General features: G+C 68.3%; 58 protein-coding genes (2 of these 58 only partly in view). 20 read left to right on the top strand and 38 right to left on the bottom strand.

Going from position 1 to position 55,489, the window contains the following annotated elements; genetic code table 11:
* A protein-coding gene (leuA, locus tag ACAM26_RS08860; RefSeq protein WP_369613455.1) for a 2-isopropylmalate synthase crosses the window boundary here: on the bottom strand, nt 1-1,345 show its 5' portion. It extends 323 nt beyond the left edge of the window; only the first 1,345 of its 1,668 coding nucleotides appear in the window; its start codon is at nt 1,343-1,345; its stop codon lies off the left edge, out of view.
* A 420-nt stretch (nt 1,346-1,765) separates the two neighbouring features.
* Between leuA and ACAM26_RS08855 the strand changes: the two genes are divergently transcribed.
* Entirely contained in the window at nt 1,766-2,230 is a 465-nt protein-coding gene (locus ACAM26_RS08855; protein ID WP_123140366.1) for an Lrp/AsnC family transcriptional regulator, read from the top strand.
* 322 nt (nt 2,231-2,552) lie between these two features.
* Complete coding sequence (locus ACAM26_RS08850) at nt 2,553-2,804, top strand: hypothetical protein (protein ID WP_223806093.1); 252 nt, start codon at nt 2,553-2,555, stop codon at nt 2,802-2,804.
* Between the two features lie 16 nt (nt 2,805-2,820).
* Here ACAM26_RS08850 and ACAM26_RS08845 read toward each other — a convergent pair whose 3' ends face one another.
* Both ACAM26_RS08845 and pssA read right to left on the bottom strand, forming a co-directional pair.
* On the bottom strand, nt 2,821-3,723 hold the full coding sequence (locus ACAM26_RS08845) for a patatin-like phospholipase family protein (protein WP_123140367.1): 903 nt from the start codon (nt 3,721-3,723) through the stop codon (nt 2,821-2,823).
* A 19-nt stretch (nt 3,724-3,742) separates the two neighbouring features.
* Nucleotides 3,743-4,486 carry a CDP-diacylglycerol--serine O-phosphatidyltransferase gene (gene pssA / locus ACAM26_RS08840; RefSeq protein ID WP_123140368.1) on the bottom strand — a complete coding sequence of 248 codons (744 nt, stop codon included), beginning with the start codon at nt 4,484-4,486 and terminating at the stop codon, nt 3,743-3,745.
* Nucleotides 4,487-4,654: 168 nt separating this feature from the next.
* Here pssA and hoxE point away from each other — a divergent pair, with 168 nt between their 5' ends.
* The 7 genes from hoxE to ACAM26_RS08805 all read left to right on the top strand — a co-directional run bounded on the left by hoxE (nt 4,655) and on the right by ACAM26_RS08805 (nt 10,488).
* Nucleotides 4,655-5,197: a bidirectional hydrogenase complex protein HoxE gene (gene hoxE, locus ACAM26_RS08835; protein ID WP_123140369.1), complete on the top strand. Its 543-nt coding sequence runs from the start codon at nt 4,655-4,657 to the stop codon at nt 5,195-5,197.
* A 156-nt stretch (nt 5,198-5,353) separates the two neighbouring features.
* Nucleotides 5,354-6,964, top strand: coding sequence for an NADH-ubiquinone oxidoreductase-F iron-sulfur binding region domain-containing protein (locus ACAM26_RS08830; RefSeq protein WP_123142577.1), 1,611 nt, complete (start codon nt 5,354-5,356; stop codon nt 6,962-6,964).
* A 16-nt stretch (nt 6,965-6,980) separates the two neighbouring features.
* Nucleotides 6,981-7,712: a bidirectional hydrogenase complex protein HoxU gene (gene hoxU / locus ACAM26_RS08825; protein WP_123140371.1), complete on the top strand. Its 732-nt coding sequence runs from the start codon at nt 6,981-6,983 to the stop codon at nt 7,710-7,712.
* A complete protein-coding gene (locus ACAM26_RS08820) occupies nt 7,709-8,251 on the top strand; it encodes an NADP oxidoreductase (protein WP_123142578.1) in 543 nt (180 codons plus the stop codon). The genes hoxU and ACAM26_RS08820 overlap by 4 nt, the downstream gene beginning before the upstream one ends.
* 23 nt (nt 8,252-8,274) lie before the next feature.
* Nucleotides 8,275-8,565, top strand: a complete 291-nt coding sequence (locus ACAM26_RS08815) for a hypothetical protein (protein ID WP_123140373.1) — start codon at nt 8,275-8,277, stop codon at nt 8,563-8,565.
* A 28-nt stretch (nt 8,566-8,593) separates the two neighbouring features.
* A complete protein-coding gene (locus tag ACAM26_RS08810) occupies nt 8,594-10,030 on the top strand; it encodes a Ni/Fe hydrogenase subunit alpha (protein WP_123140374.1) in 1,437 nt (478 codons plus the stop codon).
* The gene (locus ACAM26_RS08805) at nt 10,018-10,488 is read left to right on the top strand and encodes a hydrogenase maturation protease (protein WP_234523633.1); all 471 of its coding nucleotides are present in this window, start codon (nt 10,018-10,020) and stop codon (nt 10,486-10,488) included. The genes ACAM26_RS08810 and ACAM26_RS08805 overlap by 13 nt, the downstream gene beginning before the upstream one ends.
* A 94-nt stretch (nt 10,489-10,582) precedes the next feature.
* Here ACAM26_RS08805 and pufA (ACAM26_RS08800) read toward each other — a convergent pair whose 3' ends face one another.
* The 10 genes from pufA (ACAM26_RS08800) to ACAM26_RS08755 form a co-directional block, all read right to left on the bottom strand.
* Nucleotides 10,583-10,738 carry a light-harvesting antenna LH1, alpha subunit gene (gene pufA, locus ACAM26_RS08800; protein WP_123140376.1) on the bottom strand — a complete coding sequence of 52 codons (156 nt, stop codon included), beginning with the start codon at nt 10,736-10,738 and terminating at the stop codon, nt 10,583-10,585.
* A 48-nt stretch (nt 10,739-10,786) separates the two neighbouring features.
* Complete coding sequence (gene pufB / locus ACAM26_RS08795; protein ID WP_062277812.1) at nt 10,787-10,927, bottom strand: light-harvesting antenna LH1, beta subunit; 141 nt, start codon at nt 10,925-10,927, stop codon at nt 10,787-10,789.
* An 88-nt stretch (nt 10,928-11,015) separates the two neighbouring features.
* Nucleotides 11,016-11,360, bottom strand: coding sequence for a light-harvesting antenna LH1, alpha subunit (gene pufA / locus ACAM26_RS08790; protein WP_132229825.1), 345 nt, complete (start codon nt 11,358-11,360; stop codon nt 11,016-11,018).
* A 376-nt stretch (nt 11,361-11,736) separates the two neighbouring features.
* Nucleotides 11,737-13,200, bottom strand: a complete 1,464-nt coding sequence (locus ACAM26_RS08785) for a glycogen synthase (RefSeq protein WP_369613454.1) — start codon at nt 13,198-13,200, stop codon at nt 11,737-11,739.
* A 3-nt stretch (nt 13,201-13,203) separates the two neighbouring features.
* Nucleotides 13,204-13,959, bottom strand: a complete 756-nt coding sequence (locus ACAM26_RS08780) for a hypothetical protein (RefSeq protein ID WP_369613453.1) — start codon at nt 13,957-13,959, stop codon at nt 13,204-13,206.
* A 99-nt stretch (nt 13,960-14,058) separates the two neighbouring features.
* Nucleotides 14,059-15,282 (bottom strand): glycoside hydrolase family 57, encoded by a 1,224-nt coding sequence (locus tag ACAM26_RS08775; protein ID WP_369613452.1) that lies wholly within the window; start codon nt 15,280-15,282, stop codon nt 14,059-14,061.
* 259 nt (nt 15,283-15,541) lie between these two features.
* Nucleotides 15,542-17,638, bottom strand: coding sequence for a glycogen debranching protein GlgX (gene glgX / locus ACAM26_RS08770; protein ID WP_369613451.1), 2,097 nt, complete (start codon nt 17,636-17,638; stop codon nt 15,542-15,544).
* A gap of 114 nt (nt 17,639-17,752) precedes the next feature.
* Nucleotides 17,753-18,907, bottom strand: a complete 1,155-nt coding sequence (locus tag ACAM26_RS08765) for an MFS transporter (RefSeq protein WP_123140430.1) — start codon at nt 18,905-18,907, stop codon at nt 17,753-17,755.
* Between the two features lie 39 nt (nt 18,908-18,946).
* Nucleotides 18,947-20,053 carry a chorismate synthase gene (gene aroC, locus ACAM26_RS08760; RefSeq protein ID WP_123142586.1) on the bottom strand — a complete coding sequence of 369 codons (1,107 nt, stop codon included), beginning with the start codon at nt 20,051-20,053 and terminating at the stop codon, nt 18,947-18,949.
* Nucleotides 20,054-20,130: 77 nt separating this feature from the next.
* Complete coding sequence (locus tag ACAM26_RS08755; protein WP_123140383.1) at nt 20,131-21,480, bottom strand: TolC family outer membrane protein; 1,350 nt, start codon at nt 21,478-21,480, stop codon at nt 20,131-20,133.
* Nucleotides 21,481-21,703: 223 nt separating this feature from the next.
* Here ACAM26_RS08755 and ACAM26_RS08750 point away from each other — a divergent pair, with 223 nt between their 5' ends.
* Entirely contained in the window at nt 21,704-22,663 is a 960-nt protein-coding gene (locus ACAM26_RS08750; RefSeq protein WP_123140384.1) for a hydrolase, read from the top strand.
* A 92-nt stretch (nt 22,664-22,755) separates the two neighbouring features.
* Complete coding sequence (locus ACAM26_RS08745; RefSeq protein WP_123140385.1) at nt 22,756-23,166, top strand: hypothetical protein; 411 nt, start codon at nt 22,756-22,758, stop codon at nt 23,164-23,166.
* 55 nt (nt 23,167-23,221) lie between these two features.
* On the opposite strand, the gene ACAM26_RS08740 is transcribed toward ACAM26_RS08745, so the two are convergent.
* Nucleotides 23,222-24,238, bottom strand: coding sequence for a DUF2333 family protein (locus ACAM26_RS08740; RefSeq protein WP_223806094.1), 1,017 nt, complete (start codon nt 24,236-24,238; stop codon nt 23,222-23,224).
* 672 nt (nt 24,239-24,910) lie between these two features.
* On the opposite strand from ACAM26_RS08740, the gene ACAM26_RS08735 reads away from it, so the two are divergent.
* From ACAM26_RS08735 to ACAM26_RS08725, 3 genes are all read left to right on the top strand, one after another.
* The gene (locus ACAM26_RS08735) at nt 24,911-25,219 is read left to right on the top strand and encodes a DUF485 domain-containing protein (RefSeq protein ID WP_123140387.1); all 309 of its coding nucleotides are present in this window, start codon (nt 24,911-24,913) and stop codon (nt 25,217-25,219) included.
* Nucleotides 25,216-26,949: a cation acetate symporter gene (locus ACAM26_RS08730; protein ID WP_123140388.1), complete on the top strand. Its 1,734-nt coding sequence runs from the start codon at nt 25,216-25,218 to the stop codon at nt 26,947-26,949. Before ACAM26_RS08735 ends, ACAM26_RS08730 begins: the two co-directional genes overlap by 4 nt.
* Nucleotides 26,950-27,188: 239 nt before the next feature.
* The gene (locus ACAM26_RS08725; RefSeq protein ID WP_123140389.1) at nt 27,189-27,560 is read left to right on the top strand and encodes a PilZ domain-containing protein; all 372 of its coding nucleotides are present in this window, start codon (nt 27,189-27,191) and stop codon (nt 27,558-27,560) included.
* A 55-nt stretch (nt 27,561-27,615) separates the two neighbouring features.
* On the opposite strand, the gene ACAM26_RS08720 is transcribed toward ACAM26_RS08725, so the two are convergent.
* The 9 genes from ACAM26_RS08720 to glyA form a co-directional block, all read right to left on the bottom strand.
* The gene (locus tag ACAM26_RS08720; protein ID WP_369613450.1) at nt 27,616-28,113 is read right to left on the bottom strand and encodes a phosphatidylglycerophosphatase A; all 498 of its coding nucleotides are present in this window, start codon (nt 28,111-28,113) and stop codon (nt 27,616-27,618) included.
* The gene (thiL, locus tag ACAM26_RS08715) at nt 28,091-29,053 is read right to left on the bottom strand and encodes a thiamine-phosphate kinase (protein ID WP_123140391.1); all 963 of its coding nucleotides are present in this window, start codon (nt 29,051-29,053) and stop codon (nt 28,091-28,093) included. Before thiL ends, ACAM26_RS08720 begins: the two co-directional genes overlap by 23 nt.
* Nucleotides 29,043-29,552: a transcription antitermination factor NusB gene (gene nusB, locus ACAM26_RS08710; RefSeq protein WP_123140392.1), complete on the bottom strand. Its 510-nt coding sequence runs from the start codon at nt 29,550-29,552 to the stop codon at nt 29,043-29,045. Before nusB ends, thiL begins: the two co-directional genes overlap by 11 nt.
* A 1-nt stretch (nt 29,553) precedes the next feature.
* Complete coding sequence (gene ribE, locus ACAM26_RS08705; RefSeq protein WP_123142589.1) at nt 29,554-30,024, bottom strand: 6,7-dimethyl-8-ribityllumazine synthase; 471 nt, start codon at nt 30,022-30,024, stop codon at nt 29,554-29,556.
* A 14-nt stretch (nt 30,025-30,038) separates the two neighbouring features.
* On the bottom strand, nt 30,039-31,172 hold the full coding sequence (gene ribBA / locus ACAM26_RS08700; protein ID WP_369613449.1) for a bifunctional 3,4-dihydroxy-2-butanone-4-phosphate synthase/GTP cyclohydrolase II: 1,134 nt from the start codon (nt 31,170-31,172) through the stop codon (nt 30,039-30,041).
* Nucleotides 31,173-31,503: 331 nt separating this feature from the next.
* The gene (locus tag ACAM26_RS08695; protein ID WP_123140394.1) at nt 31,504-32,166 is read right to left on the bottom strand and encodes a riboflavin synthase; all 663 of its coding nucleotides are present in this window, start codon (nt 32,164-32,166) and stop codon (nt 31,504-31,506) included.
* 73 nt (nt 32,167-32,239) lie between these two features.
* Nucleotides 32,240-33,379: a bifunctional diaminohydroxyphosphoribosylaminopyrimidine deaminase/5-amino-6-(5-phosphoribosylamino)uracil reductase RibD gene (gene ribD / locus ACAM26_RS08690; RefSeq protein WP_369613448.1), complete on the bottom strand. Its 1,140-nt coding sequence runs from the start codon at nt 33,377-33,379 to the stop codon at nt 32,240-32,242.
* Nucleotides 33,363-33,863 carry a transcriptional regulator NrdR gene (nrdR, locus tag ACAM26_RS08685; RefSeq protein ID WP_123140396.1) on the bottom strand — a complete coding sequence of 167 codons (501 nt, stop codon included), beginning with the start codon at nt 33,861-33,863 and terminating at the stop codon, nt 33,363-33,365. The genes ribD and nrdR overlap by 17 nt, the downstream gene beginning before the upstream one ends.
* Before the next feature lie 83 nt (nt 33,864-33,946).
* Complete coding sequence (glyA, locus tag ACAM26_RS08680) at nt 33,947-35,203, bottom strand: serine hydroxymethyltransferase (RefSeq protein WP_123140397.1); 1,257 nt, start codon at nt 35,201-35,203, stop codon at nt 33,947-33,949.
* 206 nt (nt 35,204-35,409) lie between these two features.
* On the opposite strand from glyA, the gene ubiG reads away from it, so the two are divergent.
* The 6 genes from ubiG (at nt 35,410) to ACAM26_RS08650 (ending at nt 40,823) form a co-directional block, all read left to right on the top strand.
* Entirely contained in the window at nt 35,410-36,135 is a 726-nt protein-coding gene (ubiG, locus tag ACAM26_RS08675; RefSeq protein WP_123140398.1) for a bifunctional 2-polyprenyl-6-hydroxyphenol methylase/3-demethylubiquinol 3-O-methyltransferase UbiG, read from the top strand.
* The gene (locus tag ACAM26_RS08670; RefSeq protein ID WP_369613447.1) at nt 36,128-36,805 is read left to right on the top strand and encodes an HAD family hydrolase; all 678 of its coding nucleotides are present in this window, start codon (nt 36,128-36,130) and stop codon (nt 36,803-36,805) included. The genes ubiG and ACAM26_RS08670 overlap by 8 nt, the downstream gene beginning before the upstream one ends.
* Complete coding sequence (locus ACAM26_RS08665) at nt 36,802-37,611, top strand: squalene/phytoene synthase family protein (protein WP_369613446.1); 810 nt, start codon at nt 36,802-36,804, stop codon at nt 37,609-37,611. Before ACAM26_RS08670 ends, ACAM26_RS08665 begins: the two co-directional genes overlap by 4 nt.
* A 119-nt stretch (nt 37,612-37,730) precedes the next feature.
* The gene (locus ACAM26_RS08660; RefSeq protein ID WP_369613445.1) at nt 37,731-38,471 is read left to right on the top strand and encodes an SDR family NAD(P)-dependent oxidoreductase; all 741 of its coding nucleotides are present in this window, start codon (nt 37,731-37,733) and stop codon (nt 38,469-38,471) included.
* A gap of 12 nt (nt 38,472-38,483) precedes the next feature.
* Nucleotides 38,484-39,803 (top strand): MFS transporter, encoded by a 1,320-nt coding sequence (locus ACAM26_RS08655; RefSeq protein ID WP_369613444.1) that lies wholly within the window; start codon nt 38,484-38,486, stop codon nt 39,801-39,803.
* Between the two features lie 525 nt (nt 39,804-40,328).
* Complete coding sequence (locus tag ACAM26_RS08650) at nt 40,329-40,823, top strand: DUF4124 domain-containing protein (protein ID WP_369613443.1); 495 nt, start codon at nt 40,329-40,331, stop codon at nt 40,821-40,823.
* Between the two features lie 468 nt (nt 40,824-41,291).
* On the opposite strand, the gene rnhB is transcribed toward ACAM26_RS08650, so the two are convergent.
* From rnhB to rpsB, 15 genes are all read right to left on the bottom strand, one after another.
* The gene (gene rnhB, locus ACAM26_RS08645) at nt 41,292-41,876 is read right to left on the bottom strand and encodes a ribonuclease HII (RefSeq protein ID WP_123140404.1); all 585 of its coding nucleotides are present in this window, start codon (nt 41,874-41,876) and stop codon (nt 41,292-41,294) included.
* Entirely contained in the window at nt 41,873-43,030 is a 1,158-nt protein-coding gene (gene lpxB, locus ACAM26_RS08640; protein ID WP_369613442.1) for a lipid-A-disaccharide synthase, read from the bottom strand. Before lpxB ends, rnhB begins: the two co-directional genes overlap by 4 nt.
* A gap of 34 nt (nt 43,031-43,064) precedes the next feature.
* A complete protein-coding gene (lpxA, locus tag ACAM26_RS08635; protein WP_123140406.1) occupies nt 43,065-43,835 on the bottom strand; it encodes an acyl-ACP--UDP-N-acetylglucosamine O-acyltransferase in 771 nt (256 codons plus the stop codon).
* Nucleotides 43,832-44,293 carry a 3-hydroxyacyl-ACP dehydratase FabZ gene (fabZ, locus tag ACAM26_RS08630; RefSeq protein WP_369613441.1) on the bottom strand — a complete coding sequence of 154 codons (462 nt, stop codon included), beginning with the start codon at nt 44,291-44,293 and terminating at the stop codon, nt 43,832-43,834. Before fabZ ends, lpxA begins: the two co-directional genes overlap by 4 nt.
* Before the next feature lie 35 nt (nt 44,294-44,328).
* Nucleotides 44,329-45,375: a UDP-3-O-(3-hydroxymyristoyl)glucosamine N-acyltransferase gene (gene lpxD / locus ACAM26_RS08625; protein WP_132230544.1), complete on the bottom strand. Its 1,047-nt coding sequence runs from the start codon at nt 45,373-45,375 to the stop codon at nt 44,329-44,331.
* A 40-nt stretch (nt 45,376-45,415) separates the two neighbouring features.
* Nucleotides 45,416-45,913: an OmpH family outer membrane protein gene (locus ACAM26_RS08620; RefSeq protein WP_165913550.1), complete on the bottom strand. Its 498-nt coding sequence runs from the start codon at nt 45,911-45,913 to the stop codon at nt 45,416-45,418.
* 41 nt (nt 45,914-45,954) lie between these two features.
* Nucleotides 45,955-48,285, bottom strand: a complete 2,331-nt coding sequence (gene bamA, locus ACAM26_RS08615) for an outer membrane protein assembly factor BamA (RefSeq protein WP_123140409.1) — start codon at nt 48,283-48,285, stop codon at nt 45,955-45,957.
* A gap of 78 nt (nt 48,286-48,363) precedes the next feature.
* The gene (rseP, locus tag ACAM26_RS08610; RefSeq protein WP_369613440.1) at nt 48,364-49,728 is read right to left on the bottom strand and encodes an RIP metalloprotease RseP; all 1,365 of its coding nucleotides are present in this window, start codon (nt 49,726-49,728) and stop codon (nt 48,364-48,366) included.
* Nucleotides 49,729-49,734: 6 nt separating this feature from the next.
* Nucleotides 49,735-50,922 carry a 1-deoxy-D-xylulose-5-phosphate reductoisomerase gene (gene ispC / locus ACAM26_RS08605; protein WP_369613439.1) on the bottom strand — a complete coding sequence of 396 codons (1,188 nt, stop codon included), beginning with the start codon at nt 50,920-50,922 and terminating at the stop codon, nt 49,735-49,737.
* A complete protein-coding gene (locus ACAM26_RS08600; RefSeq protein ID WP_123143255.1) occupies nt 50,923-51,753 on the bottom strand; it encodes a phosphatidate cytidylyltransferase in 831 nt (276 codons plus the stop codon).
* 4 nt (nt 51,754-51,757) lie between these two features.
* Nucleotides 51,758-52,498: a polyprenyl diphosphate synthase gene (gene uppS, locus ACAM26_RS08595; RefSeq protein WP_223806158.1), complete on the bottom strand. Its 741-nt coding sequence runs from the start codon at nt 52,496-52,498 to the stop codon at nt 51,758-51,760.
* A gap of 80 nt (nt 52,499-52,578) precedes the next feature.
* Nucleotides 52,579-53,136: a ribosome recycling factor gene (frr, locus tag ACAM26_RS08590; RefSeq protein WP_123140414.1), complete on the bottom strand. Its 558-nt coding sequence runs from the start codon at nt 53,134-53,136 to the stop codon at nt 52,579-52,581.
* A 1-nt stretch (nt 53,137) separates the two neighbouring features.
* Entirely contained in the window at nt 53,138-53,866 is a 729-nt protein-coding gene (gene pyrH, locus ACAM26_RS08585; RefSeq protein WP_123140415.1) for a UMP kinase, read from the bottom strand.
* Nucleotides 53,867-53,938: 72 nt separating this feature from the next.
* On the bottom strand, nt 53,939-54,826 hold the full coding sequence (tsf, locus tag ACAM26_RS08580) for a translation elongation factor Ts (protein WP_062275515.1): 888 nt from the start codon (nt 54,824-54,826) through the stop codon (nt 53,939-53,941).
* A gap of 156 nt (nt 54,827-54,982) precedes the next feature.
* Nucleotides 54,983-55,489 carry the 3' portion of a 30S ribosomal protein S2 gene (gene rpsB, locus ACAM26_RS08575; protein WP_123140432.1) on the bottom strand. Its footprint extends 225 nt past the window's final position, so 507 of the gene's 732 nt are visible here — the last part of the coding sequence; its start codon lies beyond the right edge, outside the window; it ends in the stop codon at nt 54,983-54,985.

The following is a 55,489-nucleotide window of genomic DNA, read 5'->3' as shown; positions in this document are numbered from 1 at the left end:
CGAGCTGATAGCCGATCAACCGCGCCGGTCCCTGTTCGCGCAGATAGTGCTCGCGAAACAGCGCGTAGAGGGTGGCGGCGGCGAGCGCCCCGCCGTGGCGCTCGCTCTCGCGCTGCACCACCTGGGCGAACTCGACCTGCAACCAGCGCGGCAGGCGCAAGCCGTAGTCCTGTTCGAGCACGAAGGCCACCCCGCCCTTGCCCGACTGGCTGTTGACGCGGATCACTGCGCGGTAGTCACGGCCCAGGTCCTGCGGGTCGATCGGCAGATAGGCGACGTCCCAGGGCGCGTCGGGGCGCTGCCGGGCGAGACACTTGCGGATCGCGTCCTGGTGGCTGCCGGAGAAGGCGGTATAGACCAGCTCGCCGAACCAGGGGTGACGCGGATGGACCGGCAACCCGGTGCACTCGGTGCAGACGGCGACGATCTCGGCCGGGTCGGAGAGATCGAGTTCGGGATCGATGCCCTGGCTGTAGAGGTTCATCGCCAGGGTCAGCAGATCGGCGTTGCCGGTGCGCTCGCCGTTGCCGAACAAGGTGCCCTCGACGCGATCGGCGCCGGCGAGCAGCGCCAACTCGGCGGCGGCCACGCCACCACCGCGGTCGTTGTGCGGGTGCACCGAGAGCACCACCGCCTCGCGTCGCGACAGCCGGGTGGAGATGTACTCGACCTGATCGGCGAAGACGTTGGGGCTGGCGACCTCGACGGTGGCCGGCAGGTTGATGATGCAGGGGCGATCGACCGTCGGCGCCCACTCGGCGAGCACCGCCTCGCACACCTCCAGGGCGTAGTCGGGCTCGGTGGCGGTGAAGCTCTCCGGCGAGTACTCGAAGGTCCAGCGCGTCTCGGGATGACGTGCCGCGGCCTCGCGCAACAGCCGCGCGCCGTTGCGGGCGATCTCGATCACCCCGGCGCGGTCGCGACCGAAGACGCGCTCGCGCTGTACCGGCGAGGTCGAGTTGTAGACATGGACGATCGCCCGCGGTGCGCCGGCGAGCGCCGCGAAGGTGCGCTCGACCAGCGCCTCGCGCGCCTGCACCAACACCTGGACGGTGACGTCCTCGGGGATCTCGTCGTGTTCGATCAACCAGCGCACGAAGTCGTAATCGGGCTGGCTGGCGGCCGGGAAACCGACCTCGATCTCCTTGAAGCCGAGCTTGACCAGCAATCGCCACAACCGCTGCTTGTGCGCGACATCCATCGGCTCGAGCAGTGCCTGGTTGCCGTCGCGCAGATCGACGCTGGCCCAGCGCGGGGCCTGTTCGACGGTGCGGTTCGGCCACTGGCGGTCGGGCATGGCCATCGCCGGGGACGGCCGGTAGCGGCGATGATCAAAGCGGGTCATGCGCTCTACTCCTTGGCGTGGATGCCCCGCCGCTGACACGCGGCGGGGCGGGACGCGGGCCGTGCGACGACGACCCGCGAATGAATCGGGGCCGGTCTTTCCCGGCAGTCAACCCTGAGGGCCTGTGAAGTGACGACCTCGCGCTGTCGTCGCGCAGAGACATGGCGAGCGTCGTCTCCTGTGCCTGGTCCCGGTAAGGACCCTCGGCCGCTCTCGTCCTGGTTGGGACATCGAGCCTGTTTCGGCGCGCGCCTGGTGGGCGTCTGCCGGTGGTTGGCGGCTGGTTGGCCGACGGTTGTAAGTCTACGCCGGAGGCTCAGGCAGAGGATTGCGAATTCGCGCCGCAAAAGCGCGTTTCGCGCAATAAAATGCCAACCCTGAAAACATCCAGACAACTGAAGACGCAACCGCGGAGCCTTGATGAAACTCGATCGCTATGACCGCCGGATCCTCGCCGAACTACAGGACAACGGACGCATCAGCAACCAGGACCTCGCCGAGCGGGTCGGGCTCTCACCCTCGCCCTGTCTGCGTCGGGTACGCGCGCTCGAGGCCGCGGGCATCATCACCGGCCATCGCACCCTGGTCTCGCCCCAGGCGCTCGGGCTCAACCTGCTGGTGATCATCAGCATCTCGATGGATCGCCACACCCCGGAGCGCTTCGAGCGCTTCGAGCGGGCGGTGGCGGCGATGCCCGAGGTCCTGGAGTGTCTGCTGATCACCGGGCGCGACGCCGATTACCAGCTCAAGGTGATCGTCCCCGACATGGAGGCTTATCAGGCACTGTTGATCGAGCGTATCACCCGTATCGAGGGGGTCTCCGGGGTGCACTCGAGCTTCGTGCTGCGGCGGGTGTTCGAACGTACCCAACTGCCGGTGGATTGAGCGCGCGCAAAATCCCTACATTTTCCACTGTTCGAATGGACGCCAAGGCCGATAACAAGGCATGGTCCGTGCTGCATCAACGACAAGGCAGCGCGCGCGCCGTCGCGATCACAGCGGCGGCCCCGCGCCGGATCCGGGCTCAGCCGCGCCGAGCGGGCTGACCACCCAGTCAGCATCCACGCAACGAGCAGATATCATGTGTAACGAAACATCGAGCAGAGGCACCCATTCCTGGCCGCTCGAGCCGCTTTCGCGACGCAGCGCCGGCCTGACAGCCCTGTCATTGCATGACGAGAATGTCCGTTTCGCCACAACCCGCGGGGTGAGCGAACACAACCGCACCGCCAACTTCGTCCCCGGCTATCTCGACAGCACCAGCGGCGAGTGGGTGCTGTCGCGGTTCCGTGACGGCTCCCCGGCGCCGGTGCATGTGCTCGACGGCCTGCCGCCGACCTGGGTGGCGCGCCGCGATGCCGCCGGCAACGTGGTACAGACCCGTCCCGGGATCGTCTCGGGGTTCGTTCGCGACGGGCTCTTCTACACCCGCGAGGAGGCCATGCTGGCGCTGTGCTGAGAGCAGCGCCCCGAACTCAGCGACGCGCCTCGCGGACGGCCTGCTCGGTGAGGGCGTGGCCGAGCTCGATCAACTCGCTGGCGCGGTGGAACTCGTGCGCGGCACAGGTATCGCGCGGCACATCGATCACCACGTCGGGGCGATAGGCGGCCAGCTGCACCGCGGCGATACTGTTCTGCATGGTCTCGAAGGAGCGGTTCATCAGCTCGAACATCCCCAGCTTGTCCTCGTCCTCGCGGGCGAGATCGAGTCCGATGGCGTCGAGAAACTGGCGAATCCGTTGCTCGTAACCGATCTCGGCAGGGGGCGTGGCCGAGGCCGCGGCATCATTCCGGCGCTCGACCCGGGGGCGTGGCGCCTCGGGGATGGGCTGGGCATTGAGGTTGACCGCGATGGTCAGGTCGGTGAGGTCGCGAAAGGTCGGGGCGATCGGCACCGGATTGAGCAATCCGCCATCGACCAGGGTCTTGCCCAGATAGCAGTGCGGGCGGAACACACCGGGGATCGAGATCGAGGCGCGGATGGCGTCGAACAGCGCGCCGCGCGAGATCCACACCTCGCGCTGGCGGTCGAGGTCGGTGGCCACCGCGGTGAAGACGATCGGCAGATCCTCGATGGCGAAGTCACCGACCATCGCCCGCAGGGTGTCCATGATGCGGTTGCCCTTGATCAGCCCGTCGCCGCTGAAGGCGAAGTCGAGGAAGCGCAGCACGTCGGGACGGCGCAGCGCACACACCCAATGCTTGTAGGCGTCGAGCTCGCCGGCGGCGTGGATGCCTCCGACCAGCGCACCCATCGAGGCGCCGCTGATCGAGGCGATCCGATAACCATGGGCATTCAGCCACTCGATCACGCCGATGTGGACCAGCCCGCGCGCGCCACCGCTGCCGAGCACCAGGGAGACGAGTTGTCCCGACACCGCGGTTACCCCCGGGCGCTCACTGGCGCCGCCGCGCGCGCCGCTGACGCAGACGGATCTGGGTCCATGCCGGACCCGAGAGCGCATAGCTGACCGACATCACAAACAGCACCAGCGGCGGGTTGATGTAGACCACCGCGAAGCTGAGCATGATGACCACGGCGAGCAGGAAGGGCACGCGCCCCTGCAGATTGACCTGCTTGAAGCTCTGATAGCGGAAATTGCTCACCATCAACAGGCCGGCCCCGGCGGTGAGCAGCGCGGCGAGCCATGACAGACTCGCCCCATCGACCCCCAGGTCGGTGCCCAGCCACACACCAGTGGCGATGATCGAGGCCGCCGCCGGACTCGCCAGCCCCTGGAAGTAGCGCTTGTCGGCGATCCCGACCTGGGTATTGAAACGCGCCAGCCGCAGCGCGGCGGCGGCGGTATAGACGAAGGCGGCGAGCCAGCCGACCTTGCCCAGCCCGGAGAGCGCCCAGTGATAGGCGACCAGCGCCGGGGCGACGCCGAAGGCGACCATGTCCGAGAGGCTGTCGTACTCGGCGCCGAAATCGGTCTGGGTATGGGTCAGTCGCGCGATGCGCCCGTCGAAACCATCGAGCACCATGGCCGCGAGCACCGCCAGCGCAGCGGCTTCGAAACGCCCATGGGTGGCCGAGAGCACGGCATAGAAGCCCGCGAACAGCGCGGCAGTGGTGAACAGGTTGGGCAGCAGATAGATGCCGCGGGCCCGTTTGCGGGATGCGAGCGTTTCGTCCATAGTCTCCTTTGTCTGGATGCGCAGCAGGACTTGCACTGGCGCGAGTATAGCCGGGAGCCGACCCCGTCCGAAAGCGAGGAGCGGCACGCGCATCCGGGTGCGATCATCCGGGGACAGACACCGAACGCGCTCGAATCCACGCACCGTCGCCAGACGGACGGAGGGGACATGAGCCTGCATCGACCCAAACCGCCGCTGCCCAGTGACGACACCCGCTGGAAGCTGGTCAACGCCACCATGCGCCGCAACGGCTATGCCGATCACGCCCTGATCGAGACCCTGCACAGCGTCCAGGACGCCTTCGGCTTTCTCGACGAGACCGCGCTCAGGTTCGTCGCCGCCTCGCTCGACGTCCCGTTGAGCAAGGTCTTCGGTGTCGCCACCTTCTATCATCTGTTCCGACTCAAGCCCAAGGGACGTCACACCTGTGTGGTGTGCACCGGCACCGCCTGCTATATCAAGGGGGCGGGCGTGCTGGTCGATGCGCTGCGCGCGCACCACCAGGTCGAGCCCGGCGAGACCACCGCCGACGGCGCGCTCTCGGTGCTCACCGCGCGCTGTGTCGGCGCCTGCGGACTGGCCCCGGCGGCGGTGGTCGACGGCGAGGTCGTCGGCAAGCTCGCCCCGGAAGCACTGCTCGAACGGCTCGATCAGCTCGAACACGCGAAGACCGCACCAGCGCCGCCACCACGCGCCCGCGCGCCGGCCTGAGGCGGCGGCCTCAGCACAGGGGGCGGCGGGCACCGTCAGGCGCCACCGACCAGTCAGCCACCGAGATAGCCAACCTCAAGAGGAGAGCGGGACCGGGGCTTGCCAACGAGCCGTGCTATCCCACCCGGCCACAGCCGGGCTCCCCGCGACAGAGCGATGCATCTGGACGACCTCGCCGAACAGGCCGCCACCATCCGCGCCCGCGACGCGGAGACCGAACACGAGATCCGGGTGTGCATGGCCGCGAGCTGTCAGTCCTCGGGCTCCGGCCAGGTGCTCGATGCGCTGCGTGCCGGGGTCGAGCCGCAGACCCAGAGCTGTCGGGTCAAGGGGGTCGGGTGCATGGGGCTGTGCTCGGCCGGTCCGCTGGTCGCGGTGGCCGCACCCGGCGACACGCTGAACGCCTCGCGCCTCTATCGCGACGTCGCCCCCACCGACGCCCCGGCGATCCTCGACAACCTCGGCAACCCTGAGCCCATCGAGCGGCTGCACTGCCCCACCGACCAGCCCTTCTTCACCGCCCAGCATCGCATCGTGCTCGAACACTCGGGCCGGATCGACCCCGACAGCCTCGACGACGCCATCGCCGTCGGCGGCTACAGCGCCCTGGTGCGCGCGCTCACCGAGCTGACCCCGGCCGAGGTGCTCCGCGAGGTCACCAGCAGCGGCCTGCGCGGTCGCGGCGGCGGCGGCTACCCGACCGGACTGAAGTGGTCGACGGTGGCGAAGATGCCGGGCGGGCAGAAATATGTCGTGTGCAACGCCGACGAGGGCGACCCCGGCGCCTTCATGGATCGCGCGGTGCTCGAGTCAGACCCCCATCGGGTGATCGAGGGCATGGCCATCGCCGGCTATGCCGTCGGCGCGAGCAAGGGCTATGTCTATGTCCGCGCCGAGTACCCGCTGGCCGTCGAGCGGCTCACCAACGCCATCCGCAAGGCCAAGCGCGCCGGCTTCCTCGGCAGCCAGATCGCCGACACCCAGTTCGGCTTCGAGATCGAGCTCCGTCTCGGCGCCGGCGCCTTCGTCTGCGGCGAGGAGACCGCGCTGATGGCCTCGATCCAGGGGCTGCGCGGCCAGCCACGGCCACGCCCGCCCTACCCCGCCGAGGCCGGGCTGTGGGGCTGTCCGACGCTGATCAACAACGTCGAGACCTTCGCCAACATCGCCCCCATCGTGCGCGAGGGCGGCGACTGGTTCGCCGCCCTCGGCACCGAGGGCTCCAAGGGCACCAAGGTCTTCGCGCTCGCCGGCACCATCGTCAACACCGGGCTGATCGAGGTGCCCATGGGCACCCGCCTGGCGCACATCATCGAGGTCATCGGCGGCGGCATCCCCGGCGGCGGTCGGGTCAAGGCGGTACAGACCGGCGGCCCCTCGGGCGGCTGCATCCCCCGCGCCCATCTCGACACCCCGGTCGACTACGACAGCCTCAAGGGCCTGGGCACCATCATGGGGTCGGGGGGGATGATCGTGATGGACGAGCGCTCGAGCATGGTCGATGTCGCGCGCTACTTCATGGAGTTCTGCATGACCGAGTCGTGCGGCAAGTGCGTGCCCTGTCGCACCGGCACCCAGCAGATGCACGCCCTGCTCGAACGCATCGCCGCCGCCGAGGCCGGGCGCGCCGAGCTGGCGCTGCTCGAGGAGCTGTGCGAGGTGGTGCAGGCCACCAGCCTGTGCGGGCTCGGTCAGACCGCGCCCAATCCGGTGCTGAGCACGCTACGCTATTTCCGCGACGAGTACGAGTCGCGACTCGTCGACTGAAGGCACGGGAGGGAGCATGCCAGGTCCAGCCAGCCAGCCCAAGGTCCGTGTCGTCACCTTCAGGGTCGACGACCAGGACCTCTCCGCCCGCGAGGACGAGACCCTGATCGAGGTCTGTCGCGAGCACCGCATCCCGATCCCCAGCCTCTGCTACCTCGAGGGGCTCTCGGCCTGGGGCGGGTGCCGCTTGTGCATGGTCGAGATCGTCGGCCAACCACGCCTGGCCGCCGCCTGCTCGACGCGGGTGGTCGAGGGCATGGAGGTGCACACCGACACCGAGCGGCTGCGCCGCTACCGCCGCACCCTGGTCGAGCTGCTGTTCGCCGAGCGCGCCCATGTCTGCTCGGTGTGCGTCTCCAACGGTCACTGCGAGCTGCAGACTCTGGCGCAACGCTGCGGGGTCGACCACATGCGCATGCCCAGACGCGCCGTCTCCTACCCGGTCGACAGCTCGCACGAGATGTTCCGGGTCGATCACGACCGCTGCATCCTCTGCACCCGCTGCGTGCGGGTGTGCGACGAGATCGAGGGCGCCCACACCTGGGACGTGATGGGTCGGGGCAGCGACTGTCGGGTGATCACCGACATGGCTCAGCCCTGGGCCGAGAGCGAGACCTGTACCAGCTGCGGCAAGTGCGTCCAGGTCTGTCCCACCGGAGCGCTGGTCAAGCAGGGCACCTCGGTCGGCGAGATGGTCAAGGACCAGCACTTCCTGCCGATCCTCGCGCGCCGGAGGCATCCACGATGAGCGCCACCCCCAAACTCAAGGTCGCCACCGCCTGGCTCGACGGCTGCTCGGGCTGTCACATGTCGCTGCTCGACATGGACCAGCGGCTGATCGAGCTCAGCGAGCGCATCGATATCGTCTACAGCCCGCTGGTCGATGCCAAGGTGCTGCCCGAACGGGTCGACGTCGGCATCCTCGAGGGCTCGATCAGCAACGCCGACGACCTCGCGCTCGCCCGCCGCTTCCGTGCGCACTGCCGGGTGCTGGTGAGCCTCGGCGACTGCGCGGTCAACGGCAACGTGCCGGCGATGCGCAACCACTTCCCGCTCGAGCAGGTGCTCGCCCGCGCCTATCGCGAGAACGTCACCCTGCAGCCACAGCTGCCCGAGCGCGGGGTGCCGGCGCTGCGCCAGCGCGTGGTGCCGATCCACGGCGAGGTCGCCGTCGACGTCTTCGTCCCCGGCTGCCCCCCGAGCGCCGAGGCGATCTGGCAGGTGCTCGTCGCCCTGCTCGAGGGGCGCGACCCCGACCCCAGCGCCTTCACCCGCTTCGGCGCCTGACCAACCCCAGGAGACCACCGGCCATGTCCGACCCCGAGACCGAACAAGGCGTGATCGTCGCCCTGCTCGAGCGACTGCGCACCCAGCGCCTGCCGCGCGCGCTCGACATCAAGGCCAAGGTCGAGCGTGGCGAGGCGCTCGACACCTTCGACCTGAGCTTTCTCGAGGAGGTCTTCGCCGACGCCCGGTCGCTGCAGCCACGCTGGCGCGATCACCCCGAGCTCGGCGGCATCATCGCCTCGATGATCCATCTCTACCACGAGATCACCACCCGGGCGCTCGCCAACGAGCAGGGGCGCGAGACGGGCACCTGAGCCGGCACGCCACGAGCAAGAGGACACCATGAGCCGCACCATCACCATCGAGCCGGTCACCCGCATCGAGGGACACGCCCGGATCAGCCTCCAGCTCGACGACCAGGGCGAGGTCGCCGACGCCCGCTTCCATCTCACCCAGTTCCGCGGCTTCGAGAAGTTCTGCGAGGGTCGGCCCTATCGCGAGATGCCGGCGCTCACCGCGCGCACCTGCGGGATCTGCCCGGTCAGTCACCTGCTCGCCTCCAACAAGGCCTGCGATCATCTGCTCTCGGTGAGCATCCCGCCGGCGGCCGAGCGGCTGCGCCGGGTGATGAACCTTGCCCAGCTGGCGCAATCGCACGCGCTCTCCTTCTTCCATCTCTCCTCGCCCGACCTGCTGCTCGGCTGGGACTCCGACCCGGCCAGCCGCAACATCTTCGGGGTGATGCGCCAGCACCCCGAACTCGCGCGCGACGGCATCCGGCTGCGCCAGATCGGTCAGCAGATCATCGAGACCCTGGGCGGCAAGAAGATCCACCCGACCTGGGTGGTGCCCGGCGGGGTGAGCGAGCCGCTCGGCGCCGAGCAACGCGACGCCATCCTCGGCCTGCTCCCCGAGGGGCTGGAGATTGCCAAGCGCACCTACGACCTCTACAAGGGGCTGCTGCCGCGTTTTCGCGACGAGGCGACGCGCTTTGGCAACTTCCCCACCCTGTTTCTCAGCCTGGTCAGCCCCGAGGGACGGCTCGAGCACTACGACGGGCTGTTGCGGGTGAAGGACGCCGAGGGTCGAATCCTCGAGGATCAGGTGCCGCCGCACGAATACCCCCGGCTGATCGGCGAGGCGGTCGAGGACTTCAGCTACATGAAGTTCCCCTACTACAAGCCGCACGGCTATCCGCAGGGGATCTATCGCGTCGGCCCGCTGGCGCGGCTCAACAACGCCGACGCCTGCGGCACCCCCTATGCCGACGTCGCCCTCGCCGAGTTCCGCATGCTGCAGGAGTCCGGACCGGTGAGCAGCAGCTTCCACTATCACTACGCGCGGCTGGTCGAGATCATCTATGCCCTGGAGATGATGGAGCGACTGCTCAGACACCCCGAGATCCTCGACACCCGGGTGCGTGCCCGCGCGCGCAGCAATCGCGACGAAGGGATCGGTGTCGCCGAGGCCCCGCGCGGCACCCTGATGCACCACTACCGTATCGACGAGACGGGGCTGATCACCTGGGTCGATCTGGTGATCGCCACCGGTCACAACAACCTGGCGATGAACCAGAGCATCCGTCAGGTCGCCGCAGCCTATGTCGACGGCAACAGCTTGAACGAGGGCATGCTCAACCGGGTCGAGGCGGTGATCCGCTGCTACGATCCCTGTCTGTCCTGCGCCTCGCACGCCGTCGGTCAGATGCCACTGGTCATCGAGCTGCGCGATCAGCGCGAGCGGCTGCTCGACCGCCTGGAGCGCACATGCCAGTCCTGATCCTCGGCTACGGCAGCCCGATCCGCGGCGACGACGCCTTCGGCCCGCTGCTCGCCGAACAACTCGGGGCGGAGACGAGCGACCCGCGCCTGCGGATCCATGCCCGTCATATCCTCACCGCCGACCTGATCCCGGAGCTGCTCGACTGCGACCGGGTGATCTTCCTCGACGCCGCGCTCGATACCGCGCCCGGCGAGATCCGTTGTCAGCGTCTCGACCCGAGTCGCGCCGGCGGATCGAGCATGGCCCACTTCCTCGATCCGCGCGAACTGCTCGCCTGGTGCGAGGCCCTCTATGACCACCGCCCGAGGGCCTGGCTGCTCTCGGTCGGCGCCGCCTCGCTCGACTACGCCAGCTACCGGCTCTCGCCCGAGGTCGCGCGGATGATCCCGGCGGTGCGGGTCCACATCGAGCGCCTGCTCGAACAGACGCCGACCGAGACCGGGAGCGAGGCATGAGCCAATGAAAAACGGGGATGCGCGAACGCATCCCCGTTGATCTGGTTCACCGACGGCCGTCAGAGACCGCTCGGCGACACCGGATCGGTGGCCGTTACCAGCCCAGACCGATCGAGAACACCACCGCGTGCACCGCAAGCGCGATGACCAGCACGGAGAACAGGATCGGCATCAGCCAGGTGGCAGGATTGACGACGAGCCAGATCTTCCAATCGTCATCGGGGTTTTTCGGCTTTGCGATATCGCTCATGACAACTCTCTCTTTGAGTGATGGTCAGGGACGCCGGTGGGCGTGAGATCAGAACCAGGGATTGGCCGCGATGACGAACAGATGGGCGAGCGCAGCAAGCCCGACGAACGCGGTGTAGGTCACCTTGAACTGCTCGTGGAATTCCTTCGCCTGCTGATCGGTCAGTCCGGAAAGACTCATTGGGGTCATCCTCCAAGATGGGTCATGGGTTACCGCGACCGGGGCCGCGGCGGGTGTGCCGCGACGACGAACGGCTCGCCGTCACGACGGAGACGGATCAAGCGGTCTCGGGCATGGCCGGAGCGGCTTCTTCAGCCGGTGCGGCCTCCTCGGCAGGTGCAGCGTCCTCGACCGGCGCGGCCTCTTCGGCGGCAGGCGCAGCCTCTTCGACTGCGGCCGGCTCCTCGACGATGACCACCTCCTCGACGACCACGACCTCTTCGGGCGCGGCAGCCGCCTCGGGCGCCGCCCAACCCTGATCCGGGAGCGAGAAGGCATAGACATGGACCGCGAGCGCGACGACCAGCACCGCGGCAAGGATCGGAATCAGCCAGGTTGAGGGATTGACGACCAACCAGATCCGGTAATCCTGTTCCATCGGCTTGTAGTCGAATACCTGCATGATTCTCCTCCTCGGCGGATTGCGAATTGAGAGTTCGGTGATCGAGAACCGAATGGCCTGGCAATCAGCCAGACCTTGAAATTTCTCAGAACCCCTTGGGGATCCCAGGTGTCATATTAGCTTGACGCCTTGTGATGTCAATAAAATTGGACAGATGTTTTTAATGGACAGACAAGCCGCTGAATCGGCTTTCATTTCAATTCGCAAGACATTTCATGGTTCGATAATTGCTAGTTTCCCGAGACGACCATGACACCCGGAAATCGACGCACCCCACTCCCCGGTGAGGCTGAAGCCACAGACGTCAGGAAGGTCCCGGAACCATCTCTCACGTCCCGAACCTGGCGCGGCACGCACGCCGCGCCAGACATCGGGATCACGCGCCGAGCAGCCCGCGATAGAGGTCGAGATAACGCGCCGCCGGGCGCCGCCAACCGTGATCGGCACGCATCCCGTTGTCCCGGAGACGATCGAAGTGATCCGGGTGATGGCGCCACAGCCAAGCGGCGCGACCCAGGACGGCATGCACCGCCTCGGTCGTCTGCGCCTCGAACAGATAACCGTTGCGCTCACCCACCGGGCGATCGCTGTGGTTGGCGTCGACCACGGTATCGGCCAGACCGCCGACCCGACGCACCAGGGGGACGGTGCCGTAGCGCATCGCGATCAGCTGGGTCAGCCCGCAGGGCTCATAGCGGCTCGGCACCAGGATCATGTCGGCACCGGCATAGATGAGATGGGCCAGCCCCTCGTCGAAGGCGAGTTCGAGATGGGCATCGGGACAGTCGGCCAGCGCCTCGCGCTTGGCGGCGAAGCGCGCGGCCACCGCCGCATCCGGCGCGGCGCCGAGCAGCACCACCTGACAGCCGAGCGCGAGCGCGCTGTCGATCCCGCCGAGGATCAGCTCGACACCCTTCTGCGCGTCGAGCCGACTGACCACGGCGAGGATCGGCGCGGCGCGCGCGCGCAACCCCAGACGCCGGCGTAACGCCTCGCCGTTGCGGGCCTTGAGCGACAGGCTGTCGGGGCCATAGTGGACGGGGATCAGCGGATCGGTCCGCGGATCCCAGAGCGCGTCGTCGATGCCGTTGAGGATGCCGCCGAACTTGTCGACATGGGCCTGTAGCACCCCCTGCAGCCCCATGCCCTGCCCGGTGTGCAGGACCTCCCAGGCATAGCGCGGCGAGACGGTATTGACGAAGTCGGCACAGTGGATGGCGCCACGCAACAGATTGGCCCGCCCCGGCGCGGCGGGATCGTCGAGCGGCCCCGGACCGAGCAGCGTCCCGACATCGACCCCGAGACGGGCCAACACCGCCGGCTCGATCAGCCCCTGATGGGCGAGGTTGTGCAGGGTGAGACAGACCCGGACCGGGGGCTCGCCGGCATCCGTCACGGCCCATTGCAGCGCCGGTAGCAGCGCGCTCTGCCAGTCGTGACAATGGATGATGTCGGGCCGCCATCCGGGGCGGCGCAGCAGCGCATCGGCCGCGCGCGCGAACAGCGCGAAGCGCAGCCCGTCGTCGGGCTCACCGTAGACGTGCGGGCGGCGGAACCAGTCACCCGCCGGATCGATCAGGACACAGTCGAGTCCCTCGGCGCGCAGACGCCAGCAGGTGCACTCGAGCGCGGCGCCGTCGAGCGGGATCGATACTGCGACGTCGAGCGGCTCGAGCCGCGAGACGAAAGGCTCCGGCAGCAGCCCGCGATAATAGGGCAGCAGCACCTGGACCTCGACACCGGTCGCGGCCAGGGCGCGCGCCAGCCCCTGGATGAAGTCACCGAGTCCACCGACCTTGGCAAAGGGCGCACACTCGGCGCCGACCATGACCACGCGCATCGCTCAGTCCTCCTCGGTGCGCGACGCCAGCGCTGGCGGATGCTGCGCCAGGATCGCACGCAGCAACTCAGGATCCTCGACCCGACACTCGAACTGGAAGCGCCCACCGGGCCCCACCCGATACGGCTGACCGAAGAGATCGATCTCGCGCCCCGGCGGCGCCCAGCCCGAGACGCACAACCGCGCCTCGACCACGACATCCTCGGCGCGCGGCGAGGGCTGTGCGTACTCCAATCTCGGCGGGGCCTGACCGACCAGTCGCGCCTCCTCCGGCCGCGACACATCGGCAGGCGCGGCGATCGACACCGAGGCGGCGACATCGCCTCGCGCCACGACACCGCGGCGCACCCGCTCGACATCGACCTCGAGCCCGAGTCCATGCGCGAAGGGCTCGGAGCGGGCGATCATCACCCAGCCCTCGGCGCCGTCGGAGAGCCCGAGCTCGGCGCAATAATCACCGCTCGGCGGTCTCTCCACGAGTCCCATCAGCCCATGCGCGCCACCGCTCACCCGTGCCCGCACCACCCGCTCCGCCACCAGCCGATCGCCGGCGCCCGGATCCGCACGCAGCAACCGCACCACCGGACTCGCCCCTCCAGGACCAAAGAGCGCGGCGGCGCGAGCCACATCGGTCGAGGCGAGACACCAGCTCGCCCCGATACCACCGGCGGCGCGCTCGAACAGGGTCACCTCACTGCCACGCCGGGGCGCAGGGAAATCCAGCGACACCGGATACGACATCAGCGATGGATCGACCATCACCGCATCGGCGGCATCGCCGGGACGCGCACTGACCTCGTCCGCGCTGAAGTCTTGGTGGATATCGATCGCTCTGCGCTCCTCTTCAAATCAGCCCCATCAGGCCTCGGCGTCGGCCGACGTCAAATCGACCGCGCAGCATATCGGAGGCGGCGCCGAGCCGCTCTCTCCCGCGAACTCGGCCAAGGCGGATGCAGCAGCCTCCAGGCGTTGATGCAGATACGGCAGCCAGGACTCGCCCCAGTACAGATAGCAGCTGGTCTCGGCCTCGAGGATCAACTGCCGGGCGCGCGTCAGGTGGCCATCATCGTCATCCTCGCGATATTCGCGCAACAGACTCCAATACCGCTCGCTCAGTCGCACCAGCTCGGTCACCGCCGCACGCTGCGCCCGACTACCGGTCCAGCGCGAGAGCGCGGCGCCGACATCGGCGTTCCAGCAATCGGTCTGGACCCGCGCGTGGACGCGTGGATGAAAGGCATCGAGATAGCGTCCGAGCGAGACCGGACGGATCATGCTCTCGCCGGCGCGCCAGCGCGTCATCTGCGGCGCGAAGAAATGACCGAAGAAGCCAGCCTGCTCCTGGGTCTGACGCAGCCAGGCACCATTCTCACCGTCGCACCAGGTGGTGAGCAAACGCGGCTCGCGGGGACGCGGCGAGCGGGCAGCGCGGACACAGACCTCGCGCTCGAAACCATCGGGCTCCAGTCCCGATTGCTGCGCGCCGGAGAGGGCGCGATCGCGCGGCACCACACGGATGCAGGCGCCATCATGACAGGCCAGATAGGGGCGCAGCACGTCGCTCATGCCATCTGCCGGGCGCACATGGCCACCGTCGACCACCACATAGTCGTAACCGGCCTTCACCAGCGCCGGGATCATCTCCATGGTGAAGGCCAGCTCCGGCGGCCAGAACCCACGCGGCGCGCGGCCGAAGGCGCGCTCAATCAGGGCCCGCCCCCGCGTCAATTGCTCGGACCAGTCGGCGCGCGCGATCAACGGGAAGATCGGGTGCGAATACCCTGTCCCCACCAGCTCGATGTTGGCCGCCCGGCGATATCGATCGAGCATCGCCGGGATGTCGACGATGGCGCGATAGCGCGCGACCACCTCAGGATCGAGCAGCTGCTCGAGCAGCACCCCGGAGAAACCGACATGCAACACCGCGACATCGCGAAAGTGCTCGGCATAGCGCAGGACCCGTTCGTAACAACGGATGATCTGCTCGGCCTCCCAGGGGCTGACCTCGATCAGCAGGCGCAGATTGCCCGGGGGCTGGTGCATGTGGAGCCCGAGCGCGTGGGCGATATTGGTGACGGTCATCCGGATCTGAACAGCGGGTCGACGAGTCCCGTGACATCCACGGGCTAGAGCAATCCCACATTAAACAATGGGGCGGGACGGGTAAAGCGCGGGATAGCGGCCAGCGGCCAGCGGCCAGCGGCCAGCGGCCAAGAGGATTGAACCGCAATGGCGCAAAGAGCGCGAGACAGGCAAGAGCCACCAGCCGTCAGCCGCCGCCAGCCAGCCCTCGCCCCTGGAGGCTGAAAGCTGGCCGCTGGAGGCTGACGATCGACGCGCCCTACTCGGCCCGCCCCTCGAGCACCACCAGGCTACGGCCGCGCACCAGCAGCACCGAGGCCGGGTGCGGCGGCTGGAGGTCGGGCTCGATCAGGTCGGTCGGTGAGGCCCTGGCGGTATCGAGCGCACGGAACCAGGCAACGCCCGGGAGCTGCGGCAGGGTGAAGCGGCGGGCACAGGGCTCCATGTTGATGGCGACATGGAGCACCGCCTCGGTCTTGTGCAACGGCGCCAGGGTAAAGGCGAGCACCCGCGCCTCGGGGTCATCCCAGGGGGGCTGATCGGGTTCGAGCCCGTGCCAGCGGATGTCGGGCAGCCCCCCGCCAGCGCGCGCCCGACCGCTGAGAAAGCGCCGCCGGCGCAGGCTCGGATGGCGCTGGCGCAGCGCGATCAGGCCGCGCACGAAACCCAGCATGCTGGCGTTGCGTTCGACCAGCGACCAATCGAACCAGTTCTCGGCGTTGTCCTGACACCAGGCGTTGTTGTTGCCGCCCTGGCTGCGCAGCACCTCGTCGCCGGCGAGCAGCATCGGCACCCCCTGACTGAGCAGCAGCAGCGCAAGCAGATTCTTGGCCTGACGCCGACGCAGCGCCAGCACCTCGGGGTCATCGGTCTCACCCTCGATGCCGCAGTTCCAGCTCAGATCGTCGTCGGTGCCGTCGCGGTTGTCCTCGGCGTTGGCGAGGTTGCGCTTGCGGTTATAGGAAACCAGATCCCAGAGGGTGAAACCGTCGTGACAGGTGACGAAGTTGACGCTGTTGAGCGGATGGCGGAGGTTGGCCTGGTAGAGATCACTGCTGCCGGCGAGCCGGGTGGCGACCTCGGCCACCAGCCCGGGATCGCCGCGCACGAAACGACGGATCACGTCACGATAGCGACCGTTCCACTCCATCCAGCGATAGCCGGGGAAGCTGCCGACCTGATAGAGCCCGGCGGCGTCCCAGGCCTCGGCGATGATCCGGCTGGTGGCCAGGGTGTCGGAGAGCTCGATCCCCCACAACACCGGCGGGTTGGCCAACGGCTGACCGTCGGCGTCGCGCGCCATGGCGCTGGCCAGGTCGAAGCGAAAGCCGTCGACGTGCATCTCGCGCACCCAGTACTCGAGCGCGTCGATGATATAGCGCGCCACCAGCGGGTGATTGGCGTTGACGGTATTGCCACAACCGGTGAAATCGAGATAGATGCGCCGATCGAGCACGTCGAGACAGTAGAAGGTCTCGTTGCCGAAGCCCTTGAAGGTCAGGGTCGGCCCCCCCGCCCCGCCCTCGCTGGTGTGGTTGAAGACCACATCGAGGATGACGCCGATGCCGGCGCGGTGCAGCGCCTTGACCAGATCACGGAACTCGCGCCGGTGGCAGCCGGCCTCGGGGTCGACGCAATAGCCCGGGTGTGGCGAGAAGAAGCCGTAGCTGCTGTAGCCCCAGTAATTGCGCAGCCCCGCTCGCCACACCGCCGGCGGCACGTCCTGCTCGTCGAAGGCCATCACCGGCATCAACTCGACATGGCTGATGCCGAGCGCGCGCAGATAGGGGATCTTCTCGATCAGTCCGAGGAAGGTCCCCGGGTGCGCGACCCCGGCACTGGGATGTCGGGTGAAGCCGCCGACGTGCAGCTCGTAGATGATCGTCTCCTCCCAGGCTCGGCGCAGCGGGGTGTCGCCCTCCCAGTCGTACTCCTCGGCCAGCACCACGCCGCGCGGCGAGTCGTGGGGGCGCACGCCCTCGTCCTGACGGCGCCAGCGGTCCCAGTCACAGACGTTGACCGCGCGCGCCCAGGGGTCGACCAGCTCGACCTCCGTGTCGAAGCGCCAGCCGTTGCCCTGCGGATCGAAGGGACCGTCCATGCGCCAGGTGTAGTGGGTCCCCGGCGGCAGATCGACCACCAGCACGTGCCAGGAGAAGAAGGTGTGGTTGACCTCGGGGTCGAGACGGATGACCTGGAAGGGCTCGGCGCTGTCGGCACCGGCATAGAGCAGCAGCTCGGCACCGGTGGCATGACGACTGAACACCGAGAAGTTGACCCCGGCGTCCTCCACGGTCGCCCCCGGCGGGTGACGGTGCCCGGGCAGGGTGTGATACGGAGCATTGAGAACGACCATGACGGAATACGCAGCCCCGGTTGCGAATGCTGCCGGAAGGGACAGCTGAAGAGGTGACGCAGCCGCGGCGTCACAGGCACCGCGAGCATAGCACGGGCGCTCGCCCCGACCGCCTCAGGCGTGCCGCACCGCCGCCGGCGCAGGACGATCGACCCAGCCCCAGGCCAGCACCCAGGCCACCGCCGAGGCCAGCGCCGCGCCGCCGAAGGTCACCAGCGCACCGGCGTCCTCCCACAACAACCCACCGATCAGGCTGCCGGCGGCGCCGCCGGCGCCGAAGCTCAGCGCGCTGTAGAGCGCCTGCCCGCGCCCCTGGGTGCGCCCCGGAAAGGCATGGTGGACCCAATGGATCGCCGCGGCATGGAAGGTGGCAAAGGTCGCGGCATGGAGCAACTGGGCGAGCACCTGCAGCCACAGCAGCTCGACCCAGGCGCCGATCACCAGCCAGCGCACCACCGCCAGGGCCAGACTCCAGAGCAGCACCCGACGCGCCCCGAAGCGCTCGAGCAGGCGGTGCATCACCAGAAAGATCGCCACCTCGGCCACCACCCCCAACGCCCACAGCCCGCCGACGGCGTCGGTACCGTAGCCGTTGGCCTCGAGATGGATCGAGTAGAAGGCGTAATAGATGCCATGGGCGAGCTGCATCAGCAGACAGGCGGCGAAGAAGGCAAGCACCGCGGGCCGGCGCAACAAGGCCCCGATCCGGGGCTCGGTGCCCTTGGCATGCACTGGCGCACTGTCGGGGATCACCAGACTGGTCAACCAGATCCCAAGGAGCAGCGCCAGCACCCACCAGGGCAGGATCGCGAACGACTGCACGTGCAGCGCCATCCCCAGCGCCACCACCACCAGCACGAAGCCGACCGAACCCCACACCCGCACCAGCGCATAGCGCGTCGGCCGACGGCGGAGATGATTGAAGGTCACCGCCTCGAGCTGCGGCAACGAGGCGTTCCAGAAAAAGCTGAACAGCGCCATCGCCAGCGCCGTGGCCCAGAACCCCTCGCCGAAGAAGATCAGCCCGAAGAGCACGACCGAGAGCAGCGCGGCGAGCCGCACCAAGGGCATCCGCCGGCCGCTGCGGTCGGCAAGCTGACCCCAGACCAGCGGGGCGACGACCTTGGTGGCGTAGAGGATCGCCATCAACTGGCCGATGGCCAGGGCATCGAAGCCGCGATCCTGCAGATAGAGCCCCCAATAGGGCACCAACGCCCCGAGCGAGGCGAAATAGAAGAAGTAGTAGCCGGAGAGACGCCAGTAGGGCATGACGGGGGCGCGCGGCGCCACGGGGGCGCGCACGCGGACTCAGGCGCCGGGGGCGCGCGCGGCGATCGGTGGGATCGGCGCCTGGGTGGTGGCGTTCTGGGCGCGGTGGCGCAGCAGATGATCCATCAACACGATTGCCAACACCGCCTCGGCGATCGGCGTGGCGCGGATCCCCACACAGGGGTCGTGACGCCCCTTGGTGACCACCTCGACGGGGTTGCCGTCGCGATCGATCGAGCGCCCGGGGATGCGGATGCTCGAGGTCGGCTTGAGCGCGATACGGACCACCAGGTCCTGGCCCGAGGAGATGCCGCCGAGTACCCCGCCGGCATGGTTGGAGAGGAAGCCCTCCGGGGTCATCTCGTCGCGATGCTCACTGCCGCGCTGCTCGACACAGGCGAAGCCGTCACCGATCTCGACCCCCTTGACCGCGTTGATCCCCATCATCGCGTGGGCGATGTCGGCGTCGAGCCGGTCGTAGATCGGCTCGCCGAGCCCGGTGGGCATCCCCTCGGCGACCACGGTGAGCGCCGCCCCGATCGAATCGCCGGACTTGCGCAGCTCGTCCATGAAGCGCTCGAGCTCGGGCACGCTCTCGCGACACGGCCAGAAGAAGGGGTTGGACTCGACCGCCGCCCAGTCGAAGCCGCGCGGACGGATCGGGCCGAGCTGGGAGAGATGACCGCGGATCCGCACCCCGACCTGCTCGGCCAGATACTTCTTGGCGATCGCCCCGGCGGCGACCCGCACCGCCGTCTCGCGCGCCGAGGAACGACCGCCGCCGCGATAGTCGCGATGACCGTACTTCTGGTCGTAGCAGTAGTCGGCGTGGCCGGGACGATAGCGGGTGGCGATCTCGGAGTAGTCCTTGGAGCGCTGGTCCTCGTTACGGATCAGCAGCCCGATCGGTGCCCCCGTGGTACGCCCCTCGAACACCCCGGAGAGGATCTCGACGGTGTCGGACTCGCGCCGCTGGGTGGTGTGGCGCGACTGCCCCGGCTTGCGCCGATCGAGGTCGCGCTGCAGATCGGCCGCGCACAGCGCCAGCCCGGGCGGGCAGCCGTCGACCATGCCGCCGATGGCCGGCCCGTGGCTCTCGCCGAAACCGGAGACGACGAACAGTTTACCGAGACTGCTTCCAGACATGATCGGGATCCAGGCAACGAGAAGGATTCAGGACAACGGATCGAGCCACGCCGAGCACACCGGCGCGGCCCGACGGATCAATAGGTCGGCGGCGCCACCATGTCGTCGGGATCGAGCCAGGCATTGCCCTTGGCCAGCACCTCGCGACTCAGGGTACTGGTGGCCTGGTGGAGCTTGACCCCATTGACGATGTAGTTGTAGCGCGCGCTCAGGTACTCGAACTCGGCCTGGAACAGGTTGCGCTGGGCGTTGAGCACGTCGACCTGGGTGCGGGTGCCGACCTCGAGCCCGGCCTGGGTCGATTCCAGCGCCGAGCGCGCCGAGACGATCGAGGCCTGACGGGCCTTGACGTCCTCGATGCTCGAGAGGATGCCGCGATAGGCGTCCTTGACCTGCTGGCTGACCTGACGACGGGTCTGGTCGAGTCGGTCCTGAGCGGCGCGGAAGTTGTAGCCGGCCTCACGGGTGCGCGAACTCACCGCCCCACCCTGGAACACCGGGATGTTGACGCTCAGACCGACGAAACCGGTGTCGGAGTCGGTGTCGAAGGTCGCATCGGAGCGCGAGATGTCGTAGCCGGCCTGGAGGTTGACCGAGGGGTAGTGGCCGGAGCGCTCGATCTCGATGCCCTTGCGCGCGGCATTGGCCGCCTCGCTCGCGGCGATGATGCCGTAGTTGCTGCGCAGTGCGGTCTTGGCCCAGACGTCGATCTCGTTGGGTTCGGGCGGCGAGAGCGGCAGGCGGTCGCCGAGGCGCGCCAGCGGTACCTGGATCGGGCCGACGATGGTGCGCAGCGCCTCCCAGGCGTTGTCGAGATCGTTGCGCGCGGTGATCAGGTCGGCGCGCGAGCGGTCGTAGGCGGCCTGACTCTCGTTGACGTCGGTGATCGCCACCAGACCGACCTCGAAGCGCTGGCGCGACTGCTCGAGCTGGCGCTCGTTGGCGCGCAGCAGCGCCTCCTGCACGGTCACCGCGTCGGCGGCGCGCAGCACGTTGAAATAGGCCTCGGTGGTCTGGACCATGAGTTCGAGCTGGGAGTCGCGGAACTCGGCCTCGGCCTGGGCGATGACATGATCGGATTGCTTCAGGGTCATCCAGCTGGCGCGGTCGTAGACGGTCTGGTTGACCACCGCCTGCAGCCCCTGGGTGCCGTACTTGTCATAGCGGTCGAAGCTGCCGAAGGTGCTGGTACCGCTGCTGTCGACGCTCTGATAGTCGATGTCGCCCTGCACGCTCAGGTTCGGCAGCAGCAGTGCCTGGGCCTGGGGGCGGGCTTCGCGGGAGGCGAACAGACGCTGTTCGGCCTCGCGCAGGGTGGGCGCGCTCTGCGCGGCCATGTCATAGATCTGCAGCAGATCCTCGGCCTGGCTCAGCGGCGCGATCCCGCACAGAAGAGCCGTGATCAGGGTCGGAAGGGTTTTCCGCATCGGATTTGGTTTCCTGGGTGCAGACCCGCGCACGACGGCTGGAGATCGTGCTTGGATCCGGAGGCGATGGTTCCAATCGAGACGGGATTCCGTCATCATGCTTGGATTGCAGTATAGGGGAGAAGCGGGCCCGCCCTCAATGCGTCGGCGCCCTGCCCCGACCGGACGTCCCCGCACCGCGCAGACCGCCCGCCGTTCCCCGCTCACAAGGATTCCCCCAACGATGGCACGTCTCGTCGCTAGCGACTTCCGTCCCGCCTGGTGGTTGCCCGGCGCCCATCTGCAGACCGTCTGGCCGGCGCTGATGCGCCGACGCCCGCCGCTCGACCTGACCCCGAGACGCATCGAGCTCAGCGATGGCGACTTCATCGATCTCGCCATCGGTCGCCCCGTCGGTCCGCGGGTGGTGTTGATCCACGGGCTCGAGGGCAACCTCGAGTCGCACTACGCCGGCTCACTGATCCACGCCCTCGAGGGCGCCGGCTTCCAGCCGGTGTTCATGCACCTGCGCGGCTGCTCGGAGGCACCCAATCGGCTCGATCGCTCCTATCACTCGGGGGCCTCGGAGGACCTCGCCGAGGTGCTCGAGCAGCTCGCCGCCGACCCCGAGGGCGAGCCGCTTGCGGCGGTCGGCTTCTCGCTCGGCGCCAACCTGTTGCTCAAGTATCTCGGCGAGCGCGACACCGCGCGGGTCGGCGCAGCGATCGCCGTCTCCGTCCCCTTCGTGCTGCGCGACGGCATGCTGCGTTTCAATCGTGGGCTCTCGAGGGTCTATCGTCGCTATCTGCTCGACCGGCTCAAGGCCAACCTGCGACGCAAGTTCGCCGACCGCCCCCTGCCGCTGGCGGTCGACCTCGAGCGGATCGGCGACTTCAACGACTTCGACGACCAGATCACCGCACCGCTCAACGGCTTTGCCGGTGTCTTCGACTACTACAGCCGCTCGAGCTGTCGCGGCTATCTGCGCGGGATCACCACCCCGACGCTGATCATCCACGCCGCCGACGACCCCTTCATGTATCCGTCCACGGTCCCGATGGCACACGAACTCGGCCCCGGCGTCACCCTGGAGCTCAGCCGCCACGGCGGCCATGTCGGCTTCGTCTCCGGCAGCCATCCCTGGCGCCCGATCTATTGGCTCGAGCAGCGTATCCTCGCGCAGTTGCGCGACCTGCGCGGCTGAATCGCCACCCTCAGCCCCGGGTATCGCCGAGCGGCGTTCAGCCCGGGGCTTCTATGCTAGTCTTCGCCCATTTTCGAAGGAGAGTCACGCCGATGCCGCTTGCATTCGCCCCCGTCCTCGCCGCCGCCCTGCTCGCACTGAGCCTGGGCGGTTGCGCCACCCCCGAGACCAGCAGTGACTTCAAGGCCCAGGACCCGCAGTCACAGACCTGCCTGGCACGCTGCGAGATCGCCAGCACGCATTGCGAGCAGCGCCAGCAGATCCGCGAGACCGAGTGCCAGACCCATATTCGCATGATCGGGGAAGACTACGAGACCTGTGTCGCCAATCGCGGCGCCGGCTGCCTGAAGCCCGACGTCTGTCTTGGCGCGGACCTGCGCATCTGCCGTATCCAGCGCGAAGAGTGCGTGGCCGCCTGCGCGGCGAGCCACCGCGCCACCACCGCACCGAGCGACGTCGAGGCGGCAGCGTCCGCTGAGAAGGAAGAGCAGGCCGAGGGCTGAACGCCCCCGGCCAGGTAGGATGACGAACGGGCGGCGGTCGTGCCGCCCGCCCCGTTCAGCCCATCTCGAGCAGCGTGCGCAGCTCGATGATCGCCGCGTTGGCCCGTGAGATGTAGGAGGCCATCACCAGCGAGTGATTGGCCATCGGGCCGAAGCCGGTACCGTTAAGGATCAGCGGGCTCCAGATCGGGCTCTGCGTCTCCTCGAGCTTGCGGATGATCTGGCGCAGCGAGACCAGCGCGTTCTTGTTCTCGAGCACCGACTTGAAATCACCCTCGATTGCCTGGAGGGTGTGGAGCAACGCCCAGGTGTAACCACGCGCCTCGAAGAAGACGTCGTCGATCTGGTTCCACGGCGTCTTCTGCACCCGCTCCTCGGGGACCGCCGTCGACTGACGCGCGCTTGGGTCGCCAGCCAGGTCGGTGTTGAGCTGACGCTGCCCCACGGCATAGGACAGACGCTGCGCCAGACTCCCCAGACGCTTCTCCACCAGCCCCAGATACATCGTCAGGTTGTCGGCGCGGGCAAAGAACTGACCATCCTGAGCGCGCTCGTCGGAGAGTCGCTCAAGATAACGATAGAGCGCATCGGCACCCTTGCGGTACTCGGACTCGCTCGAGGGCAGGATCCAGGAGTTGGCGTTGTAGTTGAACTGCGGCTGGGCGATCTGCAGGTCGACGTCCTCGATCGACTGCGACTGGGCACGGCTGAGGTGATTGCGCAGCGAGTCGACGAGGTCGCGCACCTCGGTCAGGGCACCGAACTCCCAACTGGGGATATTGTCGAGATAGACCCCGGGCGGCATCACATCATTGGAGAGATAGCCACCGGGCTTGTCGAGCAGGGTCTCGACGATGCGGATGGCGGTGGCCGTGGTCAGGGTGCCCGGGACCAGTCGGGCCTCGTCGCCCCCGACCATCTCCAGTGCGCTCTCGCGCACATCGAACTCGCCGGGCGAGCGCGACCAGACGATGCCGAGCACCAATACCACCAACAGATAGGTGACCAGAAATACTCCGCTGGTCCACCAGAGGCCCCGTTCGCGCCAGATGCGCGGGTTGTAGAGTTCCATTAAATTCTTGGCTCGTCGACGGATCGCGGCCCTGAGGCCGGATAGATTCAGGTCCATCACTTGACTCCTTACTGACTGAAAGTCTGACAAGGACGCAGCCCCCATGGCGGTACGGGGGACAGCGTCCCGAAATTCGTCGTACCGCGGCCCGGGCCACGCGATGCGCTACCCGACGAGCGAGAGGCCCGCGCCCACCTCGAGTGATTGCGGACAGACAACCGGGCGTGTCGGGCGCAACCCGCCCTGACATCAAACCCGACCCTACCATTCTCGCCCCGAGACCGGCCCCGGGTCCATGCGGTGTTGCCTAGAGACTGCACCATGCGCCGAACGTTCCCCAAGACACATGCGCCATCGCCATCGGTAACCACCATGCTCGCGCACGGAAGACACGTCTCGTCCACCTTTGATGCTGTGTGCGCCGGTGCAGTTTCACAATCCACCCGATTGAGATAACGCATCAACTTTTTGTTGACATCGGCGAGGAATGACCAAGAGAATCGGTCTTTCCTTTTGTTTTGTGCGGAAAGCGACAAGCACACCGCGTCCCCGCTGAGCTGGACCCGAAACACAGACATCGAGCGCCGAGCGGCACTGGTCTGGGGCCGCAGGCAGCGGCGCGCGGCGCCGAGTCGAGGCACAGACCCCACTCATCGTGTTTCGGATAAACCCATGCAACGAGAATCGATCGACGCTATCGAGGCGAATCCGCGCTATCAACAGCTGGTCAGATCACGCAAGCGCTTCGCCTGGGTGCTGACCCTGCTGATGCTGGGCATCTATTACGGCTTCATCCTCACCATCGCCTTCGCCCCTGAACTCCTGGCGATCCCGGTCGCCGAGGGCGCGATCATGACCATCGGCATGCCGCTCGGTGTGGTCATCATCCTCAGCGCCTTCCTGCTCACCGGCATCTACGTGGTGCGCGCCAACGGTCACTTCGACCGCCTGACCAAAGAGATCCAGGAGGAGGCACGATGAGACGCTTCGCACCCTGGGGCGTACTCGCCGCCCTGCTCATCCCCTTCGGTCTCGCCGCCGCCCCGGCAATGAGCGGCGCGGTGGAGAAACAGGCGGTCAACGTCACCGCCATCAGCATGTTCGTCGCCTTCGTCGTCGGCACCCTCGGCATCACCTACTGGGCGGCGCGCCGCACCCGCAGCGCCAAGGACTTCTATACCGCCGGCGGCGGCATCACCGGCTTCCAGAACGGTCTGGCGATCGCCGGCGACTACATGTCGGCGGCCTCCTTCCTCGGCATCTCCGGGCTGGTCTTCGCCTCCGGCTACGACGGCCTGATCTACTCGATCGGCTTCCTCGTCGGCTGGCCGGTGATCATGTTCCTGCTCGCCGAGCAGATCCGTAACCTCGGCAAGTTCACCTTCGCCGACGTCGCCTCCTACCGCTTCGGCCAGACCCAGATCCGCACCATGGCCGCGCTCTCCTCGCTGGTCGTGGTCGCCTTCTATCTGATCGCGCAGATGGTCGGCGCCGGCAAGCTGATCCAGTTGCTGTTCGGTCTCGAGTACTGGATGGCGGTGGTCGCCGTCGGCGTGCTGATGATGGTCTACGTCATCTTCGGCGGCATGACCGCCACCACCTGGGTGCAGATCATCAAGGCGGTGCTGCTGCTCTCCGGCGCCACCTTCATGGCCTTCGCCGCGCTCTCGGCCTTCGGCTTCTCCCCCGAGGAGATGTTCCGCCAGGCCACCGAGATCCACCCCAACGGTCTCGACATCATGGGACCGGGCTCGCTGGTGCAGGATCCGATCAACGCCATCTCGCTGGGGCTGGCGCTGATGTTCGGCACCGCCGGCCTGCCGCACATCCTGATGCGCTTCTTCACCGTCCCGGATGCCAAGGAGGCGCGCAAGTCGGTGTTCTACGCCACCGGCTTCATCGGCTACTTCTACATCCTCACCTTCATCATCGGCTTCGCCTCGATCGTGCTGCTCGCCCAGCACCCCGAGTTCTTCAAGCCCGAGGCACTGAGCGCCGAGGGTGCGGTACTCAGCGAGCGCCTGGTCAGCGGGGTTGAGGGCGGCTCCAACATGGTCGCGATCCGGCTGGCCGAGGCCGTCGGCGGCAACCTCTTCCTCGGCTTCATCTCGGCGGTGGCCTTCGCCACCATCCTCGCCGTGGTCGCCGGGCTGACCCTGGCCGGCGCCTCGGCCATCTCCCACGACCTCTATGCCAGCGTGATCGCGCGCGGTCGTGGCAACGAGGCCACCGAGATCCGCATCTCGCGCTTCGCCACCTTCGGGCTGGGACTGGTCGCCATCGCACTCGGCATCGCCTTCGAGAGCCAGAACGTCGCCTTCATGGTCGGCCTGGCCTTCGCGATCGCTGCCAGCGCCAACTTCCCGGTGCTGGCCGCCTCGATCTTCTGGGGGCGGATGACCACCCGCGGAGCACTGGCCGGCGGTCTCGCCGGTCTGCTCAGCGCGGTGGTGCTGACGGTGCTGTCGAAGGCGGTGTGGGGCGATGTGCTCGGTCACACCGCGCCCGGCCCCGACGGCACCCCGGTGCCGGTCGGCCTGATCGGGCTCGACAACCCGGCGATCGTCTCCATCCCGATGGCCTTCTTCTTCATCTGGCTGGTCTCGCTGCTCGACAACTCCGAGCAGGCCCAGCGCGAGCGCAGCGCCTATCGTGCCCAGCGCATCCGCTGCGAGACCGGGATCGGCGCCGAGGGGGCCGCGAGCCACTGAGGTCCCGCTCACCGCCCGCGCACGCGGGCGGTGGGCGTCGAGGCGCAGGGACGCGCCAGCACTGCTCCGATCGTCCGGGCGCAACGCCCGGACGCCCCTCATCTCCCGCCCCGCATCCCTCCCGTTTTCGCCATCTACGGCCCACTCACCCGGCAGCACCGGACGCAGCAGCGTCTATACTGGATAAAAACAAGAAAAACAGCGGATTAAACAGGCAGCCCCGGGAGGATGAAAACACCATGTACGCAAATCGCGATGATGCCGAACGCCGCCGCTACGAGCGCCGCGAATGGACCGGTGAGGCGCGGCTGATCCCGCTTTCCGGAGAACGGATCGAGCGACGTCAGCACATCTATCACGTCAACGGCCACGACATCGGCGAGGGGGGGATGTGCATCAGCGCCGGCGAGCGCTTCGCCATCCGCTCGCGACTGCTGCTGGAGATGGCGCTCGAGGATACGATCGAGCCGCTGCAGGTGACCGGCTCGGTGGTCTGGGTCGAGGCCGGACACGATGCCCAGCGCTGGATGATCGGCATCGCCTTCTGTGCGCCGCCGGCCTATCCGCCGCGCATCGACCGTCACACCACCGCCGAGACCCACGCCCACTGAGTCCGCCGCACGCGCCAGCAGGACGGCGCGCCCAGTCTCACCCTCCCCCTGCCGATCAGAGCAACCAGACCGCGCCGAGGAGCACCAGCGCGGCCATGGCACCGGCGATCAGGTCGTCGAGCATGATGCCGAGCCCGCCCTCGACGTGACGATCGGCGAGGCGCACCGGCCAGGGCTTCCAGATATCGAACAGCCGGAACAACAGGAACCCGGCGAGAATCCAGCCCCAGCCGGCGGGGGCGACCGCCATCGTCAGCCAGAAACCGGCGAACTCGTCCCACACGATCGCCGAGGGATCATGCACCCCCAACTCGCGCGCGGTGCGCCCACAGGCCCAGATACCGATGCCGGTGGCGAGCACCAGCAAGCCGAGATAGAAGGGCCAGGACAGCCCGGCGAACAGCAGATAGAGCGGGATCGCCGCCAGGGTACCGAAGGTGCCGGGTGCGCGCGGCGCCAGCCCCGAGCCGAACCCGAAGGCGATCCAATGGTGTGCGCGACGCGGATCGAAGCCCGCGCGCGCCGGGCGCTCAGGCGCCGGCGAAGTGGTCATAGCCCTTCCTCGTGGGGTTCAGCACGGTGCCGTCTGGCAGCAGGCAACGCAGCGCGTCGTCATCGCCGCGGATGATACCGACCGGGGTCAGACGACAGCCGAGACGCTGCCCCAGCGCCAGGATCTCACCGTCGCGACCGGGCGGCGCGCAGAAACAGAGCTCGTAGTCGTCGCCGCCGGCGAGCGCGAGCGACCAGTCCGCGCGCGCGGCCACCGCCTCACCGAGCGGCAGCGCGCCGAGCTGCAGCTCGGCGCCGACGCCGGAGGCGGCGAGCACATGCCCGAGGTCGGCGACGAGCCCATCGGAGAGATCGATCGCGGCGCTGGCGATGCCGCGCAACCCGCGCCCGAGCGCGACCCTCGGGGTCGGACGTTCGAGCCGCGCGCGCAGCGCCGGATCGGGATCGCGACCGGCCTGCAGCTCGGCGAGCGCCAGCGCCGCGTCGCCCAGGGTGCCGCTGACCCAGATGCGATCGCCCGCACATGCGCCATCACGACGCAGCGCCGCCTCGGACGGTACCAGCCCCTGGAGCTGCAGGGTGATGGTCAACGGCCCCCGGGTAGTGTCGCCACCGACCAGCCGCACCCCGTGGGCGCAAGCCAGCTCGCCGAGACCGGCGGCGAAGGCCGCGAGCCACGCCGGATCGGAGGCAGGGAGGGTCAGCGCCAGGGTCGCCCAGGCGGGCTCCGCGCCCATCGCGGCGAGATCGCTGAGGCTCACCGCCAGGGTCTTGTGACCGAGCGCGTGGGGATCGCAGTCGGGGAAGAAGTGGACGCCGGCGACCAGGGTGTCGAGGCTGACGGCCAACGACTGCCCCGGCGGCACCCGCAGCAGGGCGCAGTCGTCGCCGACCCCGAGCAGCACATCCTCGCGTGCCGCGCCGAGCCCGGCGAAGTGCGCCCCGATCAGCGCGAACTCGGCGCCGGGTTCAGCCGTCACCGTCGGGACGTTCGGCGGCGCGCCGCGCCACCGCCTGATGACGGGCGATCTTGTCGAGTACGCCGTTGACGTACTTGTGGCCCTCGTGGGCGCCGAGCAACTTGGTGAGCTCGACGGCCTCGTTGATCGCCACCCCGTCGGGGATCGCCGCAGAGAACAGGATCTCGAAGGCGCCGATACGCAGGATCGCCAGCTCCACCGGATCGACCTGCTCGATCGGGCGATCGAGAAAGCGGGTGAGCTGGGCGTCGATCGGCTCGATGCGCTCGGGGACCCCGGCGAGCAGCTGCTCGAACAGCTCGAGGTTGAAGCGAAAACGGTGCGCCGAGGCCAGCGTCTCGTCCTCATCGATGCCCTGCAGCGATGCCGAGACGGCATCGAGCCAATCCGGGTCATCGAGCATGTGGCGCTTGATCGCCATCGGGTCCTCACCGGTGAGACGCCACTGGTAGAGGGCCAGCGCCGCATAGCGACGCGCCTGGGTGCGTGGACTCACCATTTCAGTCGAACTGCCGTGCCAGCGAGACCATCTCCAGCGCCGAGAGCGCGGCCTCGGCGCCCTTGTTGCCGGCCTTGGTGCCGGCGCGCTCGATCGCCTGCTCGATGCTGTCGACGGTGAGCACGCCGAAGGCGATCGGCAGCCGGTGGCTGAGACCGACCTGGGCGAGCCCCTTGACGCACTCGTTGGCGACGTACTCGAAGTGGGGGGTGCCGCCACGGATCACCGCGCCGAGGGCGACGATGGCGTCGAAACCGCCGCGCGTGGCGATCTGTTCGGCGGCCACCGGCATCTCGAAGGCACCGGGCACGCGCACGATGGTGATGTCCGACTCCTCGACACCGTGACGACGCAGCGCGTCGATCGCGCCCCGCTCCAGGCTATCGACGACGAAGTTGTTCCAGCGCGCCACCAGCAGACAGAAGCGGGCGCCATCGGCACGCATGGTGCCTTCGATGGTATGAATGGTCATCTCGGTTTGTCCTCTCAGGATTGGCGACCACCGGTGTACTCAACCACCTCCAGGTCGAACCCGGAGATGGCATGCATCGACTTCGGCGCGCTCATCACGCGCATCTTGCGCACGCCGAGATCGGCGAGGATCTGCGCGCCGATACCGAAGGTGCGCAGCGTATGACCGTCCTGCTGCCGGCGCGGCGGCACCTCGTCGTCACGGTCATGGAAATCGAAATCCTTGATCCGCGCCAGCAGATCCTCGGCTCGATCGCGGTTGCGCAGCACCACGATCACCCCCTCGCCGGCCTCGCCGACCTGACGCATCACGTCGCGCAGCGGCCAGCCGCAGGCGCCGTGATCGGCCTCGAACAGATCGCAGAGGCTGTTTTGCAGGTGCACCCGTACCAGGGTGGGGTGCTCCGGATCGATCTCGCCGAGGGTCAGCGCCAGGTGCAGCTCGTGATCGATGCTGTCGCGATAGGCGTGCAGCTTGAAGGTCCCGTAGGGCGTGGGCAGCTCGCAGCCGCTCTCGCGCACCACCGCGCGCTCGTTGCGCACCCGATAGTGGATGAGATCGGCGATGGTGCCGATCTTCAGCCCGTGGGTCTCGGCGAAGCGCTCGAGATCGGGGCGGCGCGCCATGGTGCCGTCCTCGTTGAGGACCTCGACGATCACCGCCGCCGGGGTGAAACCGGCGAGCCGGGCGAGATCGCAGCCGGCCTCGGTATGACCGGCGCGCACCAGCACCCCGCCGGGTTGGGCGATCAGCGGAAAGATGTGTCCGGGCTGCACCAGATCGCGCTCGGTCGCCTCGGGCGCGACCGCGGCGCGCACCGTGGTCGCACGATCGGCTGCGGAGATGCCTGTGGTGACGCCCCGGGCGGCCTCGATCGAGACGGTGAAGGCGGTCGCGTGCGGGGCCTGGTTGTCGTTGACCATCGGTGCCAGACGCAGCTGCTCGCAGCGCTCACGGGTGAGGGTCAGACAGATCAGCCCGCGACCGTACTTGGCCATGAAGTTGATCGCCTCAGGGGTGACACAGTCGGCCGGAAGCAGCAGATCGCCCTCGTTCTCGCGATCCTCGTCGTCCATGATCACCACCATGCGCCCGGCGCGCAGCTCGGCGATGATCTCCTCGGTCGTGTTCAGGCCGGTATGGCTCATAGCAAATTGGGTCTTTTCGAGCGAAGCCAGTAAGTTTAACAGACGGTCAAGCGCCTGCGTGGACGGAAGCAGTCGCGGCCAGCGGCCAGCGGATTGAACCGCAAAGCCGCAAAGAACGCGAAGAGGTTCAAGTTGCCAGCCTTCAGCCGTCAGTGGCGGCCTGTTCTCAAACACTGACGCCAAAAACGGGTGCGCTGGTGATGGCAAGCCATGCTGTTGTCGAAGGTGCACGCCCAGTAGCCGACTGGAGGCTGATCGCTGGAGGCCATTGTTTTCTTTGCGATCTTTGCGGCTTTGCGGTTCAATCTTCTGGCGACCGGCGAAGGCGGTCTCAACCGAACCCGTGACGACTGAGGAAGTCGCGGGTGATGCGTTCGCCCTCGCCCTCGGGTGCGGCGGCCTGTTCGCCGAGCACCAGACGTTCGAGATAGCGGGCGATCAGGTCGACCTCGAGGTTGACCCGGCTGCCGGCGCGATAGCCACCGATGATGGTCTCCTCCAGGGTGTGGGGGACGATGTTGAGTTCGAACACCGCGCCCTCGACACGATTGACGGTGAGGCTGGTGCCGTCGATGCAGATCGAGCCCTTGGGCGCGATATAGCGCGCCAGCGCGTCCGGGGCGCGGATCCGCAGCCGGGTCGAGCGGCCGTCGGCGCCGACCTCCAGCACCTCGCCCAGACCGTCGACATGACCGCTGACCAGATGACCGCCGAGCGGGGTCGAGAGGGTGAGCGCGCGCTCCAGATTGACCGCGCCGCCCTGCCCCAGCGCGCCCAGGGTGGTCAGCGACAGGGTCTCGCGCGAGACATCGGCGGCGAAACGCGCGGCCCCCAGCTCGACTGCGGTCAGACAGACACCGTTGACCGCGATGCTGTCACCGAGTGCGGTGGTCGAGAGATCGAGATCAGCGGTGTCGATATGCAGCCTGACATCGCCGCCGCGCGGCTCCTGGCGCGCGATGCGCCCGACGGCCTGGATGATTCCGGTGAACATGACGGACTCCTCAGCGATGACGCGCGACGGCGTCGAGGTTGACTCGGGGGACGAGGCGCCACCGACGCCGACGCTAGCGCGCCGACGGGCGCAGCAACAGGCGCAGATCGGGACCGATGCGACGGACATCGACGAAGATCAGCGCGAGCCGATCGGCCATCTGCTCGACACCGGGCAGGCGCACCAGCCCGCGGGCGCAGTCGCCCATCAGGTGCGGGGCGAGATAGACCACCAGCTCATCGACCAGCCCGGCGGCGAGCGCCGCCCCGGCCAGGGTCGGACCGCTCTCGATCAGCGCCTCGTTGATCTCGCGTCGTGCCAGCTCGGCGAGCAGCGCGGCGAGATCGACGCGCCCGTCGGCGCCGCCGCAGACCAGGGTCTCGGCGCCGGCGGCAACGAGCGCGCGCTGGCGCCCGGGGTCGGGCGTCGCGCCGACCACCAGGGTGGTGCCGGGCAGCCCCAGCATCCGTGCCGTCGGCGGCGTGCGCCAGCGACTGTCGAGCACCACCCGCAGCGGCTGCAATACCGGGTCGCCCGGCATCAGCCCGGGCAGCGCCTCGGGCGCCAGCCGGACGTTGAGACTGGGATCGTCGGCGAGCAGGGTCTCGACCCCGGTGAGGATCGCGCCGCTGCCCGCACGCAGCCGCTGCACGTCGGCGCGCGCCTGCTCGGAGGTGATCCAGCGGCTCTCGCCGTCGGCCATCGCGGTCCGGCCATCGAGGCTCGCGGCGAGCTTGCAGCGCACCAGTGGACGACCCGCGCGCATCCGCTGCACGAACCCTGGGTTGAGCGCCTCGGCGGCGGCGGCCTGCACCCCGACCAGGGTGGCGATGCCGGCGGCCTCGAGCCGGGCGATGCCGCGCCCCGCAACCCGGGGGTTGGGATCGACCATGGCGCAGACCACCCGCCCGACACCCGCCTCGACCAGTGCATCGGCGCACGGCGGGGTACGACCGTGATGGCTGCAGGGCTCGAGGGTGACATAGACGGTGGCGCCGCGGGCACGCTCGGCGGCGGCGGCCAGGGCGTGGCGCTCGGCGTGCGGACCGCCGGCGCGTCGGTGCCAGCCCTCGCCGACCAGCACCCCGTCGCGCACGATCACACAGCCGACGCGCGGGTTGGGCGCGGTGCTGTAGCGCCCCTGCTCGGCCAGGCGCAGCGCGTGCGCCATCCAGGCCTGATCCGTAGGCGTGACCTCAGTCGGTGTCGCCATCATCGTCATCCGCTGCCACCGTCGCGCCGACCGGCTCGCGCTCGAGCCGTTCGATCTCGGCGCGGAAGGCGGCCACGTCCTCGAACTTGCGATAGACCGAGGCGAAGCGCACGTAGGCGACCTGATCGAGTCCACGCAGCTCGTCCATCACCAGATCACCGAGACGCATCGAGTCGACCTCGCTCTCGCCACAGGACATCAGGGTGCGACGGATGCGCGAGAGCGCGGCCTCGATCTCGGCGGTACCGACTGGGCGCTTCTCCAGCGCCCGCATCATCCCCGAGCGCAGCTTGTCGGGATCGAACGGGACCCGGGTACCGTCGCGCTTGACGATCCGGGGCAGGTTGAGTTCGGCGCGCTCGTAGGTGGTGAAGCGCTCCTCGCACACCACACACTTGCGCCGCCGGCGCACCTGATCACCCTCGTCGAACAGTCGTGAGTCGACGACCTTGGTGTCATGGGCACCACAGAATGGACAGCGCACGCTCTAGCCCTCCGACGCCGGCGCGGGGCCGGCGTCTCGATCGGCGCGCGCCGGGACGCCCTGCGACGCCCCGCGCACCGCCATCAGCAACCGTAGACCGGGAAGCGGCGACACAGCTCCACCACCTTGCCCTTGGCCGCCTCGATTGCGGCCTGATCGCCACGAGCGTCGATCAGGTCGCACATCCAGCCGGCGAGATCACGGGCCTCGGCGACGCCGAAGCCACGGGTGGTGATCGCCGGGGTACCGACGCGGATCCCGCTGGTGACGAAGGGCGACTGCGGGTCGTTGGGCACGGCGTTCTTGTTGACGGTGATGTTGGCCGCGCCGAGCCAGGCGTCGACGTCCTTGCCGGTGAGCCCCTGGGCGATGAAGCTGACCAGGAAGAGGTGGTCGTCGGTGCCGCCGGAGACGACGTCGAAGCCACGCGCGATGAACACCTCGGCCATGGCGCGGGCGTTGTCGACGACCTGCTGCTGATAGGTCTTGAAGGCCGGCTCGAGCGCCTCCTTGAAGGCCACCGCCTTGCCCGCGATCACGTGCATCAGCGGACCGCCCTGGGTGCCCGGGAAGACCACCGAGTTGAGCTTCTTCTCGATCTCGGGGTTGGACTTGGCGAGGATCAGGCCGCCACGCGGACCACGCAGGGTCTTGTGGGTGGTGGTGGTGGTGACGTCGGCGATGCCGACCGGGCTCGGGTAGACGCCGGCGGCGATCAGACCGGCCACATGGGCCATGTCGACCATCAGATAGGCGCCGACGGCATCGGCGATGTCGCGGAAACGCTGCCAGTCGACCACGCGCGAATAGGCCGAGAAGCCGGCGATGATCATCCGCGGCTTGTGCTCCTGGGCCAGACGCTCGACCTCGGCGTAGTCGATCTCGCCGGTGGCCGGATCGAGACCGTACTGCACCGCGTTGTAGATCTTGCCCGAGAAGTTCGGCTTGGCGCCGTGGGTGAGGTGACCGCCGTGGGCGAGGCTCATCCCCAGCACGGTATCACCGGGCTGGCACAGCGCCTGGAAGACCGCGGCATTGGCCTGCGAGCCCGAGTGCGGCTGGACGTTGGCGTAATCGGCGCCGAACAGCGCCTTGGCGCGATCGATGGCCAGTTGCTCGACCACGTCGACATGCTCGCAGCCGCCGTAGTAGCGCTTGCCCGGATAGCCTTCGGCATACTTGTTGGTCAGCACACCACCCTGCGCCTGCATCACCAGCGGGCTGGTGTAGTTTTCCGAGGCGATGAGCTCGACGTGCTCTTCCTGGCGACGCTCCTCGTCCTGGATAGCAGCCCAGAGCGCTGGGTCGTAATCACTGATCTGCAACTTGGTATCGAACATGATGATTATTCCGGGCAATGCAAAACGGGTTAGTTTAACGGATGATCGGCCCGCGCGTCGCGCCTTTGGAAACAAAAAGACACCCGACGCCACCGGGCGTCACCACCGCGATCGGCCAGATCGCGGTCGTGTCGTTTAGAATGGAGATCGATCGAACGCCGGAGACGCGCGTGCGTCTCACCCAACCCCGGGACCAGATAAAGACCATGACCGATACCATTCATAACGTCGACCAAGCCGAGATCAGCAAGTTCGAGGAGCTCGCCTCGCGCTGGTGGGATCCCGACAGCGAGTTCAAGCCCCTGCACGACATCAACCCGCTGCGTCTCGACTACATCGAGCGCGGCGCCGACGGGCTGGCGGGCAAGGAGGTGCTCGACGTCGGCTGCGGCGGCGGCATCCTCTCCGAGAGCATGGCGCTGCGCGGCGCCAAGGTCACCGGCATCGACATGGGCGCAATGCCGCTGCGCGTGGCCGACCTCCACACCCTCGAGACCGGGGTCGAGGTCGACTACCGCCAGGTGCCGGTCGAGACCCTGGCCGCCGAGCGCCCGGCGAGCTTCGATGTGGTCACCTGCATGGAGATGCTCGAACACGTCCCCGAGCCGGCCTCGGTGATCGATGCCTGCGCGCGGCTGGTACGCCCCGGCGGCAAGGTGTTCTTCTCCACCCTCAACCGCACCCCCAAGGCCTATCTGCTGGCGATCGTCGGCGCCGAGTACGTGATGGGCATGCTGCCGCGCGGCACCCACGATTATTCGCGCTTCATCCGCCCCTCCGAACTCGACGCCTGGGTGCGCCGCACCGCGCTGCGCACCACCGACCTCAGCGGCATGACCTACAACCCGCTGACCAAGACCTACCAGCTCGACGCCAGCGACCTCAGCGTCAACTATCTGGTGAGCTGCGTGCGCGACGACGCCGATGCCTGAGCCGGTGCGCGACGCAGCGGTACTGTTCGACCTCGACGGCACCTTCGCCGACACTGCCCCGGACATGGCCGCCGCGCTCAACCGGCTGCGCGCGACCCACGACCGGGCGCCGCTGCCGCTCGCCGAGATCCGTCCCTTCGTCTCGCACGGCGGGCGCGGCATGCTCGAGGTCGGCTTCGGGCTGCGCCCCGGGGACAGCGACTACGAGCCGATGCGCCGCGCCTTCCTCGATCGCTATGCCGAGGCGCTGGTGCGCGACACCGCACCCTTCCCGGGGATGGCCGAGCTGGTCAGCGCCCTGGAGGCGCGCGCCATCCCCTGGGGGATCGTCACCAACAAGCCGGGCTATCTCACCCGGCCGCTGCTCGAATGCATCGGCTATGCCGAGCGCGCCGCCTGCGTGGTCTGCGGCGACACCACGCCCACGCCCAAGCCGCACCCGCGCCCCCTGTTCCACGCCTGCGAGCTGCTCGGGGTCGACCCCGAGCGCTGCTGGTACCTCGGTGACGCCGAGCGCGACATCCAGGCCGGGCGCGCCGCCGGCATGGGCACCCTGGTCGCCCTGTTCGGCTATCTCGGGGCGCACGACGACCCGGACGGCTGGGGCGCGCATGGCGCCATCGATCACCCGCTCGCACTGCTCGACTGGCTGCCCGGAACCCCGACATGAGCGTGACCACCGCAGAGACCGCGTGGCGCTTCCCCAACGACGCCACCCCGCTCGGCAGTGCCCGCTACTACGCCCTGCGCTTCGCCCCGGCGGCGCGGCGCGACGCCCTGGCGCTGCTGGTGCTGTGGCACGCGCGGCTGCGCGCCATCCCCGACGCAGTCTCCGAGGCGCGGATCGGTGCGGCCAAGCTCGACTGGTGGCGCGAGGAGATCGAGCGCTGCGCCAGCGGCGCGCCGACCCACCCGCTCGGCGCACCGCTGGCGGCGCTGATCGCCGAGCAGGCGCTGCCGCTCGAGCCCTTCATCGAGGTGATCGCGCACCAGGACGCGCGCCTCGCCGCGCCCTGCCCGCCGCACTTCGCGGCCCTGGCCGCGCACGCCGAGACCGACCTCGGCGCACTGTTCGAGCTGCTCGCCCGCTGCGAGGGCGAGCGCTCGCCCGAGTCGCTGCGCGAGGCACGAGCGCTCGGCGCCTATTGCCGGCTGATCGCCGGGATCCGCGACGGCGGCTGGTGGTGGCGACGTGGCCAGCTCGACTTCATCAGCGCCGAGCTGCTGCCGAGCGATCTGGAGCAGCTGCCCGAACGGCTGCCGGCGCTGCTCGCGACCACCGCCGAGCGTGCCGAACAGCTGCGCGCCGAGACCCAGCGTGGCGCCTGTCGCGCCCGCAGCGTACGCATCCGCGCCCGGCTCGCCCGGGTGCTCGCCGCAGAACTCGCCGCCAGCGACTATGCCGTGGTCGACCAGCGCATCGCCCTGCCCCCGCTGCGCAAGCTCTGGCACGCCTGGCGCGAACAACGGCGCTGAGCGCCGCACCGGCAAGACGCAATGCCACGGGCGGCGTCTTGTCGCATCATTCGCATCCATCGCCCCGGGCGCCGCAAGCGCTCGGGGCGGACCCAAACAGTCAGCGAGAGACACGACCCATGGAACAACAGAACCAACCACTCCAGGACCGCGTCATCCTGGTCACCGGCGCGCTCGAGGGCATCGGTCGCGCCGTCGCCATGGCCGCCGCCGAGGCCGGCGCCACCGTGGTGCTCTCGGCGATCGACGAGCACGAACTCGATCCCGTCTACGACGCCATCGAGGCGGCCGGGTACCCGCAGCCGGCGATCCTGCCGATCGACCCCGAGGCGGCCACTGCGGATGACTACATCGCCGTGGCCAACATCCTCGGCGACACCTTCGACCGGCTCGACGGGCTCGCCCACTGCGCCGCCTTCACCCCCTACCTCAGCCGCATCGACGACTACGACGCCGAGGACTGGGAGCGGGTGCTCAAGGTCAACCTTACCGCCCCCTTCATGCTCACCCAGGCTTGCCTGCCGCTGCTGCGCGCCGCACCGGACCCTTCGGTGGTGTTCACCAGCGATCGCGTCGGCCAGACCGGCAAGGCCTACTGGGGCGCCTTCGCCGCCGCCAAGTTCGGCCTCGAGGGGCTGATGCAGGTGCTCGCCGAGGAGACCAGCGAGGCCGGTCAGATCCGCGTCAACAGCATCGACCCCGGGGTGGTGCGCTGCGCCATGCGCGCGACCCTCTATCCCGGCGAGGACCCGATGCAGCACCCCGCCCCGGAGAGCGTGGTCGAGCCCTATCTGCGTCTGCTCGGCCCCGCCGGGCGCGGCATCACCGGGCAGCGCATCCAGGCCCAGCCCACACGCTGACGGGACGCGGTGATGAGCAAGACCCACCCGATCGAGGGACTCTACGACCTGATCACCGGCGACGAGGACGCCCGTGTCTGCAAGGACATCCCCAGCGCCTCGTGCAACGATCAGCCGCGCAACTTCTTCGTCTATCTCGGCGCCAACCTGATGAGCAAGGTCGCCGACGAATTCTCCAGCGCCAAGCTGATCCTGCCCTGGCTGTTCGGCTATCTCGGCGCCCCCGGGCTGCTGGTCGGCTTGCTGGTGCCGATCCGCGAGGCCGGCGTGCTGTTGCCACAGCTGGCGGTGGCCGCCTACATCCGCCGCCTGCCGCTGCGCAAGGGGGTGTGGATCCTCGGCTCGGTGCTCTCGGCGCTGGCCCTGGCGCTGATGGCCGTCGCCGCGCTGACCCTGGAGGGCGCGCTCGCCGGCTGGACCATCATCGCCCTGCTGGTGGTCTTCAGCCTGGCGCGCGGACTGTGTTCGGTCTCGGCCAAGGACGTCCTCGGCAAGACCGTCTCCAAGTCCAGGCGCGGCAACCTGATGGGGCTCTCGGCGGGGGTCGCCGGGCTCGCCACCCTGGCGCTCGGTCTCTATCTGCAGTTCGTCGCCGACGCCCACGCCAATATCCTGATCTTCGTCGCCCTACTGCTCGGCGGGGCGCTCTGCTTCCTGCTCGGCGCCCTGGTGTTCCGGTCGATCCGTGAGCAGCCCGGCGCCACCGAGGGTGGCGGCAACGCCATCGCGACCGCGCTCGAGAGCATCGGTCTGCTGCGCAGCGACGCCGACTTCCGCCGCTTCGTGATCGCCCGCTCGGCACTGCTGAGCGTCGCCCTCGCCCCGCCCTTCTACGTCCTGCTGGCACAGGCGCAGAGCGGCGGCGACCTCTCCGGCCTCGGGCTGCTGATCATCGCCAACGGTATCGCCGGCAGCCTCAGCGCACCGCTGTGGGGACGGCTCGGCGACCGCTCGGCGCGCCTGGCGATGGCCCTCGCCGCCGCCCTGGCCGGCGCGACCGGGCTGCTGACCTGGGCGCTGGCGACCAGCGCCAGCCCGCTGCTCGCCGACCCGCTGGCCTTCGCCGGACTCTTCCTGGTGCTCGGCATCGCCCACGCCGGGGTGCGGCTCGGCCGCAAGGTCTATCTGGTCGACATGGCCACCAGCGAGACCCGTGCGGCCATGGTTGCGGTCAGCAACACCGTGATCGGCGTGGTGATGCTCGCCGGCGGCCTGATCGGCGTGCTCGGCGACTACTACGGCGCGGCCAGCGTGATCCTCGCCCTCGCCCTCGGCGCGCTGTTCGCCGCGCTCTACGTCATGCGGCTACGCGAGGTCTCGGAGCCTGACTGAACGTGGCCACCGGCCGGAAAGGTTGAACCGCAAAGCCGCAAAGGGCGCGCAGGAGAAAAAAGCCTCCAGCAGTCAGCCTCCAGTCGCCACGGGCGAGCGCCCTCGACAACAGCACGGCTTGGGCGCCAGTGTTTGAGGACAGACAGCCGCTGGCGGCTGGTCGCCGTCAACCTGAACCGCTTCGCGTGCTTCGCGGCTTTGCGGTTCAATCCGCTGGCGACTGGAGGCTGGCGGCTTATTCCCCTTTGCGTCCTTGGTGTCTTCGCGGTTCAATCCCCTGGTAGCTGGTAGCTGGTAGCTGGTAGCTGGTAGCTGGTAGCTGGTAGCTGATCGCCGGCACCTTGAACCGCTTCGCGTTCTTCGCGGCTTTGCGGTTCAATCCACTGGAGGCTGGAGGCTGGAGGCTGGAGGCTGGAGGCTGGAGGCTGGAGGCTGGAGGCTGGAGGCTGGAGGCTGGGGGCTGGAAGCTGGAGGCTGAAAAATTCCTTATGCTCGACGGACCGTCATCGGAGTGCTGGAGGCATCATGTCCCGATCCCGTCACCTGCGACTGCTGGTGATCGCAGCATGCTGTTGCGCGCCGGTACGGGCGGAGGTCTATCGTTGCGAGGACGAAACCGGGGTGCGCTATCAGCAATCGCCTTGCGAGCGTGGCGAGCACGCGCGCCGGATCGAGACCGAGCCGGTCGACCGCACCGAGGCCGCGGCCTCCGAGGCACGCGCCGCACGCATCCGCGCGCAATTGGAGCAGGAACGCGCGCGCGATCGCGCCGAGGCCGAGGAGCGCCGGGCGCGCAAACTCGAGGAGCGACGCGTCGAGGCCGAGGAGCGCCGCGCGGCGGCGGCCGAGCGCCGCGCCGAGATCGAGGCGGCACGTCCGACGGCCCCACCAGCGATCTACCTCACCCCACCGCCGCATCGCCCGCCACCCTGGGTGCGACCACCCCACCCCCGACCGGAACCGCCCGAACCGGACCCCGAGACCAAGCCCGGCTTTCGGCTGATCCCGCACCCGGGATAGCACGGCGAGACGAAGCCGCCAGGATTGAACCGCAAAGGCGCGAAGCGCGCAAAGTACATGATGTGTGATGTCGGCGTGAGACCACAGGCGGCGCGGGTTCGTACCCACTGGTGGCTGATCGCCGGCACCTTGAACCGCAAAGGCGCGAAGCGCGCAAAGTGAATGATGTGTGATGTCGGCGTGAGGCTACAGGCGGCGCGGGTCCGTACCCACTGGCGGCTGATCGCTGGCCGCTTATTCCCCTTCGCGTCCTTGGTGTCTTCGCGGTTCAATTCCCTGATCGCTGATCGCCGGCACCTTGAACCGCAAAGGCGCGAAGCGCGCAAAGTGCATGATGTGTGATGTCGGCGTGAGGCCACAGGCGGCGCGGGTCCGTACCCACTGGTGGCTGATCGCTGGCGGCTTATTCCCCTTCGCGTCCTTTGCGGCTTTGCGGTTCAATCCGCTGACGGCTTTCCCCCGCCCCGATCACTCCGTCTCGAGCAGTCGCTTGACCGGGCCGAAGCCGCGGCGGTGGGTGGGACAGGGGCCGAGGCGCTGGAGGGCCTCGATATGGGCGCGGGTGGGATAGCCCTTGTGGCCGGCGAAGCCGTAGCCGGGGTAGTCGCGCTCGTAGTCGAGCATCAGCCGGTCGCGCGCGACCTTGGCGATGATCGAGGCGGCGGCGATCTCGGGCACCAGCGCATCACCGCCGACCACGGCGCGCGCCTCCAGCCCCGCGGGCAGCTCCGGGCAGCGATTGCCGTCGACCAGCACCAGACCGGGGGCGGTGGCGAGTCCCTCGACGGCGCGACGCATCGCCAGCATCGAGGCGTGGAGGATGTTGAGTGTCTCGATCTCCTCGACGCTGCCCCAGGCCAGCGACCAGGCCAGGGCGCGCTCGCGGATGGCGTCGTAGAGCGCCTCTCGGCGCTTGGCGCTGAGTCGCTTGGAGTCGTCGAGTCCGGCGATCGGGCGACTGGGGTCGAGGATCACCGCGGCGGCGGCGACCGGGCCGGCGAGCGGGCCGCGGCCGGCCTCGTCGACGCCGGCGGTGAGGACGGGGGCGGTCATCTCGGGGTCTCTCCGATCAGGTCGAGCACTGCGCGCGCGGCCTCGCGGGCGGCGTCGCAGCGCAGGTCACGGTGGATACGGGCGTACTCGCGCTCGATCTCGGCGCGGCGCGCGTGATCGTCGAGCAGCTCGAGCAGCGCCGGGGCGAGCAGCTCGGCGCGACAGCGCGACTGCACGAACTCGGGGGCGAGTTCGCGCCCGGCGAGCAGGTTGGCCATGGCGATGTGCGGCACCTTGACCAGCCCGAGCTGCTTGACCAGGTGATAGGTCAGCGGGTGGAGACGGTAGCCGACCAGCATCGGCCGCCCGAGCAGCAGCGCCTCGAGGGTGGCGGTCCCCGAGGCGGTGAGCACCACATCGGCGGCGCTCATCGCCTCGCGCCCCTGGCCCTCGAGCAGGGTCAGGGGAAGTTCGGGGGCGCAGCGCTGCAGCTCGGCACGGAAGCGCTCGCCGACCCGGGCGTTGATCAGCGGCACCACGAAACGCAGTTCGGGCCGCGCGGCATGGGCCGCGCGGGCGGTCTCGATGAAGGGCGCGGCGAGGCGCTCGACCTCGCCCAGACGACTGCCCGGGAGCAGCGCCACCAGCGGCGCCTCGGGGTCGAGCCCGAGCTCGGCGCGGGCGGCTGCGCGATCGACCTCGAACGGGATCTCGTCGGCCAGCGGGTGACCGACATAGCGTGCCGGCACGCCGTGCTCGCGCAGGAAGCGCTCCTCGAAGGGGAAGATGCTGAGCATCAGGTCGACGGCGCGGCGGATCCCCTTGACCCGCCCCGGTCGCCACGCCCAGACGGTGGGGCTGACCAGGTGCACGGTGCGGATGCCGGCGCGCCGCGCGCGCCGCTCGAGCCCGAGGTTGAAGTCCGGGGCGTCGACCCCGATCAGCACCGCCGGGCGCTCGCGCAGCATGAAGCGCAGCAGCTCGCGACGCAGCCCGAGCAGCTCGCGCAGCTGGCCGAGCACCTCGGTCAGGCCCATCACCGAGAGCCGCTCCATCTCGAACAGGCTCTCGCAGCCGAGCGCCTGCATCCGTGGTCCGGCGACACCGACGAAGCGCACCCGGGTGTCACCGAGCTGGCGTTGCAGCTCGCGCACCACGGCGGCGCCGAGCAGGTCGCCCGAGGGTTCATTGGCGACGATGCCGATGGTCAGCATGACAGAGGACTCCGCGAGGGGGCGCGACCCGAGGTCAGCGCACGATGCCGCGCGCGCTGGCGGCGATGAAGTCGATCAGTGGGCGCAGCTCAGGGGTCTCGGTGGTCATCGCGGCGATGCGCTCGAGCGCCTCCTCGCGTCTGAGTCCGGCGAGATACAGGCTGCGATAGGCTCGCTTGATCGCCTGGATGGCCGCCGGCTCGAAACCGCGCCGACGCAGCCCCTCGCTGTTGATGCCGTGGGGCGCTGCGGGATGACCGCCGACGGTGACATAGGGCGGCACGTCGCGCCCGAGCACCGAGCCCATGGCACAGAAGCTGTGGGCGCCGATGCGGGTAAACTGGTGGACGATGGTGAAACCGCCGAGGATCGCCCAGTCCTGCACCTCGACATGACCGCCGAGCGAGGCGGCATTGGCCATGATCACGTCGTTGCCGATACGGCAGTCGTGGGCGACGTGGGTGTAGGCCATCAGCAGGTTGTCGTCGCCGATGCGGGTGACGCCCTGGTCCTGAACGGTGCCGCGATGGATGGTGACGAACTCGCGGACCTGGTTGCGATCGCCGATCTCCAACCGGGTCGGCTCGCCGGCGTATTTCTTGTCCTGCGGATCCTCGCCGATCGAGGTGAATTGGAAGATGCGGTTGTCGCGCCCGATCCGGGTCGGCCCGCGCACCACCGCGTGCGGACCGATCCGGGTCCCGGCGCCGATCTCGACCTCGGGGCCGATCACCGCGAAGGGGCCGACCTCGACCCCGGGGTCGAGGCGGGCGCCCGGGTCAACGAGGGCGCTGGGATGGATCAAGCAGTGAAGTCCCGGGCGGTACACATGATCTCGGCGGTGGCGACCACCTGGTCATCGACCCGGGCCTCGCCGTCGAACTTCCAGATGCCACGACGCACCGGACCCAGTCGCACCTCCATGATCAGCTGATCACCAGGCTCGACCGGGCGCTTGAAGCGGGCCTTGTCGATGCCGACGAAGTAGTAGAGCGATTTCTCGCCGACCTGTTCGGGACGTGAGGCCATCGCCAAGAGCCCCGTGGCCTGGGCCATGGCCTCGACGATCAGCACGCCCGGCATCACCGGACGCACCGGGAAGTGGCCGGTGAAGAAGGGCTCGTTGATGGAGACGTTCTTCATCGCGATCAGATACTCGTCGACCTTGTAGTCGAGCACCCGATCGACCAGCAGGAAGGGATAGCGATGCGGCAGCAGACTCATCACCTTGTGGATGTCCATCATCTTGCCCGCTTCCTGCATCTGCGCGGAATCCGCCACAACCTGAGATCCCGCCATTAGCAACCCCCCTGCCCTGTTGTCTGTTTCATTGTTTCGATGTGTGTCTCTAGCTGTTTGATTCGGCGCGTCAGCTCGTCGAGATGTCTGAAGCGCGCCACGTTACGCCGCCAATCCGCGCTCGGCATCGCCGGGACACCGCTGCTGTAGAGCCCGGGCTCGGGGAAGGAGCGGGTGACCATGGCCATCCCGGTGAAGTGGACGTTGTCGCCGATCTCGAGGTGGCCGGCCATGCCGACGGCACCGGCGATGGTGCAGTTGCGTCCGATCCGGGTCGAGCCCGAGATCCCGGTGTTGGCGGCGATGGCGGTATTGTCGCCAATTTCGACGTTGTGGCCGATCTGGATGTGATTATCCAGCTTGACCCCGTCGCCGATCCGGGTGTCGCCGATCGCACCGCGATCGACCGAGGTGTTGGCGCCGATCTCGACGTCATCGCCGAGCACCGCCCGCCCGACCTGGGGGATGCGCTCCCAGCGCTCGCCGTCCTTGGCGAAACCGAAGCCCTCGCGTCCGATCACCGCGCCGGGATGGAGCAGCGCCCGCGCGCCAACCACCGCACCCTCGCACAGGGTGACCCGGGCGACCAGACGCGACTCGGCGCCGATGCGCACCCCGCGCCCGATCACGCAGCTCGGCCCGACAAACACCCCGGGACCGATCTCGGCCTCGGCCTCGACCACGGAGAGCGGGCCGACCCAGGCGCTGGGATCGATCCGCGCGGCGGGGTCGACGACCGCGCTCGGATGCACGCCGCCGACGACCGGTTCGCGCGGATGGAGGATGCGCGCGGCACGGGCATAGGTGAGATAGGGGTTATCGCTGATCAGCACCGGCACCGCGGCGTGCTCGGCATCGGCCTCGGTGAGGATCACCGCACCGGCGCGGGTCTCGGCGAGGTGACGACGGTACTTGCGATCGCCGAGAAAGCTCAGGCTGTCCGCGGTCGCATCGGTCAGCCGCGCGACACGCGCGAGACGGACGGCACCATCACCACGCACAGGCACGCCGAGGCGTGCCGCGAGTTCTTTCAGACTGATTTCCAAGGGATTCACCTCTGGGCGGCCGGCGCGCACAAGGCGTCGGTCACCGTTTTTCGAACTCCGCCTTGAGGCGCTCGATGACCAGATCGGAGATATCGATACGATCACTGAAATAGACCACGCCCTCGGTGATCACCAGATCGATATCCTGCTCCTTGGCCAGCTCGACCACCACCTCCTGGACCTGGCGGGCCAGCTTGGTGCGAAGCTCGTTCTGACGCAGCACGAAGTCCTCCTGGAACTCGTCGCGGGCGTACTTCAGCTTGCGGGTGCGGCTACGGATGTCGTTCTGCAGCCGCTGGATCTCGCTCTCGCTCATCAGCGCGCCGTCGCGCTCGAGCTTGCGCTGCAGCGCGGCGACCTGCTCCTGCTGCTCGCGCAGGGTGCGTTCGCGCTCCTCGAGCTCACGCTGCAGGGCATCGCCCGCGGCATCATACTGGGGCGACTGCTCGACCACCCGATTGGGGTCGACCACCGCGATACGGTAGCCCTCGACGGCGTCCTCGGCCAGGGCCTGGGTGGCGACCAGCAGCAGGACGATCGAGACGATGAGACGGAAATTCACGGGTACCCTCCCCTGGATCAGAAGGTCTGACCGAATCCGAACTGGAACACCTGGGTCTCGTCGCCATCCTTCTCGTTGAGCGGATAGGCCACGCTCACCGACAGCGCCCCGACCGGCGAGAGCCAGCTCACCGACAGACCGGCCGAGTAGCGCAGATCGCCGAGGTCGAAGCCGGTGTTGTCGACCAGCGAGGAGTCATCGGTCAACCAGACGTTGCCGAAGTCGAAGAAGGCGCCGAGCCGCAGCGTCTTCTCGAACTCGCCGCCGACCGGCGGCGGGGCGAACAGCTCGATGCTGCCGACCAGCTTGAGATTGCCGCCGACCGGGTCGTTGGTACTGAGCTCGCGCGGGCCGAGTGTGTTGGCCTGCCAGCCACGCACCGAGCGCGGACCACCGGCGTAGAAGTTCTCGAAGAAGGGCAGATAATCGATCTCGCCGTAACCGTCGCCGTAGGCGAGGTCGCCGCTCAACGAGAAGACGAAGCGCGAGGTCAGCGGGATGTAGATCTGCTCCTTGTAGGTGAGCTTGTAGTACTCCAGATCGCTGCCCGGGAGAGCGACCTCGGCGCGCAGGGTGCGCAGCGCGCCGCGGGTCGGGAACAGCGCGGTGTCACGCGAGTCGCTGGAGTAGTTGGCAGAGAGCACGAAGTCGTTGAAGGTGTGCCCGTTGCGCGCGACGAACTCATCGGCCAGCTCCGACTCGCCCGGGGAGAAGTCGGTGTACTGGTAGCGCAGACCGAGACCGGCGCGGCTGGTGTCGGAGATCGGCAACCCGAAGGAGAAGCCGGCGACACCGACGTCGGTGGAGTAGTCGGCGCCGATCAGCTCGTCGTAGTCGGTCTCCTGGTAGGAGAGGTTGAAGCCGCGACTGATGCCATCGACCGTGTAGTACGGATTGGTGTAGGCGAGCTGATAGCGACGGTTGGCGGTACTGGTGTTGAAGGCCAGCGCCACGCGCTTGCCGGTGCCGAGGAAGTTGTTCTGGGTGACGCTGGCGTTGAGCAGGATGCCCTGCGACTGCGAGAAGCCGATACCGGCGGCGAGGTTGCCCGCGGGCTTCTCCTCGACGGTGACGTCGACGTCGACCTGATCGGGCGAGCCCGGGACCGGCGGGGTCTCGATGCTGACATCGTCGAAGTAGCCGAGACGCTGCAGCCGCTCGCGCGACTTGCGCACCAGATCGGCGGAGAACCAGGCGGTCTCGAGCTGGCGCATCTCGCGCCGCAACACCTCGTCACGGGTGCGGGTGTTGCCCTTCATGTTGACGCGACGGACATAGACGCGCTTGCCCGGGTCGACGAAGAAGGTCACCGCCACCTCGTGCGACTCCTCGTCGATCTCGGGCACGGTGTTGACGTTGGCGAAGGCATAGCCCTCGTCGCCGAGCAGGTTGGAGATGCGCTCGGCGCTCTCGGTGACGTGCTTGCGCGAGAACAGATCGCCGCGTGTGAGCTCGATCAGCGGGAAGAGCTTCTCGGTCGGCACCGAGGGCTCGCCGGCGAGCTGGATGTCGCTGATGCGGTAGGGCTCACCCTCGTCGATGACGACGGTGACATAGATCTCCTTCTTGTCGGCGCTGATCGAGACCTGGGTCGACTTGATCTCGAACTTGATGTAGCCGCGATCGAGATAGAAGGCGCGCAGCCGCTCCAGGTCACCGGCGAGCTTCTGCTTGGAGTACTGGTCGTTCTTCGAGTAGAACGAGCTCCAGCGCGTCGGCCCCAGCTCGAACTGCTGACGCAGCGCCTTCTCGCTGAAGGCATCGTTACCGATGATGTTGATCTGCTTGATGCGCGCGGTCAGCCCCTCGGTGATCTCGATGCGCACCGCCACCCGGTTGCGCTCGAGCGGCGAGACGGTCGACTGCACCAACACGCCGTACTTGCCGCGGGCGAAGTACTGGCGCTCGAGTTCCTGCTCGATGCGATCGAGCACCGAGCGGTTGAACACCCGCCCTTCCTTGAGGCCGATGTCGGCGAGCGCGGAGTCGAGCGCCTCGGTCTCGATGTCCTTGTTGCCGACGATCTCGATCTCGGCGATCGCCGGACGCTCGCGCACCCACAGCACCAGCACGTTGCCGTCGCGCTCGACGCGGACGTCATCGAAGAAACCGGTGCGATAGAGCGAGCGGATGATGCCGCCGGTGACGCCGTCACCAACGGTGTCGCCGACCTGGACGGGCAGGTAGTTGAACACCGTGCCGGGGGCGATGCGTTGCAGCCCCTCGACACGGATGTCGGCAATCTGGAACACCTCGGCCAGCGCCGAGACGGGCATCGTCAGCAGCAGGACGAGCAGCAGGATCGGTCGCCGGACGCGGCCGCGTGGATTCGGAGATATCGCGCGCAAGAGAGAGTCCTCTGGATCGAGCCGAGTGTGCGACGCAGTCGACGGTCGAGGGGCGCTAGTATAAGGGATCGAGCGGGTCTAGCCAAAGAGCCGGGAGAGATCGACGTAAAAGGCGAGTGACATCAACCCCGCCAGCAGCACCAGACCGACCTTCTGCGCCTGCACCTGGGCGCCCTCGGAGACGGGACTGCCCTTGACCCACTCGATCAGGAAGTAGACCAGATGGCCGCCGTCGAGCATCGGGATCGGCAACAGGTTGAGCACGCCGAGACTGATGCTGACCACGGCGAGGAACTTGACGAAGGCATCGAGCCCGTAGCTGGCGGTCCGTCCGGCGGTCTCGGCGATGGTGATCGGGCCGCTGAGGTTCTCCACCGAGGCCTGGCCGACCAGCATCCGCCCGACCACCTTGAGCATCATCACGCTGGTGTCCAGGGTCTTGTCGGCGGCCTTGACCAGTGCCTCGATCGGCCCGTAGTGGACCTCGACACGATAGTCGGCCATCAGGTCCTCGGGCATCTCCACGCCGGCGCCGATGCGCCCAGTACGCCCGCCCTCGGCATCCTCCACCGCACGCGGGATCACCGTCAGCGACAGCGGCTCACCAGCACGCACGATCTCGACGGCGATCGGTGTCTGCGGACGCTCACGCACCCAGTCGACCCAATCGCGCCAGCCGGCGATGGCGGTGCCGTCGGCGCTGAGGATGCGATCCCCCGCCATGAACCCGGCCTGCTCGGCAGGCTCCCCGGCCACCACCCGACCGATCACCGGCGCCACCCGCGGGCGCTCGGGTTCGAGCCCGAGCTGGCCGACCAGATCGGGCGACTCGGCGATCGAGGCCAGGGCCGCGGCCGGCAACACGCGCGCCGCCTCGGCACCGTCCTTCTCGCGCACCTGGACCGCCACCGCCCCACCCTCGAGCGCCTCGGCGGTAAGCGCGAACAGCGCCGTCTCCCAGCTCTGCACCGGGCGGTCACCGATGCGCAGCAACTCGTCCCCAGGCGCGAAACCGGCCTGCTCGGCCACCGACTCGGCGGCGACCTCGCCGATCACCGGGCGCAGCCCGGTGTCACCGGCGACGAACAGCCCCCAGTAGGCGAGTACCGCAAAGAGCAGGTTGAACAGCGGCCCGGCGACCACCACCGCGCTGCGCTTCCACAGCCGCTGACGGTTGAAGGCGCGATGCAGCTCGGCCTCGTCGACCGCCTCCTCGCGCTCGTCGAGCATCCGCACATAGCCGCCGAGCGGGATGGCGGCGATCACGTATTCGGTCTGGTCGGCGCCGCGCCGCCAGCGCAACAGCGGCCGACCGAAGCCGATGGAGAAGCGCAGGACCTTGATCCCCACCCGTCGCGCGACCCAGAAGTGACCGAACTCGTGGACCGCGATGAGGATCCCGAGGGCGACGATGAAAGCGGCGATGGTGAAGAGGAGGTCCATATGCGACTAGCTGACCCGCTGTCTGACGAACAGTTCCGCGCGCTCGCGCGCCTGACGATCGACCTCGAGCAGGAAGGCGACGTCCACGCCCTCGACCGAGACGTTGGGGATGGCCTCGAGGGTACCGCCGACCACGGCGGCGATGCCGGGGAAGTCGATGCGCCCGTCGAGGAAGGCGGCCACCGCCACCTCGTTGGCGGCGTTGAGCACCGCCGGGGCGGTCCCACCCTGCTCGGCGGCCTGGAAGGCCAGCGCCAGACAGGGGAAGCGCTCGAAGTCCGGGGCCTGGAAATCGAGCCGGGCGACGGCGAACAGGTCGAGCGGCTCGACCCCGGAGGCGAAGCGCTCGGGCCAGGCCATGGCGTGGGCGATCGGGGTGCGCATGTCGGGATTGCCGAGTTCGGCGAGCACCGAGCCGTCGGTGTACTGCACCAGCGAGTGGATCATGCTCTGCGGGTGCACCACCACCTGGATACGACTGGTATCGGTACCGAACAGCCAGCAGGCCTCGATCACCTCCAGCCCCTTGTTCATCATGGTCGCCGAATCGACCGAGATCTTGCGCCCCATCGCCCAGGTCGGGTGGGCGCAGGCCTGCTCCGGGGTGACGCCGGCGAGGCGCTCGAGCGGCCAGTCGCGGAAGGGTCCGCCGGAGGCGGTGAGCAGGATGCGCTCGACGCCGACGCGTTCGAGCCCGTCGGCGAAGTTCGCCGGCAGGCACTGGAAGATGGCGTTGTGCTCGCTGTCGATCGGCAGCAGCTCGGCGCCGCTGTCGGCGACGGCCTGCATCAGCAGCGCGCCGGCGACCACCAGCGACTCCTTGTTGGCGAGCAGCACCCGCTTGCCGACGCGCGCGGCGGCCAGGGTCGGGCGCAACCCGGCGGCACCGACGATCGCGGCCATCACATAGTCGGCCTCGGGCATCGCCGCGACCTGCTCGAGCCCCTCGACGCCCTCGAGCACCTCGGGCCGGTCGGGCATGTCGGCGAGCAGCGCGCGCAACCGCGCGGCGGCGGCGGCATCGACCATCACCGCGAACAGCGGGCGATGCGCGCGGCACTGCTCGGCCATGCGCTCGGCATCGGTGTTGGCGGTCAGGGCCACGGCCCGGAAACGGTCGAGATGGCGGGCGAGCACGTCGAGCGTGCTGACCCCGATCGACCCCGTCGAGCCAAGTACGGTCACGCCTATCACTTATCGAACTCCGATCAAGGTGGTGCCCAACAGGAACAGGGGCGCGGCCGCGGTCAGGCTGTCGATACGATCGAGCATGCCACCGTGACCGGGCAGGAGCTGGCCCGAGTCCTTTGCGCCACAGCGGCGCTTGAGCAGGCTTTCGTAGAGATCCCCGGCCACCGAGATCAGCGCGGTCGCGGCGCTGATCAACAACAGCAGGAGCCCATGCAGCGGCGCGAGCCCCTGGAGCCAGGCGAACACCAGTGCGCACAGCACCGCCCCCAGGACGCCGCCGTAGACGCCGGCGCGGGTCTTGCCGGGACTGAGCACCGGGGCGAGCTTGGTCCGTCCCCAGCGCCGACCGGCGAAATAGGCGCCGGTATCGGCGCTCCAGATGACGAAGAGCAGGAAGAGCACCAGCGCCGGCCCACCGGGGGCGTCGTGCAGTGTCACCAGCGCAGCCCAGGGCGCGACCAGCACCAGCAGCCCGACGGCCAACAGCCGCCCGTCGACGCCAGCGGCCGGGACGATCCGGCGCATCGACAACAGTCGGCGGATCTGCCACAGCCACCACAGCGCGCTGGCGATGGCGAGCCAGAACAACCCCTGAGGGAATGGCCAGAGCAGCGCCATGGCGCCGCCCACCAGCAGCGGATAGAGCGCCCGCAGGCGCTGACCGGCGACGCCGGCGAGCGCCGCCCACTCCCAGGCGCCGACCCCGATCACCCCGGCCAGGACCAGCGCGAACAGTGGCGTCGGCAGCCACAGCACCGCGCCGATGACCAGCGGCACCAGTGCCAACGCGGTGAGTGTGCGCTGGCGCAGCGCGCTTGTCGTTGCAACGGCCATGCAATCAACCCCGTCCATAGCGGCCGACCGCGCTCAGTGCCTCGACCTGCTCGCCGGTGCGGCCGAAACGGCGCTGGCGGCCGGCGTAGAAATCGAGCGCCTCGGCAAAGGCCGAGGCATCGAAGTCCGGCCACAGCACCGGACTGAAGAAGAGTTCCGAGTAAGCCGACTGCCAGAGCATGAAGTTGCTCAGACGCTGCTCGCCGCCGGTGCGGATGAAGAGGTCGGGCTCGGGGAGATCGGGAAAGGAGAGACGCTCGGCGAGTGCCGTCTCGTCGATACTGTCGGGATCGAGCGACCCGGCCTGGACATCGGCGACCAGTTGGCGCGCAGCGCGGGTGATGTCCCAGCGCCCGCCGTAATTGGCCGCCACCTGCAGATTGAGACCGGTATTCTCAGCGGTCAGCTGTTCGGCCTCGGCGATGCGTTGCTGGAGCCGCTCGGAGAAGGCGACGCGCTCGCCGATCACCCGCAACCGCACATCGTGCTGGTGCAGCCGCCGGACCTCGCCGCGCAGCGCACTCATGAACAGCTCCATGAGGATGTTGACCTCGGAGGGCGGGCGGCGCCAGTTCTCGCTACTGAAGGCGAACAGGGTGAGGGTTCCGACACCCCGACGCACGCTCTCCTCGACCACCGCGCGCACACTCTTGACGCCCTCGCGGTGACCAGCTGTACGCGGCATTCCTCGCCGCTTTGCCCAGCGCCCATTGCCGTCCATGATGATGGCGACATGAGCGGGCACCGGGGTCTCGGGGGCGGCGACGACGCCGGGAGACGTTACAGTTTCCACAATACTTGAACAGGCTGGCACCGTGCCCCTGGTCAGATCGACATCAGGTCCTCTTCCTTCTCGGCGAGGACGACATCGATCTCCTTGACGTTCTGATCGGTGAGTTTCTGCACGATCTCCTGACCACGACGCTCGTCGTCCTCGGAGATCATCTTCTCCTTGACCAGCTCCTTGAGCTCGTTGTTGGCGTCGCGACGGATGTTGCGGATCGCCACGCGCGCCTGCTCGGCCTCGCTGCGAGCGACCTTGATCAGATCGCGACGACGCTCTTCGGTGAGCGGCGGCATCGGTACGCGGATCACGGTGCCGGCGGAGTTCGGGTTGAGGCCGAGATCGGACTGCATGATCGCCTTCTCGATCGCCTGCACCAGGTTCTTCTCCCAGGGCACCACGCTCAGGGTGCGGGCATCCTCGGCGTTGATGTTGGCGACCTGACGGATCGGCACATCGGAGCCGTAGTAGGAGACCATGACGTGATCGAGCAGCGAGGGGTGGGCACGACCGGTGCGAATCTTCGCCAGCTCGTGCGACAGCGCCTCGACGCTCTTGGCCATGCGTTCTGCAGCGTCTTTCTTGATATCGTCGATCATGTTAGTTCCCGCTTACGACCAGCGAGCCGATGTCCTCGCCGCGGACCAGCCGCAGCAGGGCACCCGACTCGTTGATGTTCATTACACGCAGTGGCATTCCATGGTCCCGACAGAGCACGATCGCCGTCGTGTCCATGACCTTGAGACCCTCGCGCAGCGCCTGATCGTAGCTGATCCGGCTGTAGAAGACCGCGTCGGGGTGCTGGACCGGGTCGGCGGAATAGATGCCGTCGACCTTGGTCGCCTTGACCAGCAGTTCCGCGCCCACCTCGATCGCGCGCAGACTGGCCGCCGAATCGGTGGTGAAGAAGGGATTGCCGGTGCCGGCGGCGAAGATCACCACCCGCCCCTTGTCGAGATGGCGCATGGCGCGCCGACGGATGTAGTCCTCGCAGACCTGGTTGATCTTCAGCGCCGACATCACCCGGCAGGAGACCTCCAGGCGCTCGAGCGCATCCTGCATCGCCAGGGCATTCATCACCGTCGCCAGCATCCCCATCTGGTCGCCGGTGACGCGATCCATGCCCCGCGCCGCCAGGCCGGCGCCACGGAAGATGTTGCCCCCGCCGATGACGAGCGCGACCTGGACGCCATCGGCCGCCAGGTCGCGGACCTCGCACGCAAAGCGCTCGAGGATATCCGGGTCGATACCGTGTCCTCCCCCACCCATCAGCGCCTCACCACTGAGTTTGAGCAGAATGCGTCGATAGGCTGGGGCGGCGGCGGTCATGCCCGGTATACCTCGTCAGGGTTGCGGTCGGGGAAAGCGTTTCTTCAGTGTCGGTCAGGATACAGCAGACGATCAGCTGCCGCGAACCTGAGCCATCACCTCTTCGGCGAAGTTCTCGGTCTTCTTCTCGATGCCCTCGCCGACCTCGACGCGCGAGAAACGACGCACCTGAGCGCCGGCCTGCTTGAGCAGCTTCTCGACCGACTGGTCGGGATCCTTGACGAAGGCCTGACCGAGCAGGGTGATCTCCTCGAGGTACTTGCGCACCCGGCCCTCGATGATCTTCTCGACGATCGCCTCGGGCTTGCCGCTCTCGAGCGCCTGTGCCTTGAAGATCTCGCGCTCCTTCTCGAGGGTCTCGGCGGGCACCTGCTCGGCGCTCACGCACAGCGGCTTGCTGGCGGCCACGTGCATGGCGATGTCGCGGCCCAGGGTGGCGTCGCCGCCGACCAGCTCGACCACCACGCCGATACGCGCGCCGTGGCTGTAGCTGTAGAGGGCACCCTCGACGTCGTCGAAACGCACCAGACGGCGCAGCTGGACGTTCTCACCGATCTTGGCCACCAGCGCGGCGCGTGCGCCCTCGACGGTGGTCTCGGCATCACCGGCGAGCGGCAGCGCGGCGAGCGCCTCGACATCGGCCGCGTCGCTGTTCAGCGCGGTGGCCACGGCGGCCTCGGCGAAGGCCTCGAAGTTGGAGTCCTTGGCGACGAAGTCGGTCTCGCAGTTGACCTCGAGCTGCACGCCGCGCTTGCCGTCCTCGGCGATGGCAACCATCACCACACCCTCGGCCGCGGTACGGCCGGACTTCTTCGCCGCTTTCGCCTGGCCGGACTTGCGCATCGCCTCGATGGCTGCCTCGATGTCGCCGTTGCTCTCGACCAGCGCCTTCTTGCACTCCATCATGCCGGCGCCGGTGCGCTCGCGCAGTTCCTTCACCAATGCCGCGGTAATCGCCATGTCTAAGCTACCTCTGCCGCCCCTGCGGGCGATTGAATTCGGGATCTCGGAAAGGGCCCGCCGTCATCCATGATGACGGCGGGCCCAGGGAATCTGTGGCGCGCCGGAGCCCCGGCGCGCCTGGTGCGGATGCGCAGCCAAGCGGCCGCGCGGGCCTTACTCCGCGCCAGCCTCTTCGGCTGCGACCGGCTCGACCTCGTCGCGACCGACCATCGCCGCGGCGGTATCACGCCCGTCGAGGATGGCGTCAGCGGCGCCGGTGATGTAGAGACGCACGGCGCGCAGGGCGTCGTCGTTACCGGGGATGACGAAGTCGACGGTGCTCGGCTCGTTGTTGGTATCGACCACGCCGATGACCGGGATACCGAGCTTGTTGGCCTCGTTGACCGCGTTCTTCTCGTGACCGACATCGATCACGAACATGGCGTCGGGCAGGCCGTCCATGTTCTTGATGCCGCCGATGCTCTGCTCGAGCTTGTCACGCTCGCGCGACAGACCCAGGGCCTCCTTCTTGTTGAAGCGCTCGATCGAGCCATCCTCGAACATCGCCTCAAGCTCCTTCAGGCGGTTGACCGACTGACGGATGGTCTTGAAGTTGGTGAGCATGCCGCCGAGCCAACGGTGGTTGACGTAGGGCATCCCGCAACGCGCTGCCTCTTCCTT

Origin of the sequence: Marichromatium sp. PS1 (genome assembly GCF_041155115.1) — a bacterium.
Lineage (GTDB): Bacteria > Pseudomonadota > Gammaproteobacteria > Chromatiales > Chromatiaceae > Marichromatium > Marichromatium gracile.
The sequence above is the reverse complement of the archived record's forward strand: the minus strand, read 5'-3'. Positions and strand labels throughout refer to the sequence as shown.

What these genes read in the sequence shown, in the direction of transcription:
- pssA (WP_123140368.1), bottom strand. Translation starts at nt 4,486, where the DNA reads ATGGACGAAACGCTCGCATCCCGCAAACGGGCCCGCGGCATCTATCTG.
- lpxB (WP_369613442.1), bottom strand. Translation starts at nt 43,030, where the DNA reads ATGCTGACCATCGGCATCGTCGCCAATGAACCCTCGGGCGACCTGCTC.
- nusB (WP_123140392.1), bottom strand. Translation starts at nt 29,552, where the DNA reads ATGGTGAGTCCACGCACCCAGGCGCGTCGCTATGCGGCGCTGGCCCTC.
- ACAM26_RS08805 (WP_234523633.1), top strand. Translation starts at nt 10,018, where the DNA reads ATGCCAGTCCTGATCCTCGGCTACGGCAGCCCGATCCGCGGCGACGAC.
- ACAM26_RS08720 (WP_369613450.1), bottom strand. Translation starts at nt 28,113, where the DNA reads ATGACCACTTCGCCGGCGCCTGAGCGCCCGGCGCGCGCGGGCTTCGAT.
- frr (WP_123140414.1), bottom strand. Translation starts at nt 53,136, where the DNA reads ATGATCGACGATATCAAGAAAGACGCTGCAGAACGCATGGCCAAGAGC.
- glyA (WP_123140397.1), bottom strand. Translation starts at nt 35,203, where the DNA reads ATGTTCGATACCAAGTTGCAGATCAGTGATTACGACCCAGCGCTCTGG.
- pufA (WP_123140376.1), bottom strand. Translation starts at nt 10,738, where the DNA reads ATGAGCGATATCGCAAAGCCGAAAAACCCCGATGACGATTGGAAGATC.
- ACAM26_RS08785 (WP_369613454.1), bottom strand. Translation starts at nt 13,200, where the DNA reads ATGCGCGTGGTCATGGTCGGCGCCGAGTGTGCGCCCTTTGCCAAGGTC.
- ACAM26_RS08725 (WP_123140389.1), top strand. Translation starts at nt 27,189, where the DNA reads ATGTACGCAAATCGCGATGATGCCGAACGCCGCCGCTACGAGCGCCGC.
- ACAM26_RS08820 (WP_123142578.1), top strand. Translation starts at nt 7,709, where the DNA reads ATGAGCGCCACCCCCAAACTCAAGGTCGCCACCGCCTGGCTCGACGGC.
- ribD (WP_369613448.1), bottom strand. Translation starts at nt 33,379, where the DNA reads ATGGCGACACCGACTGAGGTCACGCCTACGGATCAGGCCTGGATGGCG.
- ACAM26_RS08765 (WP_123140430.1), bottom strand. Translation starts at nt 18,907, where the DNA reads ATGCCCTACTGGCGTCTCTCCGGCTACTACTTCTTCTATTTCGCCTCG.
- hoxU (WP_123140371.1), top strand. Translation starts at nt 6,981, where the DNA reads ATGCCAGGTCCAGCCAGCCAGCCCAAGGTCCGTGTCGTCACCTTCAGG.
- ACAM26_RS08775 (WP_369613452.1), bottom strand. Translation starts at nt 15,282, where the DNA reads ATGACCGTCACCAATATCGCCCACGCGCTCGGGCTCCACATGCACCAG.
- ribBA (WP_369613449.1), bottom strand. Translation starts at nt 31,172, where the DNA reads ATGAGCCATACCGGCCTGAACACGACCGAGGAGATCATCGCCGAGCTG.
- ACAM26_RS08745 (WP_123140385.1), top strand. Translation starts at nt 22,756, where the DNA reads ATGCCGCTTGCATTCGCCCCCGTCCTCGCCGCCGCCCTGCTCGCACTG.
- ACAM26_RS08780 (WP_369613453.1), bottom strand. Translation starts at nt 13,959, where the DNA reads ATGGTCGATCCATCGCTGATGTCGTATCCGGTGTCGCTGGATTTCCCT.
- ACAM26_RS08695 (WP_123140394.1), bottom strand. Translation starts at nt 32,166, where the DNA reads ATGTTCACCGGAATCATCCAGGCCGTCGGGCGCATCGCGCGCCAGGAG.
- ACAM26_RS08730 (WP_123140388.1), top strand. Translation starts at nt 25,216, where the DNA reads ATGAGACGCTTCGCACCCTGGGGCGTACTCGCCGCCCTGCTCATCCCC.
- pufA (WP_132229825.1), bottom strand. Translation starts at nt 11,360, where the DNA reads ATGCAGGTATTCGACTACAAGCCGATGGAACAGGATTACCGGATCTGG.
- hoxE (WP_123140369.1), top strand. Translation starts at nt 4,655, where the DNA reads ATGAGCCTGCATCGACCCAAACCGCCGCTGCCCAGTGACGACACCCGC.
- ACAM26_RS08830 (WP_123142577.1), top strand. Translation starts at nt 5,354, where the DNA reads ATGCATCTGGACGACCTCGCCGAACAGGCCGCCACCATCCGCGCCCGC.
- ACAM26_RS08655 (WP_369613444.1), top strand. Translation starts at nt 38,484, where the DNA reads ATGAGCAAGACCCACCCGATCGAGGGACTCTACGACCTGATCACCGGC.
- fabZ (WP_369613441.1), bottom strand. Translation starts at nt 44,293, where the DNA reads ATGCAGGAAGCGGGCAAGATGATGGACATCCACAAGGTGATGAGTCTG.
- ribE (WP_123142589.1), bottom strand. Translation starts at nt 30,024, where the DNA reads ATGACCATTCATACCATCGAAGGCACCATGCGTGCCGATGGCGCCCGC.
- ACAM26_RS08665 (WP_369613446.1), top strand. Translation starts at nt 36,802, where the DNA reads ATGAGCGTGACCACCGCAGAGACCGCGTGGCGCTTCCCCAACGACGCC.
- ubiG (WP_123140398.1), top strand. Translation starts at nt 35,410, where the DNA reads ATGACCGATACCATTCATAACGTCGACCAAGCCGAGATCAGCAAGTTC.
- ACAM26_RS08660 (WP_369613445.1), top strand. Translation starts at nt 37,731, where the DNA reads ATGGAACAACAGAACCAACCACTCCAGGACCGCGTCATCCTGGTCACC.
- ACAM26_RS08670 (WP_369613447.1), top strand. Translation starts at nt 36,128, where the DNA reads ATGCCTGAGCCGGTGCGCGACGCAGCGGTACTGTTCGACCTCGACGGC.
- ACAM26_RS08735 (WP_123140387.1), top strand. Translation starts at nt 24,911, where the DNA reads ATGCAACGAGAATCGATCGACGCTATCGAGGCGAATCCGCGCTATCAA.
- ACAM26_RS08855 (WP_123140366.1), top strand. Translation starts at nt 1,766, where the DNA reads ATGAAACTCGATCGCTATGACCGCCGGATCCTCGCCGAACTACAGGAC.
- pyrH (WP_123140415.1), bottom strand. Translation starts at nt 53,866, where the DNA reads ATGACCGCCGCCGCCCCAGCCTATCGACGCATTCTGCTCAAACTCAGT.
- ACAM26_RS08810 (WP_123140374.1), top strand. Translation starts at nt 8,594, where the DNA reads ATGAGCCGCACCATCACCATCGAGCCGGTCACCCGCATCGAGGGACAC.
- rseP (WP_369613440.1), bottom strand. Translation starts at nt 49,728, where the DNA reads ATGGACCTCCTCTTCACCATCGCCGCTTTCATCGTCGCCCTCGGGATC.
- glgX (WP_369613451.1), bottom strand. Translation starts at nt 17,638, where the DNA reads ATGGTCGTTCTCAATGCTCCGTATCACACCCTGCCCGGGCACCGTCAC.
- ACAM26_RS08750 (WP_123140384.1), top strand. Translation starts at nt 21,704, where the DNA reads ATGGCACGTCTCGTCGCTAGCGACTTCCGTCCCGCCTGGTGGTTGCCC.
- rnhB (WP_123140404.1), bottom strand. Translation starts at nt 41,876, where the DNA reads ATGACCGCCCCCGTCCTCACCGCCGGCGTCGACGAGGCCGGCCGCGGC.
- ACAM26_RS08755 (WP_123140383.1), bottom strand. Translation starts at nt 21,480, where the DNA reads ATGCGGAAAACCCTTCCGACCCTGATCACGGCTCTTCTGTGCGGGATC.
- tsf (WP_062275515.1), bottom strand. Translation starts at nt 54,826, where the DNA reads ATGGCGATTACCGCGGCATTGGTGAAGGAACTGCGCGAGCGCACCGGC.
- pufB (WP_062277812.1), bottom strand. Translation starts at nt 10,927, where the DNA reads ATGACCCCAATGAGTCTTTCCGGACTGACCGATCAGCAGGCGAAGGAA.
- ACAM26_RS08650 (WP_369613443.1), top strand. Translation starts at nt 40,329, where the DNA reads ATGTCCCGATCCCGTCACCTGCGACTGCTGGTGATCGCAGCATGCTGT.
- aroC (WP_123142586.1), bottom strand. Translation starts at nt 20,053, where the DNA reads ATGTCTGGAAGCAGTCTCGGTAAACTGTTCGTCGTCTCCGGTTTCGGC.
- ACAM26_RS08740 (WP_223806094.1), bottom strand. Translation starts at nt 24,238, where the DNA reads ATGGAACTCTACAACCCGCGCATCTGGCGCGAACGGGGCCTCTGGTGG.
- ACAM26_RS08815 (WP_123140373.1), top strand. Translation starts at nt 8,275, where the DNA reads ATGTCCGACCCCGAGACCGAACAAGGCGTGATCGTCGCCCTGCTCGAG.
- ACAM26_RS08600 (WP_123143255.1), bottom strand. Translation starts at nt 51,753, where the DNA reads ATGGCCGTTGCAACGACAAGCGCGCTGCGCCAGCGCACACTCACCGCG.